Origin of the sequence: Lysobacter sp. ESA13C, from assembly GCF_019970005.1 — a bacterium.
In the GTDB taxonomy this organism is placed as follows: Bacteria; Pseudomonadota; Gammaproteobacteria; order Xanthomonadales; family Xanthomonadaceae; genus Lysobacter; species Lysobacter antibioticus_B.
The window spans coordinates 401,882-458,395 of the sequence record NZ_JAHXYK010000003.1; the positions used below are offsets into that span (position 1 = coordinate 401,882).

The 56,514-nt window shown below is 67.1% G+C and carries 52 protein-coding genes and 1 pseudogene (1 of these 53 running past the window's edge); 29 read left to right on the top strand and 24 right to left on the bottom strand.

Features of this window, described 5'->3' with window-relative positions:
- Positions 1-63 precede the first annotated feature (63 nt).
- The gene (locus LC490_RS07865; protein WP_051884699.1) at positions 64-1,809 is read left to right on the top strand and encodes a GNAT family N-acyltransferase; all 1,746 of its coding nucleotides are present in this window, start codon (positions 64-66) and stop codon (positions 1,807-1,809) included.
- Entirely contained in the window at positions 1,806-2,633 is an 828-nt protein-coding gene (locus LC490_RS07870; RefSeq protein ID WP_031371419.1) for a UDP-2,3-diacylglucosamine diphosphatase, read from the top strand. The genes LC490_RS07865 and LC490_RS07870 overlap by 4 nt, the downstream gene beginning before the upstream one ends.
- A gap of 99 nt (positions 2,634-2,732) precedes the next feature.
- Here the strand turns inward: LC490_RS07870 and LC490_RS07875 are convergent, their stop codons facing one another.
- Positions 2,733-3,443, bottom strand: a complete 711-nt coding sequence (locus tag LC490_RS07875) for an amino acid racemase (protein WP_223619811.1) — start codon at positions 3,441-3,443, stop codon at positions 2,733-2,735.
- 169 nt (positions 3,444-3,612) lie between these two features.
- Between LC490_RS07875 and LC490_RS07880 the strand changes: the two genes are divergently transcribed.
- Positions 3,613-4,704 (top strand): metal-dependent hydrolase, encoded by a 1,092-nt coding sequence (locus LC490_RS07880; RefSeq protein ID WP_223619812.1) that lies wholly within the window; start codon positions 3,613-3,615, stop codon positions 4,702-4,704.
- Positions 4,705-4,788: 84 nt separating this feature from the next.
- Here the strand turns inward: LC490_RS07880 and dusB are convergent, their stop codons facing one another.
- From dusB to LC490_RS07925, 9 genes are all read right to left on the bottom strand, one after another.
- Positions 4,789-5,787 carry a tRNA dihydrouridine synthase DusB gene (gene dusB / locus LC490_RS07885; protein WP_223619813.1) on the bottom strand — a complete coding sequence of 333 codons (999 nt, stop codon included), beginning with the start codon at positions 5,785-5,787 and terminating at the stop codon, positions 4,789-4,791.
- Positions 5,788-5,890: 103 nt separating this feature from the next.
- A complete protein-coding gene (locus tag LC490_RS07890) occupies positions 5,891-6,226 on the bottom strand; it encodes a YegP family protein (protein ID WP_031371423.1) in 336 nt (111 codons plus the stop codon).
- A 253-nt stretch (positions 6,227-6,479) separates the two neighbouring features.
- The gene (locus LC490_RS07895; protein WP_223619814.1) at positions 6,480-7,586 is read right to left on the bottom strand and encodes a PepSY-associated TM helix domain-containing protein; all 1,107 of its coding nucleotides are present in this window, start codon (positions 7,584-7,586) and stop codon (positions 6,480-6,482) included.
- A gap of 22 nt (positions 7,587-7,608) precedes the next feature.
- A complete protein-coding gene (locus LC490_RS07900; protein WP_223619815.1) occupies positions 7,609-9,729 on the bottom strand; it encodes a TonB-dependent receptor in 2,121 nt (706 codons plus the stop codon).
- Positions 9,730-10,297: 568 nt separating this feature from the next.
- Complete coding sequence (locus LC490_RS07905) at positions 10,298-10,459, bottom strand: hypothetical protein (RefSeq protein WP_223619816.1); 162 nt, start codon at positions 10,457-10,459, stop codon at positions 10,298-10,300.
- 478 nt (positions 10,460-10,937) lie between these two features.
- Complete coding sequence (locus LC490_RS07910; RefSeq protein WP_223619817.1) at positions 10,938-11,915, bottom strand: ribokinase; 978 nt, start codon at positions 11,913-11,915, stop codon at positions 10,938-10,940.
- 4 nt (positions 11,916-11,919) lie between these two features.
- Positions 11,920-13,218 carry a nucleoside transporter C-terminal domain-containing protein gene (locus LC490_RS07915; protein WP_031374196.1) on the bottom strand — a complete coding sequence of 433 codons (1,299 nt, stop codon included), beginning with the start codon at positions 13,216-13,218 and terminating at the stop codon, positions 11,920-11,922.
- Positions 13,219-13,339: 121 nt separating this feature from the next.
- Entirely contained in the window at positions 13,340-14,476 is a 1,137-nt protein-coding gene (locus LC490_RS07920; protein WP_031374195.1) for a GGDEF domain-containing protein, read from the bottom strand.
- Between the two features lie 87 nt (positions 14,477-14,563).
- Positions 14,564-15,151, bottom strand: a complete 588-nt coding sequence (locus LC490_RS07925) for a TMEM165/GDT1 family protein (RefSeq protein ID WP_223619818.1) — start codon at positions 15,149-15,151, stop codon at positions 14,564-14,566.
- Between the two features lie 728 nt (positions 15,152-15,879).
- Here LC490_RS07925 and LC490_RS07930 point away from each other — a divergent pair.
- Positions 15,880-16,431: a hypothetical protein gene (locus tag LC490_RS07930; protein WP_223619819.1), complete on the top strand. Its 552-nt coding sequence runs from the start codon at positions 15,880-15,882 to the stop codon at positions 16,429-16,431.
- Between the two features lie 128 nt (positions 16,432-16,559).
- Here LC490_RS07930 and LC490_RS07935 read toward each other — a convergent pair whose 3' ends face one another.
- Positions 16,560-17,513: a hypothetical protein gene (locus LC490_RS07935; RefSeq protein WP_031373074.1), complete on the bottom strand. Its 954-nt coding sequence runs from the start codon at positions 17,511-17,513 to the stop codon at positions 16,560-16,562.
- Between the two features lie 70 nt (positions 17,514-17,583).
- On the opposite strand from LC490_RS07935, the gene LC490_RS07940 reads away from it, so the two are divergent.
- From LC490_RS07940 to LC490_RS07960, 5 genes and pseudogenes are all read left to right on the top strand, one after another.
- The gene (locus tag LC490_RS07940; protein WP_031373073.1) at positions 17,584-18,555 is read left to right on the top strand and encodes an aldo/keto reductase; all 972 of its coding nucleotides are present in this window, start codon (positions 17,584-17,586) and stop codon (positions 18,553-18,555) included.
- 274 nt (positions 18,556-18,829) lie between these two features.
- A pseudogene (locus LC490_RS07945) lies at positions 18,830-18,934 on the top strand (hemin uptake protein HemP); the annotation flags it as partial.
- Between the two features lie 443 nt (positions 18,935-19,377).
- Complete coding sequence (locus LC490_RS07950; protein WP_223619969.1) at positions 19,378-21,585, top strand: TonB-dependent hemoglobin/transferrin/lactoferrin family receptor; 2,208 nt, start codon at positions 19,378-19,380, stop codon at positions 21,583-21,585.
- Positions 21,586-21,588: 3 nt separating this feature from the next.
- Positions 21,589-22,161 carry a Hemin transport protein gene (locus LC490_RS07955; RefSeq protein ID WP_223619820.1) on the top strand — a complete coding sequence of 191 codons (573 nt, stop codon included), beginning with the start codon at positions 21,589-21,591 and terminating at the stop codon, positions 22,159-22,161.
- A 62-nt stretch (positions 22,162-22,223) separates the two neighbouring features.
- Complete coding sequence (locus tag LC490_RS07960; protein WP_223619821.1) at positions 22,224-23,183, top strand: DUF6607 family protein; 960 nt, start codon at positions 22,224-22,226, stop codon at positions 23,181-23,183.
- A 115-nt stretch (positions 23,184-23,298) separates the two neighbouring features.
- Here the strand turns inward: LC490_RS07960 and LC490_RS07965 are convergent, their stop codons facing one another.
- The 3 genes from LC490_RS07965 to LC490_RS07975 are packed head-to-tail and all read right to left on the bottom strand — an operon-like array spanning position 23,299 to position 26,192.
- Positions 23,299-24,516 (bottom strand): PDZ domain-containing protein, encoded by a 1,218-nt coding sequence (locus LC490_RS07965; RefSeq protein WP_223619822.1) that lies wholly within the window; start codon positions 24,514-24,516, stop codon positions 23,299-23,301.
- A gap of 28 nt (positions 24,517-24,544) precedes the next feature.
- Positions 24,545-25,576, bottom strand: coding sequence for a hypothetical protein (locus tag LC490_RS07970; protein ID WP_223619823.1), 1,032 nt, complete (start codon positions 25,574-25,576; stop codon positions 24,545-24,547).
- Positions 25,569-26,192, bottom strand: a complete 624-nt coding sequence (locus LC490_RS07975) for a sigma-70 family RNA polymerase sigma factor (protein WP_223619824.1) — start codon at positions 26,190-26,192, stop codon at positions 25,569-25,571. The genes LC490_RS07970 and LC490_RS07975 overlap by 8 nt, the downstream gene beginning before the upstream one ends.
- Positions 26,193-26,300: 108 nt before the next feature.
- On the opposite strand from LC490_RS07975, the gene LC490_RS07980 reads away from it, so the two are divergent.
- From LC490_RS07980 to LC490_RS08010, 7 genes are all read left to right on the top strand, one after another.
- Positions 26,301-27,263: an SPFH domain-containing protein gene (locus LC490_RS07980; protein ID WP_031373065.1), complete on the top strand. Its 963-nt coding sequence runs from the start codon at positions 26,301-26,303 to the stop codon at positions 27,261-27,263.
- A 3-nt stretch (positions 27,264-27,266) separates the two neighbouring features.
- Entirely contained in the window at positions 27,267-27,707 is a 441-nt protein-coding gene (locus LC490_RS07985) for an NfeD family protein (protein WP_031373064.1), read from the top strand.
- Positions 27,708-27,711: 4 nt separating this feature from the next.
- Positions 27,712-28,239 carry a hypothetical protein gene (locus LC490_RS07990; protein WP_152566314.1) on the top strand — a complete coding sequence of 176 codons (528 nt, stop codon included), beginning with the start codon at positions 27,712-27,714 and terminating at the stop codon, positions 28,237-28,239.
- Between the two features lie 319 nt (positions 28,240-28,558).
- Entirely contained in the window at positions 28,559-29,680 is a 1,122-nt protein-coding gene (gene gcvT / locus LC490_RS07995) for a glycine cleavage system aminomethyltransferase GcvT (RefSeq protein ID WP_223619825.1), read from the top strand.
- A gap of 14 nt (positions 29,681-29,694) precedes the next feature.
- Positions 29,695-30,330, top strand: a complete 636-nt coding sequence (locus LC490_RS08000) for a 2-hydroxychromene-2-carboxylate isomerase (protein ID WP_223619826.1) — start codon at positions 29,695-29,697, stop codon at positions 30,328-30,330.
- Positions 30,331-30,433: 103 nt separating this feature from the next.
- Positions 30,434-30,829 carry a glycine cleavage system protein GcvH gene (gcvH, locus tag LC490_RS08005; RefSeq protein ID WP_031373060.1) on the top strand — a complete coding sequence of 132 codons (396 nt, stop codon included), beginning with the start codon at positions 30,434-30,436 and terminating at the stop codon, positions 30,827-30,829.
- Positions 30,830-31,318: 489 nt separating this feature from the next.
- Entirely contained in the window at positions 31,319-32,056 is a 738-nt protein-coding gene (locus LC490_RS08010) for a hypothetical protein (RefSeq protein WP_223619827.1), read from the top strand.
- Here LC490_RS08010 and LC490_RS08015 read toward each other — a convergent pair.
- Positions 32,053-32,250 (bottom strand): hypothetical protein, encoded by a 198-nt coding sequence (locus LC490_RS08015; RefSeq protein WP_057917171.1) that lies wholly within the window; start codon positions 32,248-32,250, stop codon positions 32,053-32,055. The genes LC490_RS08010 and LC490_RS08015 overlap by 4 nt on opposite strands.
- A 267-nt stretch (positions 32,251-32,517) precedes the next feature.
- Between LC490_RS08015 and LC490_RS08020 the strand changes: the two genes are divergently transcribed.
- Positions 32,518-32,979, top strand: a complete 462-nt coding sequence (locus LC490_RS08020; RefSeq protein ID WP_031373057.1) for a hypothetical protein — start codon at positions 32,518-32,520, stop codon at positions 32,977-32,979.
- Positions 32,980-33,806: 827 nt separating this feature from the next.
- Positions 33,807-34,340, top strand: coding sequence for an SRPBCC family protein (locus LC490_RS08025; protein WP_223619828.1), 534 nt, complete (start codon positions 33,807-33,809; stop codon positions 34,338-34,340).
- Between the two features lie 165 nt (positions 34,341-34,505).
- On the opposite strand, the gene LC490_RS08030 is transcribed toward LC490_RS08025, so the two are convergent.
- Both LC490_RS08030 and LC490_RS08035 read right to left on the bottom strand, forming a co-directional pair.
- Positions 34,506-35,921, bottom strand: coding sequence for a serine hydrolase domain-containing protein (locus tag LC490_RS08030; protein WP_051885196.1), 1,416 nt, complete (start codon positions 35,919-35,921; stop codon positions 34,506-34,508).
- Positions 35,922-36,153: 232 nt separating this feature from the next.
- Positions 36,154-37,746 carry a choline dehydrogenase gene (locus LC490_RS08035; protein WP_223619829.1) on the bottom strand — a complete coding sequence of 531 codons (1,593 nt, stop codon included), beginning with the start codon at positions 37,744-37,746 and terminating at the stop codon, positions 36,154-36,156.
- 257 nt (positions 37,747-38,003) lie between these two features.
- On the opposite strand from LC490_RS08035, the gene LC490_RS08040 reads away from it, so the two are divergent.
- A complete protein-coding gene (locus tag LC490_RS08040; protein ID WP_051885195.1) occupies positions 38,004-39,392 on the top strand; it encodes a translocase in 1,389 nt (462 codons plus the stop codon).
- Complete coding sequence (locus tag LC490_RS08045) at positions 39,389-40,279, top strand: metallophosphoesterase (protein ID WP_223619830.1); 891 nt, start codon at positions 39,389-39,391, stop codon at positions 40,277-40,279. The genes LC490_RS08040 and LC490_RS08045 overlap by 4 nt, the downstream gene beginning before the upstream one ends.
- Before the next feature lie 142 nt (positions 40,280-40,421).
- Here LC490_RS08045 and LC490_RS08050 read toward each other — a convergent pair whose 3' ends face one another.
- Both LC490_RS08050 and LC490_RS08055 read right to left on the bottom strand, forming a co-directional pair.
- A complete protein-coding gene (locus tag LC490_RS08050) occupies positions 40,422-41,576 on the bottom strand; it encodes a hypothetical protein (RefSeq protein WP_223619831.1) in 1,155 nt (384 codons plus the stop codon).
- A 203-nt stretch (positions 41,577-41,779) separates the two neighbouring features.
- The gene (locus LC490_RS08055) at positions 41,780-42,454 is read right to left on the bottom strand and encodes a hypothetical protein (protein WP_223619832.1); all 675 of its coding nucleotides are present in this window, start codon (positions 42,452-42,454) and stop codon (positions 41,780-41,782) included.
- Positions 42,455-42,885: 431 nt separating this feature from the next.
- On the opposite strand from LC490_RS08055, the gene LC490_RS08060 reads away from it, so the two are divergent.
- The 3 genes from LC490_RS08060 to LC490_RS08070 all read left to right on the top strand — a co-directional run bounded on the left by LC490_RS08060 (position 42,886) and on the right by LC490_RS08070 (position 45,918).
- Positions 42,886-44,247, top strand: a complete 1,362-nt coding sequence (locus LC490_RS08060; protein ID WP_223619833.1) for an MFS transporter — start codon at positions 42,886-42,888, stop codon at positions 44,245-44,247.
- Positions 44,244-45,374 carry an NAD-dependent epimerase/dehydratase family protein gene (locus LC490_RS08065; RefSeq protein ID WP_223619834.1) on the top strand — a complete coding sequence of 377 codons (1,131 nt, stop codon included), beginning with the start codon at positions 44,244-44,246 and terminating at the stop codon, positions 45,372-45,374. Before LC490_RS08060 ends, LC490_RS08065 begins: the two co-directional genes overlap by 4 nt.
- A 193-nt stretch (positions 45,375-45,567) precedes the next feature.
- Positions 45,568-45,918 (top strand): DUF1304 domain-containing protein, encoded by a 351-nt coding sequence (locus LC490_RS08070; protein ID WP_223619835.1) that lies wholly within the window; start codon positions 45,568-45,570, stop codon positions 45,916-45,918.
- 66 nt (positions 45,919-45,984) lie between these two features.
- Here LC490_RS08070 and LC490_RS08075 read toward each other — a convergent pair whose 3' ends face one another.
- Positions 45,985-46,644 (bottom strand): polymer-forming cytoskeletal protein, encoded by a 660-nt coding sequence (locus tag LC490_RS08075; protein ID WP_152566312.1) that lies wholly within the window; start codon positions 46,642-46,644, stop codon positions 45,985-45,987.
- Positions 46,645-46,904: 260 nt separating this feature from the next.
- Positions 46,905-47,132, bottom strand: coding sequence for a hypothetical protein (locus LC490_RS08080; RefSeq protein WP_223619836.1), 228 nt, complete (start codon positions 47,130-47,132; stop codon positions 46,905-46,907).
- A gap of 874 nt (positions 47,133-48,006) precedes the next feature.
- On the opposite strand from LC490_RS08080, the gene LC490_RS08090 reads away from it, so the two are divergent.
- The 6 genes from LC490_RS08090 to LC490_RS08115 all read left to right on the top strand — a co-directional run bounded on the left by LC490_RS08090 (position 48,007) and on the right by LC490_RS08115 (position 53,066).
- The gene (locus LC490_RS08090) at positions 48,007-49,089 is read left to right on the top strand and encodes a serine hydrolase (protein ID WP_223619838.1); all 1,083 of its coding nucleotides are present in this window, start codon (positions 48,007-48,009) and stop codon (positions 49,087-49,089) included.
- 625 nt (positions 49,090-49,714) lie between these two features.
- Positions 49,715-50,890 carry an MFS transporter gene (locus LC490_RS08095; RefSeq protein WP_223619839.1) on the top strand — a complete coding sequence of 392 codons (1,176 nt, stop codon included), beginning with the start codon at positions 49,715-49,717 and terminating at the stop codon, positions 50,888-50,890.
- A gap of 322 nt (positions 50,891-51,212) precedes the next feature.
- Complete coding sequence (locus tag LC490_RS08100) at positions 51,213-51,542, top strand: hypothetical protein (protein ID WP_223619840.1); 330 nt, start codon at positions 51,213-51,215, stop codon at positions 51,540-51,542.
- A 14-nt stretch (positions 51,543-51,556) separates the two neighbouring features.
- Entirely contained in the window at positions 51,557-51,949 is a 393-nt protein-coding gene (locus LC490_RS08105) for a hypothetical protein (RefSeq protein ID WP_223619841.1), read from the top strand.
- A 141-nt stretch (positions 51,950-52,090) separates the two neighbouring features.
- The gene (locus LC490_RS08110) at positions 52,091-52,549 is read left to right on the top strand and encodes a hypothetical protein (protein WP_223619842.1); all 459 of its coding nucleotides are present in this window, start codon (positions 52,091-52,093) and stop codon (positions 52,547-52,549) included.
- A gap of 181 nt (positions 52,550-52,730) precedes the next feature.
- Positions 52,731-53,066: a hypothetical protein gene (locus LC490_RS08115; RefSeq protein ID WP_223619843.1), complete on the top strand. Its 336-nt coding sequence runs from the start codon at positions 52,731-52,733 to the stop codon at positions 53,064-53,066.
- 249 nt (positions 53,067-53,315) lie between these two features.
- On the opposite strand, the gene LC490_RS08120 is transcribed toward LC490_RS08115, so the two are convergent.
- From LC490_RS08120 to LC490_RS08130, 3 genes are all read right to left on the bottom strand, one after another.
- On the bottom strand, positions 53,316-53,699 hold the full coding sequence (locus LC490_RS08120; RefSeq protein WP_223619844.1) for a hypothetical protein: 384 nt from the start codon (positions 53,697-53,699) through the stop codon (positions 53,316-53,318).
- A gap of 78 nt (positions 53,700-53,777) precedes the next feature.
- Positions 53,778-54,254, bottom strand: coding sequence for a hotdog fold domain-containing protein (locus LC490_RS08125; protein ID WP_031373040.1), 477 nt, complete (start codon positions 54,252-54,254; stop codon positions 53,778-53,780).
- A gap of 327 nt (positions 54,255-54,581) precedes the next feature.
- Positions 54,582-56,514, bottom strand: partial view of an acyl-CoA dehydrogenase gene (locus LC490_RS08130; protein WP_223619845.1) — the 3' portion only. It continues 548 nt past the right edge of the window; 1,933 of the gene's 2,481 nt are visible here — the last part of the coding sequence; the start codon falls outside the window, past its right edge; the stop codon is at positions 54,582-54,584.

Consider the following 56,514-nt stretch of genomic DNA (forward strand, 5'->3'; position numbering starts at 1 on the left):
CGCCATGATCCTGTCGCTGCTCCGGCTCAGGCTGCCCGGCATACCGCCGCCGATGCGACGCCGATGCTGCAATTCGAACGCCGACTGCAAGAGCGCTTCCCGCAATGGTTCCGGGGTCGCCGGGCCGGGATCGCCCGTCCTTTGCTCCGCACCATCGGGCGCTGGTCGAAATTCGACCGGGTCGATGGCTTCCTGGCCGAGAACGGCCACCTGCGCGGCTTCGCCTTCGTCACCGCCGCCCTGGATTTCCTGCAGGCGCGTTATCTGGTCGAGGCCGCCGAGCTGCAGCGGATTCCCGCGACCGGACGCCTGCTGATCGTCGCCAACCATCCGTCCGGGGCGGTCGACGCCCTGGCCCTGCTCGATGCGGTCGCCCGCGTGCGCCGCGACGTCCGCATCGTCGCCAACGATTTGCTGTCGGCGCTCGACGGCCTCGAAGGTCTGATCTTGCCGGTACGCATTCTGGGCGGCCGGCCGAGTCCCGACAGCCTGCACGCGATCGAGGCCGCGCTGCAGGCGGAACAATGCGTGATCGTATTTCCGGCCGGGGAAGTCGCCCGGCTCGGGCTGCGCGGGGTCACCGACGGCCGCTGGCGGCGCGGGTTCCTGCGCTTCGCCCGCAAGACCGCCGCGCCGGTGTTGCCGGTGCGGATCGAGGCGCGCAACTCGGCGCTGTTCTACGGCGCCTCGGCCTTGTTCAAGCCGGCCGGCACCGCCCTGCTGGCGCGCGAGATGTTCGCCCGGCGCGCGCGCCGGGTCGCGCTGCGGATCGGCCGGCCGCTGCAACTGCCGGTCGACGGCGACGCCGAGCGCTTGCTGCGCGAAGTGCGGCGCGAACTGCATGCGATCGGCACGCCGCGCGAGCGCGCCGCGCCGATCGGGCCGGAGACGTTGATCGACGCGGTCGACCCGGCGCTGGTGCGGGCCGGGGTCGAGGCGATGGAATCGCTGGGCCAGACCCTCGACGGCAAACAGATCCGGGTCGGCGTGCTGCCGGCCGGCGCGCCTTTGCTGCGGGAGATCGGCCGCCTGCGCGAGCTGACCTTCCGCGCGGTCGGCGAAGGCACCGGCCAGCGTCTCGACGTCGACGTCTTCGACAGCTGGTACGAACACATCGTGCTGTGGGACGCGGTCGAGGCCAAGATCGCCGGTGCCTACCGCATCGCGCGCGGCAGTCGGGTGCTGGCCGAGCGCGGCCTGGCCGGGCTCTACACCGCGTCCTTGTTCCGCTATGCCGACGACGCCGTGCCGCGCCTGGCGCAGGGCATGGAGCTCGGCCGCAGCTTCGTCGTGCCCGAGTACTGGGGCAGCCGCAGCATCGATTACCTGTGGCAGGGCATCGGCGCCTATCTGTGCCGGCATCCGGGCGTGCGCTATCTGTTCGGGCCGGTCTCGATCAGCGCGGCCCTGCCGGCCGATGCGCGCGAGCAGATCGTCGCTTACTACGCGCGTTATTACGGCAGCGAGGAATCGGCCGCGGTGTCGAAGCAGCCCTTCGTCTACCGGGCGGCGCCGCCGCAGTTCGACGCGCTCGATGCGGCCACCGCTTTCCGCGTGCTCAAGGGTAATCTGGACGCGCTCGGAGCCAGCCTGCCGATGCTCTACAAGCAATACACCGACCTGTGCGAACCCGGCGGGGCGCGTTTCCTCGCCTTCGGCGTCGACCCGGCCTTCAGCGACGCGGTCGACGGCCTGATCGAAGTGGACCTGCAACGCCTGCGCCCGAAGAAGCGCGAGCGCTATCTCGGCGGCGCGCCGCGCGCGGCCGAGTCCGGCACCGAACCCGTCGCCAGCGAGGCCGTGTCATGAGTCCTGCATCGATCACGCAATTGCCGGTACGCCGACGTGCCGTGTTCGTCTCCGACGTGCACCTGGGCGCCAAGCACTGCCACGCCGAGGAATTCGCCGACTTTCTGCAGAGCCTGCGTTGCGATCGCTTGTACTTGGTCGGCGACATCGTCGACCTGTGGTGGATGGCGCAGCGCCGCGCCGCCTGGGGTTCGGCCCAGTATCGAGTGGTCGAGGCGCTGCACGCGCTGGTGCGCGCCGGTACCGAACTGATCTATGTGCCGGGCAACCACGACCGCTCGATCCGCCGCTTCTGCGGCCTGGTGCTGCCGCGCATGCAGGTGCGGCGGCGTGCGATCCACCTGACCGCCGACGGCCGCCGCCTGCTGGTGACCCACGGCGACGATTACGACACGGTGACCCAGTTCGGCGGCATGCAGGAGAAATTCGGCGACTGGTTGTACGAGCGCATCCTGACCAGCAATCGCCTGACCAACCGCGTGCGTCGTCGCTTCGGTTTGCGCTACTGGTCGTTGGCGGATTTCCTCAAGCGCCAGAGCGGCGCGGCCGAGCGCTACATCTCGCGCTTCGTCCAGGCCGGCCTCGGCGACGCCAGCCGGCGCGGTCTCGACGGCATCGTCTGCGGCCATATCCACCGCGCCGCCTTGTTCGAACGCGACGGCTGCGTCTATGCCAACGACGGCGACTGGGTCGAAAGCCTGACCGCCCTGGCCGAAGACCCCGATGGCTCCCTGCGCCTGCTGGCCCACACCGGCGAGACCCTGGCGTTGTTGCCGGCGCGCGCGCCACGTCTGCTGCCGGGCGCATTGCCGCACGCGGCCTGAGCTAGCCCAGGGAAGCTCGATCTCGCTTTGCTCGCTCTCCCGCTTGCGGGAGAGGGCCGGGCTGAGGGCCGCCCAACGCCGCGCCCACCCCCGCGCCCCTCAATCGCCCGCGACCGCCCGCTTCAACGCCGCCCGCGCCAGCAAGCGCGTCGAATCCAGGGTCGGCAGCGGCGAGTTCTCGTCGCTGATGATCAAGGGGATCTCGGTGCAGCCGAGCACGACCGCGTCGCAGCCGGCGTGCTTGAACCGTTCGATGACCTGTTGGAAATACGCCACCGACTCGGGCTTGAAGCTGCCATAGACCAGCTCGTCCATGATGATGCGGCCGATCTGCGCGCGTTCTTCCGCGCTCGGGCGCATATAGTCCAGGCCCAGCGCTCCGAGTTTGTCCGGATAGACCTCGCTCTCGACCAGCCAGCGCGTGCCGGTGATGCCGATGCGGCGGAAGCCGCGTTCGGCCGCGCGCTGCGCCACCACCTGCGCGATATGCAGCCACGGCAGCGGCGAGCGCGCTTCGACGTAGGCCATGGCCTGGTGAATGGTGTTGTCGGGGCAGATCAGGAACCGAGCGCCGGCCGCGGCCAGCTTGCGCGCCGACGACAGCATCAGCTCGCCGACGCCGTCGAGGTCGCTTCGATCCAGGCAGCTCACGTAGTCGGCCAGGGAGTGGCTATGCAGGGAAATTTCCGGATGCGCATGCGGACCGAGCAGGCGCGCGCCCTCGGCGCAGATCGTCCGGTAGCACAGCGCCGCGCCCTCGGCCGAGCAGGCGACGATACCGATGGGCTGGGGCAGGGGGCGGTTGGGCATAGGGCGATTCCTGGCGGAGTTTCTGGGGGGCGGCGAGGCGATCGGTTCTCGGCAGGCTGATTATCGAGCAGCGCCGCAAGCGCTTCCAGGCAAGGCCGTGGGCCGTGCAGGGCGCCATCACAACGAAAAACAAACTCGCCGCCGCCGGCCCTGCGGTTAGCATTCGCGCATGGATTCCTTGACTCAAATCGTGCTCGGCGCGGCGCTGAGCGCCGCCATCGCGCCTGCCGGGCATCGCCGCGCGGCCTTGCTCGCGGGCGCCGCACTGGGCACCTTGCCCGACCTCGACGTCATCCCGGTCAACCTGTTCACCGCCGACCCGGTCGAACGCATGACCTGGCACCGCAGCCTCAGCCACTCGCTGCTGGTGTTGCCCTTCATCGCCTGGGCGATCTGGGCCTGGTGCCGCGAACGCGGCGGCCGCGTCGCGCAATCGCCCAAGCGCTGGTTCTGGGCGATGCAGGCGGCCTTGCTGACCCATCCGGTGCTCGATGCGTTCACCGTTTACGGCACGCAGCTGCTGTGGCCGCTGCCGGTCAAGCCGGTGATGTGGTCGAGCGTCTTCATCATCGACCCGCTGTACACGGTGTGGTTGCTGCTCGCCTGCGTGGTGGCCTGGTTCGCGCGCGAACGCAAGCTCGCGCAACCGGCGCTGGTGGTCGGCCTCGCATTGAGCTCGTTGTATCTGGGCGGCTCGCTGTGGGCCAAGTCGCGGGTCGAACAGGAGGCCGAGGCCGCATTGGCCAAGCTCGGGCTGGAGGACGCGCCGCGCTTCTCGGTGCCGATGCCGTTCAACACCCTGCTGTGGCGGGTGGTGGCGATGACGCCCGACGGCTTCGTCGAAGGCGAGCGTTCGCTGGTCGCCGATCGCGGGCCGATGCAGTTCCGCGCCTATGCTTCCGACGTGCAAGCCTATAGCCAGGTCAGCGGTTATCCGGCCGTGCACCGCCTGAAGTGGTTCAACCACGGCTTCATGAAAGCCGAACAGCGCGATGGCCGTTTGATCGTGACCGACCTGCGCATGGGCGCCGAGCCCGACTACAGCTTCCGTTTCGCGGTGGCCGAACGCGCCGCCGAGTCCTGGCGCGAGATTCCGCCGCAGCAACTGCAATGGCCCTGGGATGCGGCGCGCAAGCTGCCGGCGATGTGGGCGCGGATCTGGCGGGAGCCGGAGATCGTCGCCGACGCCCAGGCGCCCGCGCCGACCTCGATGCGCGCCGCGGCGATCCCGGCGCAAAGCCACAACGGCGGCATGCGCTGAGTCGCGGAGCAGGCGCCGCGCTCCATGCATCGGCGTCGCTCTAAACGATCTCGAAGCCGCTCGCGCCGCAGCGCGCCTGGCGGCTCAGGCCGCGACCGGCAGGTCCGGCGCGACGCCCGCGACCAGCGCGTCGAAGTAATCGCGGGTCAAGCGCAACTGCAGTTCGGCGGTGTCGGCGCGATTGACCACGGCGCGGAAAGCGGTGTTCTCGGGGCGGTCCTTGGCGTACCAGCCCAGGTGCTTGCGGGCGATGCGCACGCCCGAGACTTCACCGTAGAACGCATGCAGGTGTTCGAGATGGCCGAGCAGGATGTCGCGCACTTCGGCCAGGGTCGGCGGCGCCAGTTCTTCGCCGTGCGCCAGGTAGTGGGCGATCTCGCGAAAGATCCACGGCCGCCCCTGCGCGGCGCGCCCGACCATGACCGCGTCGCAGCCGGTGTGGGCGAGGACGAAGGCGGCCTTGTGCGGCGAATCGATGTCGCCGTTGGCGATCACCGGGATCGACAGCGCCGCCTTGATCGCGGCGATGGTGTCGTACTCGGCGTTGCCGGTGTACTGCTGGTCGCGGGTGCGGCCGTGCACGGCGAGTGCGGCGATGCCGGCGTCCTCGGCGATGCGGGCGATGTTGGGGGCGTTGCGCTGGTCGTGGTCCCAGCCGGTGCGGATCTTCAGGGTGACCGGCACGTCGACCGCCTTGACCACGGCCTCGACGATGCGCCCGACCAGGGCCTCGTCGCGCATCAGCGCCGAGCCGGCCCAGGCGTTGCAGACCTTCTTGGCCGGGCAGCCCATGTTGATGTCGACGATCTGGGCGCCGTGGTCGACGTTGTAGCGGGCCGCGTCGGCCATGATCTGCGGCACCGTGCCGGCGATCTGCACGCTGATCGGGTCGGGCTCGCCGTCGTGGTCCATGCGGTGGCGCGACTTGGCCGTAGTCCAGAAGCGCGGGTCGCTGGTGGTCATCTCGGACACGCACAGGCCCGCGCCCAGGCGCTTGCTCAGCACCCGGAAGGGCTTGTCGGTGACCCCGGCCATGGGCGCGAGGATCACGCGCGGCATGAGGGAGTAAGGGCCGATGCGCATGGGCGGCATTGTAAGCCACCCTGCGCGCGGGCCTGCTCGGGCCGTCCGTGGCCGGCCGCTCGCAGCCGGCCGCGAGGGGCCGGTCTGCCGAGGCGGAGCTCGTTCAGGCGGTGGGGTCGTCCACGGCCGCGGTCGGGGCGTTCAGCCTGACCGAGGCGACGCCTTTTTCGAGCGCGCCGTTGCTGGAGTACAGCTCGCTGGTGCCGACGATCTCGCCGTTGCCCGCCTTGAGCACGAAATAGGGACGGTCGTTGGACGAGGTTTTGCGCTCGTAACGGGCGTCGTTCTGGCTGTTGGTGCGCACCGCCTCGATGCCGTTGATGCACGAGGGCTTGGCCTTGTAGCCCTCGCTGCTGAGGATGGGCTCGCCGTTGCCGGCCTTGAGGACGAACTGGAATTCGCCGTTGCTGCGCTTGCTGATCAAGAACCTGCCTGCCATTTTCGTTCCCTCGGTTAGCCGCCTGCGGCGGACGTGTGACATCCGGTTACACGTCGATAGAACGCGGTTGTGAACCCGATCCGGCCGCAGGCCGCGACCGCCGGTCGGCGGAGCCGGGCGCGGGCCGCCTCAGAAGTCGTAACGCACGCTCGCCGTCACGTTTCGCTCCTCGCCGTAGTAGCAGTACAGCAGGCTGGCGCACGAGGGCACGTAGCGCTTGTCGAGCAGGTGGTTGGGTCGGCGTGGCGAGCGTTCAGCGATTGCGGCGCCGGCGCCAGAACAAAAAGCCGGTGACGAGCAGGAACGGCGGCGCCAGGCCGGTCAGCGCGATCAACCATTGCCAGGTGCGTCCGCCGACGAAACCGCCGTGCAATGGATAGATCGATTCGTAGCTGCGCGTGCCGAGTCCTTGCCGGGTCGCATCGAGGGTGCCGATCAATCGGCCCTGATAGGGATCCAGCCAGACCATGCTGCGTCCGACCGGATGCCATTCGTCGACGGCGCGACTGCGGATCGCGATCAGGCCGCTGCCGGCCTTGGGCAGGCTGATCCGGCTCAGGCGCGCGCCGGCGAGCGGGCCGTCCGCCGCGACCGCGGCCTCGGCCGCGTGCAAGGTCGCGGCCCAGTCGATCGGTGCGTCGCGCGCTTCCAGCTTGGGCGGCTTGCGCGGCTTGGCGTCGCCGAAGGCCGCACGCAGGCCGTCGCGCACCACATCGTCGTAGACCATCGACACGCCGGTCAGCGCTGCCAGCAGGGTCAACGGCAGCAGCCACAGGCCGATGCCGCGATGCCAGCTGAGCCAGCGCCGGGTCGGCGGCCCGCGGTACCACTTCAGGCTCGCCGCCAACGCTTTCCAGCGCGGCCACCACAGGTACAGGCCGCTGGCGAGCAGGAACACCGCGGCCAGGCCGACCACGCCGAGCACTTGCTCGCCGGTCTTTCCAGCGAGCAGATGGATATGCAGGTCGCGCAGCCACAGCAGCAGGTCGTTATCGGTATTGCGCAGCAACAACAGCTCGCCGCTGGCCGGATCGAAGTAGCGGCGTTCGTTGTCGGGGAAATAGGCCTGCCACACCGGCAAGGCCGCGGTGGGCAGGTCGATCGAACTCATGCCCTGGGTCTGCCAGTGGCCGACGATGCGTTCGAGCGCCCGTCCGCGTTGCTCCGCGCTCGGCAAGGCGTGCTCGGCGAGTTGCGGATAGGCCAATATCAGCAACTCGCGCTGGAACGCGAGCACGGTGCCCGACAAAGCGACCACGGCGAACAGCAGACCGGCGCTGAGGCCGAGCCACAGGTGCAGCCACTTCAGCGCCGTGCGCAGGCGCGAACGCAGCGAAACATGGGCCTGGCGGTGCGACATGCTGGGCGGGCCGGAAACGGATTCAGAAGCGATATTGCCAGCTCGCGCTCAACACGCGGCCGCGGCCGGCGACGTAGGTGTCGTTGCGCGGCGTGCTCTGCGAGTAGTAGGTCACGTACTGTTCGTCGAGCAGGTTCTCCACGCCGAGGTTGAGCTGGCCGGCCGGCAGCTTGAAGCGGGCCTGCAGGTCGAGCGTGGTGTAGCCATCGGTGCTGGCCACGCGCACGCCTTTGAGGTCGAAGTCGCGGTCCAGCGAGCGGCTGCCCTGCAGGCGTGTGGAGATATTCTCGCTCCAGCTGTGATCCCAGAACGCGATGATGCGGTCGGGGCTGATGTTGATGCCGGGCAGGTCGCTGTCGACGCGATCGTCGCCGTCGCTGTCGTAGCGGCCTTCGGCGCCGGCGTAGCCCAGGCCGACGCGGCCGGCTTCGGAGAAGCGGAAGGCGAAGTTGGCTTCGACGCCGCGGATCTCGGTGCGCTCGCGCACGACGTTATAGCTCTGGGTGTTGCGGTCGAAGGCCAGGCGCGAGCCGAGGTCGGAGTCGGACCAGTACGCCGCCACGTGCGCGACCCACCGGCCGTCGTCGAAGTCCAGGCCGACCTCACGGTTGTCCGACACCACCGGCGACAGGTCGACCAGGTTGTCGACGCGCTGGTTCGGCGCGGTGATGCCGCGCAGCACGCGGCCGATGTCGGCGACGGTGTAGCCCTCCGAGTACGAGGCGTAGAACTTCAGCGCATCGCTGGCTTCCCAGACCGCGCCGAAGTTCGGCAGGGTCTTGCTGGTCTTGGGCGAGCCGCCTTCGACGAAACGGCTGCCGCCGGCGTTGGCCGGGATCGTGTTGAAGTCGTCGACCTCGAGCCGGCCGCGCTCGTGGCGCACGCCGCCGGTCAGCATCACTTTGTCGGCGACCCACCATTCGGCCTGGACGAACGGCGACCAGGATTCGTACTGCGTCTCGGGCACCCATTTCAGGCCGCTGACGACCAGTTCCTGGTAGGTCGTGTCGCGCCCCCAGTCGAGGCCGAGGGTGACGCGCAGGCGCTGGTCGAACAGATTGTCGCGCGACCAGCTGAACTTGCCGCCGAGTTTTTCCGAGACGTTCTGCGACTGGTCCCACCAATGCAGGTCGCGGCCGTCGCGCCAGAAGTCTTCCCAGTCGGTGGCGCCGTACAGGCCCTTGAAGTCGACCCAGTACAACTGCGCCTGCAGATAACCGCCGGCCACGGACTTGTCGGTGTAGTCGAGCACCAGCGAGGTCGAGCGGTTGCGCGCGCCCTGGCCCTCGCGGCTGCCGCGCGCGGAGGTGGCGAGGCGGCCGCTGCGGATATCGCCGTTCACGGTGATGTAGTCGTTGTTGCCTTCGAGCTCGTAGCGATTGGCGGTGAGCTGCAGGCGGCGCTGCTCGTCGAGGTCCCAGCCGGCCTTGGCGAACAGATTATGACTGCGCGCGTCCATCAGGTCGCCCTGGATGTCGTTGACCGCGATCGCGTCGCCATTGCCGTCGTAATACAGACCTTCGCTGGCGAAGGAGACGCCGCCGACGAAGTCGAACGCGCCGTGGCGGGTGCCGAACAGATACGAGCCGCGATAGCCGCTGCCGTCGCTCTGGCTCGGCAGCGCGGTGCTGGCGCCGAGGCTGAGCTCGTGGAAGCTTTCGCCGTCCTGGCGCGGCGCGCGCTTGGTGATGATGTTGATGATGCCGCCGGACGCGCCGAGGCCCTGCAGCGCATTGGCGCCGTGGATCACTTCGATGCGTTCGATCATCGCCGGGTCGATGGTGTGGCCGTCGCGACCGCCCTCGCGCAGCGGCGTGGACTGCGGCACGCCGTCGATCAGATACAGCGGCTTACGCCCACGCAGGGTTTCGCCGCCGTTGGTGAGCTTCTGTCGCGACGGTGCGAACGAGGGAATCAGGTTGGCCAGGACCTGCGAGATGTCCTGGGTCACGGCCAACTGCTGGCGCAGCTGTTCCTGGTCGATCACGGTGATCGTATTGGCCAGCGCGGCCTCGGAGTTCGGCATGCGGCTGGTGCTGGCCGAAACGGTGACGCGGTCGATGTCCTTGGCCTCGTCGGCGTGGGCGACGGGCGCGGCGAGGGTCGCCAGCAGTGCGCTGGAGAGGAACGAGAGACGGGGCATGCGGGGTAGGCCTGAGAACTGCGACAGGATTCGCATGTTAATGCGAACCATTCTCAAACAAAAGGGTGGGGCTTGGTTTTTCCCTTGAGGGGGCCGGATGGGGCGTTTCGCGCCCCCTCCGAGGGGCTACAGCCTCTGTAGGAGCGGCGTGAGCCGCGGCCAAGGGATGCGCATGGGCAACGACGCCGATGCCATTCATCGAAGCCGCGCGCTTTCGCGAAGGGTAGGAGCGGCGCAAGACGCGACCAAGGGATGGTAGAGACGTATCGCCGTCGTCATTGATCGAAGCGACGAACTGTCGCGGGGTAGGAGCGGCGCGAGCCGCGACCGCGCAACAGGCGGTTGCTGCGCTTCTCACCGTAGAGCTGTGGGGCAAGATCTAAAGCTTCCGCCCGCTAACGCGGCCGGGTTACTTTCTTTTGCTAAGCCCAAAAGAAAGGTAACCAAAGAAAAGGGCTCTCCTTGCAAGGGCACAGGCCACGAGTTCGCAGCTAGCGCCGGGATTTTTCGATAGGACGTCCTTGTCCTATCGAAAAACGGCGCACGTCCTGTGCGCCGCCCTCCGGGTCTACGGTTGCATCGCAAGCTCGTTGCTGCGCCAAGCTTTCATGGCAACAGCAACAGCAACAGCAACAGCAACAGCAGCAATAGTGGCTAAATCGCCGTTGCTGTTGCCGTGCGTCGCCTCGCACTGGCGAAGGCAATCGAATACCCAGAGGGCGGCCTGCATGGATGCAGGCCGTTTTTCATCGGGACAGGGATGTCCCGTATGTAGATCCCTGCGTCGGCAACGATCGTGCGGGCCTGTGATTCAAAACAAAGCATTTTTCTTTGGTTACCTTTGACCGAAGGGAATCCAGACGGACTTTTGTTGCTTATGACAAAAGAAAGTAACCCGCCGCTTTAGTGGCGGAAGCTCTTAGCGTTTGATCTAGATATTGATCTTGCTTCAGAGAGGCGCCGCAAGACCGTCGCAGCGTGGTCGCGGCTTGCGCCGCTCCTACCCTCGCGAAAGCACACGGCTTCGATGACCGATATGAGCGCTGTCGCCGCAGCGCGTCCCGCGGTCGCGACTGACGTCGCTCCTACAGAGGTCTTGGACAGTAGCGACGTGAGGCCATAGCGACGATGTCGCGGCTCGCGCCGCTCCTACCCTTCCAGGTAAACCCGTCTGGCTTAGAGACGCGCCGCCGTCGGCCGCAAACCGCTCAGCCGAACCGCGCGCGGACTTCGGCGTCGCGCGGCATCGCCGCGGCCGCGCCGACGCGTTCGGTCGACAGGCCGGCGTAGCGGTTGGCGTAGGCGACATGCGCCGCGAACGGGGCCTCGCCGGGGGTTGCGAGCGAGGCGGCGAGGGCGCCGTTGAAGGCGTCGCCGGCGCCGGTGGTATCGATCGCCTTGACCGCTGCCGCGGGGCAGCGGTAGTACGCGCGGTCGTCGCCGTGCAGGGCGCCGTCGGCATGGGATACGAAGCAGCCGGCCTTGCCCAGGGTCACGATCACGCTGCCATGCCCAAGGAGGCGGCGGCAGTGCGCGTGCAGCTCGGCGTCGGGCAGGGCGCTCAGGCTGTCGGGATCGAGCGCGCTGCCGGTGCGCAGGCGCAGTTGCGCGCAGAACTCGGTTTCGTTCGGGGTGATCACGTCGGCCAGCGCCCACAGCGCGTCGCTGGCGACGGCGTCGGCCGGGGCCGGGTTGAGCAGGGTCAGGGCGCCGATGCGGCGCGCCGCGGCGAACGCGGCTGCGGCCGATTCGACCGGCGTCTCCAATTGGCTCAACACCACCTGCGCGGTGCCGAGCAGGGCGTCGTGGCCGTCGACGAATTCCGCCGACAACTCGGCATTGGCGCCGGGGCCGATGACGATGGTGTTGCGGCCGTCGGCGTCGACGTAGATGCCGGCGGTGCCGGTCGGCGCGTCGCTGCGCAGATCGCGCAGGTCGACGCCGTCGGCGGCGGCGAGCGCGCGTGCGAGCTGGCCGCCGGTGTCCTCGCCGAGCGCGCAGACGAAGCTCGTCTGCGCACCGGCGCGCACGGCCGCGGTGGCCTGGTTGAAGCCCTTGCCGCCGGGACCGGTGTGGTAGGTGCCGGCGAGGGTTTCGCCGGGCTGCGGCAGCGCGGCGAGGGACCAGACGTGGTCGACGTTGAACGAGCCGACGACGACGACGCGACCTGCGGTGGCTTGGCTCATGGGCTTAGGCGGAGAAGTGGGTCAGCACGCCGGCGATGGTCGCGGTCATGAAGGTCGCGATCGAACCGCCGAGCACGGCGCGCAGGCCGAAACGCGCGAGGTCCTGGCGACGCTCCGGGGCCAGGCCGCCGATGCCGCCGATCTGGATCGCGATCGAGCTGAAGTTGGCGAAGCCGCACAGGGCGTAGGTGGCGATCAGACGGCCTTCGTCGCTGAGGGCGACGCCGGCGACCTTGCCGTTGACGATGTCGGCCAGGTGGGTATAGGCCACGAACTCGTTGAGCACCACCTTCTCGCCGATCAGGCCGCCGACTACGTTGGCGTCGGCCCAGGGCGTGCCGATCACCCAGGCGATCGGCGCCAGCAGGAAGCCGAGCAGGGTCGACAGGTCGGTCGGCTTGCCGATCGCTGCGGCCAGGCCGGTCTGTTCGCCGATCCAGGTCAGCGGCGCGTTGACCAGCGCGATCAGGGCGATGAAGGCCAGCAGCATCGCGCCGATATTGAGCGCCAGGCGCAGGCCGTCGCCGGCGCCGGCAGCGGCGGCGTCGATGATGTTGGCGGTGTTCTTCTCGACTTCCATCTTGACCGTGCCGCGGGTCAGCGGCTCACCGGTCTCGGGAACGAGGATCTTGGCGATCACCAGGGTCGCCGGCGCGGCCATGATCGAAGCGGCCAGCAGGTGTTTGGCGTAGAAAGCCTGGGCGTCCTGGTCGCCGGCGCCGAGCATGCCGACGTAGGCGGCGAGCACGCCGCCGGCGATGTGGGCCATGCCGCCGATCATCATCGTGATCAGCTCGGATTCGGTCATTTTGGGGATGTACGGCCGTACGGTCAGCGGCGCTTCGGTCTGGCCGATGAAGACGCTGGCGCAGACGCTGGTGGTCTCGGCGCCGGACACGCGCATCACCTTGGTGATCGCCCAGGCCATCGCCCTCACCACCGCCTGCATCACGCCGAGGTGGTAGAGCACGCCCATCAGGGCCGAGAAGAAGATGATCGTCGGCAGCACCTGGAAGGCGAAGATGAAGCCGAATTTGCTGACGTCCATGAGGTCGCCGAAGATGAACTTCGAGCCGGCGCCGACGAACTCCAGCACGTGCACGAAGCCCTTGCCGATCGCGTCGAACACGTCCTTGCCGCCCGGCACCAGCAGCACCACCGAGGCGAACGCGATCTGCAGGGAGATGCCGATGGCGACCAGTTTCCAATCGACCGAACGGCGGTTGACCGAGAACACCCACGCAATGCCGACGAGCACCGCCAAACCGAACAGGCCGAAGGCCACGCGCGTAATCGAATCCACTCCACTCTCCCCGGGCGCCGGAGCCCCGGCGGCTTGTTAGCGACTTATTAATCGGGGCAGCCTAGTGCAGTGACGGCGCCAGCGGCAAGCTGCGCCGCCGGGCTTGCCAGGGCCGGCTCGTTCAGATATCGCGGGCGACCACGCGATTGCGGCCGGATTGCTTGGCCCGCTGCAGGCGCAGGTCGGCGCGGCGGAGCAGGCGCGAGAGGTCGCCGCCTTCCTGCGGAAACGTCACCAGGCCGGCGCTGAAGCTCAGCCACAGCGGCTCGGCGCCGCGGCCGGGCTCGAACGGGCGCTCGGCGACGGTGCGGCGGATCGCGTCGACTTCCTCGAAGGCGGTGCCCAAGGGTTTGCGCATCACCAGCAGGAATTCGCCGCCGCTCAGGCGGACCAGCCATTCGCTGGGTTCGGCCTGTTCGCGCAGCACCGCGACCAGGTGGCGCAGACTGCGGTCGCCGAGGCGGTGGCCGTAGTCGTCGTTGATGCGTTTGAAATGGTCCAGGTCGATCAAGGCCAGGGTCAGGCTGCCGCCATCGCGGCGCACGGTGTCGAACAGGCGCGGGATGCGGTGGGTCAGCCAGGTACGGTTCGGCAGCCGGGTCAGGCCGTCGGTGCCGGACATCTCGATCAGGCGCTGCATCCGGTACACGACCATCGAGGTGGCGATGGTCACCATCGCCAGCAGGACGATGCGCTGCGACTGGCTGCCGACGGTGACCGCGCCGTAATCGCTGGACATCAGCTCTTCCGGCGAGTCGGCGGCGGCGAATACGGCCACGATCAGCACAGCGTACTGGAGCAGGGCGAGCAGGCCGGCGAACAGGGTGACGCGGCCGTCGCTGCGCAGCGCGGTCATCAGGATCGCGAACAGATAGCCGCACCAGACGATCAGGCTGTTGAGCCCGGCCGGCAGGTGCTGGGCCGCGAGCGCTGCCAGGACCAGGGTGGTGGCGGTGACGTCGAAGCCGGCAGTGGTGAAGGGCAGCCAGCGGTAGCGGCGCTGGCGCCGGGCCAGGGCCAGCCACAGTTGCGAGAACACGTTGACGAAGACCGCCCCGCCCAGGCCGATCATGGTTTCCTTGACGCTGCCGCCACCGATCGCGTTGAACAGCGGCAACAGCAGCAGCATCGCGGCGAGCACCGCGCGCAGTCGCGCCACCAGCAGTTCGCCGCCGGCGCCGATCTCCAGCATGATTTCGTCCGGCCGCAGCAACAGCGCCACCAGTACGCCGCGCAACCTTCCGCCGATGCCGTGCATCCCTACGCGATCCCCTTGCCGTCCGCGGCGAGCATAGCGCGAGAGCCGGTCGCCCGGCTCCTGCGTGAGCGAGGGTGAGGCGGCCGGTCAGCCGATTCCGCGCACCGCGACCCAGATCGCCAGTGCCGCGAACACGGTCGCGGCGACGTAGCGCGCGGTTTTCAACGGCAGGCGGTCGGCGAAGCGGCTGCCGAGCAGCGCCACCGGCACGTTGGCGAGCAGCATGCCGACGGTGGTGCCGGCGATCACCGCCCATAGCGGTTCGTAGCGGGTCGCCAGCAGCACGGTGGCGACCTGGGTCTTGTCGCCGATCTCGGCGAAGAAGAAGGCGATGGTGGTGGCGAGGAAGGCGCCGCGCGCCGAGAACTGCGGCTCGTCGTCGAGCCGGTCGGGCTTGAGCGTCCACAGCGCGACCGCCAGGAAGCTCGCCGCGACGATCCAGTGCAGCACCTGCGGCTGCAGCCACTGCGCGACCAGGGTGCCGAACCAGGCGGCGAGGGCATGGTTGAGCAGGGTGGCGACGAGGATGCCGGCGATGATCGGCCAGGGTTTGCGGAAGCGCGCGGCCAGCAGCAAGGCGAGCAACTGGGTCTTGTCGCCGATTTCGGCGAGCGCGACGGTGCCCGTCGAGACGAGGGTGGTGACGACCGAGGCCGGGAGAAAGGACAGATCCATGACAACTCCGGGGTCGGGCATTCGCGTGGACGCGAAGGCGGACGATGCACGGCCCGACCCGGGTTGCGCGCAACGCCTGCCTTCGGTCTTGCCCGTGGTCGCTAGCGCTCGGCGATGGGTCGTGGACCCGGATCGTTCGCGCTGGCTGCCGCTCATGCGCCATGGCCGGTGGGCCAAGTGTGTTGACGCATGTCCCCGCGGGCCTTGGCGGCTGCGGGTGGGCTACTCCCCGGAGGAGGAAAGTGGGGCGGATTGTAGCTGGATCGAGGGGAAGGGTGGGGAATGAGAATCTTTCGCTGTTGGGGGCTGTAGCGGTTCGTTGCCGCTAACCCGCTAACCCGCGCTTCCGCAATTCGGCAACCCGCCCCCGCGATTCCCGATTCGCAGGCTATGCGCTTGTGCGCGGTCAGCGATGTTTCCCGTGCTCGGCGTGTTGGCTTTTAGGGTAGGAGCGGCGCAAGCCGCGACCGCGTCGTCTCAATCTCGCGTCGTTCCCGGCCGTAGCCTCTGTAGGAGCGGCGTAAGCCGCGACCGCGCAGCTGGCGGTTGCGGGCTTCTTGCCGCAGAGCGGTGAAGCCACATCAATTGCAAAGCTTCCGCCCGCTCACGCGGCCGGGTTACTTTCTTTTGCTAAGCCCAAAAGAAAGGTAACCAAAGAAAAGGGCTTTCCTTGACGAAGCTCCCCTGCGAGTTCGCAGCGCGCGCGGGGATTTTCCGATAAGACATCCTTGTCTTATCGGAAAACGCCGCACGTCCTGTGCGGCGCCCTCTGGGTCTACGGTCGCATCGCAAGTTCGGAACTGCGCCAAGCTCTCCACGGCAACGGCAACGGCAACGGCAACGGCAACGGCAACGGCAACGGCAACGGCGAATCTCGCTCTAAGGGTAGGAGCGGCGCGAGCCGCGACCACGCAACCCTGATCGCCCGCGCCGGTCGCCGCGGATCGCGGTCGCGGCTCGCGCCGCTCCTACAGGGGATGGCGACGCCGCAATCTGGTTCCCTCGTTGGCTACGGCTACGGCTACGGCTTCAGCTTCAGCTTCAGCTTCAGCTTTGGCTTGGGCTTGGGCTTGGGCTTGGGCTTTGCGCCGCCGAGCACTCGCGAAGGCCATCGGAGACCCGGAGGGCGGCGCGCAGGGATGCGCGCTGTTTTTCATCGGGACAGGGATGTCCCGTATGAAAAATCCCCGCGTCGGCATCGAGCCTGCGGGCCCTTGATTCAAAGAGAAGCATTTTTCTTTGGTTACCTTTCTTTTGTTGCTTTAGACAAAAGAAAGTAACCCGCCGCTTTAGTGGCGGAAGCTTTTGGCGTTTGATCTAGATCTTGATTTGGTTAGAGCGATGCGCCGCAAGCCATCGCGGCGCCTATCCATGTCGGCGTCAAATGCACCGACCGCAACAAACACGGTCACTGCGAACACGGACTCTCGACGTTCTCGTCCGCATACAACGAGGCGAAGCCGGCCGGCATCACGCGCGGCATGCGTTGCAACGGCGGTTTAAGGGTCGGGAAGTAGTCGCGTTGCCATTGCGCGGCCAGGGCGACGGCGGCCGGTTCCAGTGCGGCATGGCGCGCTTCCGGGCGGTCGGCGGGCTTGCCGGAGAGACGGCCGATCAGCAGGCGCATGGCGCGGGCCTTGGTCGGGTCGTTCGGGATCAGGCCGGTGATCGGCGAGGAGTTGTCGCTGTAGCCGACCATCAGGTCGAACACCGAGGGCAGGTAACCGGCTTCGAACGAGAGCTGCATCATGTTGCCGGCTTCCGCGCGCCAGCGGTCGAACTCGGGCGTGCCCATGCGCGAGTAGTCGATCAGCACCGAGTCGCCGCGGGCGTAGCGGTACATCGCTTCGGGTTCGCCGGCGAGGGCGGCCTGGCGCAGGTAATGGTTGCCTTGTTTCCAGGCATCGGCAGGCGCACTGCGGCATTCGGCGACCATGTGCCGCGCGCGGTTTTCGAGTTTGCTCATGTAGGCGCGTTGCTCGGCCGGCATGTCCGGACGGGCGTTGTCGTCGGCCGCGGCCAGCACCTGCTCGGCGGCGGACAGGTCGGTGCAGCGCAGCAGCTCCATGCCGAGCTGGCAGGAGGCGCGGCTGTCGCCGGCGTCGGCGCGGTTCTTCAGCTCGGCCAGGGCCGGGTTGCGGTAGTCGCCGGCGGCGGGCTGGATCTTGCGCGGCGTGGCGGCGGCCGGTGCGGTGTCGGTCGCCTCGGGCGCGTCGTCGGCGATATCGGCCTGGATGGCGTCGGGTTCGGGCATCGCCGGCGCCGGCGTGCGCAGGCGCCATAGTTGCCAGGCCAACAATGCGACCGCGATCGCGATGAAGATCACGATCAGGCCTCGGGTTTTCAGGTTCGTCGTCGCCACATGCAGTCCTTTGTCGCATCGTCCAGGGGCGTAGCATGACCGCAGTCACCGCTCAGATTGGAGTGCATCCATGCAGTACCGTCGCCTCGGTTCATCCGGCCTCCAGATTTCGGCGCTGTCGTTCGGCGCCTGGGTCACCTTCGGCGCGCAGATCGGCCGCGACACCGCCCGCGAGCTGATCGCCGCGGCCTGGGACCACGGCATCAATTTCTTCGACAACGCCGAAGGCTATGCCAACGGCGAGGCGGAGCGGGTGATGGGCGAGGCGATCGCCGATCTTCGCCTGCCGCGCGACGGCTACTGCGTGTCGAGCAAGGTCATGTTCGGCTCAGTCGAGGAGCCGGGTCCGACCCAGAAGGGATTGTCGCGCAAGCATGTCACCGAAGCCTGCCACGACGCGCTGCGTCGGCTGCGTGTCGAGCATCTCGATCTGTACTACTGCCATCGTCCCGACCCGGACGTGCCGGTCGAGGAAACCGTGTGGGCGATGGATGCGCTGATCCGCCAGGGCAAGGTCTTGTACTGGGGCACTTCGGAATGGCCGGCAGCGCTGATCCGCGAGGCGCACAAGGTCGCCCGCGCTCATCATCTGCATGCGCCGACCATGGAGCAGCCGCAGTACAACCTGCTGCATCGCGAGCGGGTCGAACTGGAATACGCGCCGCTGTATGCGGAACTCGGCCTCGGCACGACGATCTGGTCGCCGCTCGCCTCGGGCTTGCTGACCGGCAAATACCGCGACGGCATTTCCGCGCAAAGCCGGCTCGGCCAGGCCGACCAGCAATGGTTGCAGCGGATCGTGCTCGGCAGCTCGGACCAGCGGCGGCCGCAACGCGCCGACGCCTTCGTCGCGGTCGCGCGCGAGCTCGGCGCGGAGCCGGCGCCGTTGGCGATCGCCTGGTGCCTGCGCAACCCGCACGTCTCCAGCGTGATCCTCGGCGCCAGCCGCACCGAGCAACTGCTGCAGAACCTGCAGGCGCTGGACTGGGTCGATCGCATCGACGAGGCCGGTTGGCAGCGGGTGGAGCGCGCGACGGCCTGACGCGGCTTGAGTTGGGTGAGGGGCGGACCGCGCATGACCGGGGTCGCAGAACCGGCGGTTGGGGTGTTGACTGTCAAATGAGAATCATTATCATTCTTGTCGAGCCCACCCCCAACGAGCCACCGTCATGTCTCTGCGCAATCCGGTGCTGCAACTGAAACCCCGTAGCGATCGTCCCCTGGCTGCCGTCGCGGCGCCCGTCGCCGTGCCCTCCATCGCTTCGGCCTCGGCGGCCTCGGCCGTCGTCGCCGCCGCCCAGGGCGTCCTGGTCGAAAGCACGGCCTTGCTTCGTGGCGCGCGTGAAGTGTTGATCCGCCATGGCGGCGAGGTCTATCGCTTGCGTCACACCCGCAACGACAAGCTGATCCTTACGAAGTAATCCTGCGATGCAGTTCCGCGTAACACCGCGATCGGCGTAATCCAAGTAACCCGGCGATTGGCGCGGTCCAGCCAAGCCCGTCCCGCCCCATCCGTTCTTTGAATGGGAATGGCGGATCGATGTTTGGATCGATGTCTGGACCTATGGGTCCATCGACGGCCCCAGGCCGATCGCAACGCAACGCCCGCGTCATCCGCCATACCGCGCTCCCGGCAGGAGGGCGGTATGGCGCGTCGGCTCCGGCCGACCCGCCAGCACCTTCTCTCTCAAGGCTGCCAGCCCTCCGCTTTGCACAGTCGTTGCAACGGACGCCCGCTCGCCTCGGCCAATCCATTACCGAGTCCGACCGAATGTCCTGCGTTCTTACTACTGCTGTGCCCGCTCGTTCCACTTCCCCGTCCCTGCGCGTACCGGCGCGCTGCGCGCTCGCCCTGGCCTTGTTGCTGGCTCTTCCGGCAGTCGCCGCCGCGGCCGATGCCGCCGACAGCGCCGACGTCAACGAACTCCAGCGCGTCGTGGTCAGCGCTACCCGCACCGAGCGCGCCGTCGAGGACGTGGCGGCGACAGTCGGCGCGATCGACCGCGAACGCATGGACCGCGAGCTGGTCCGCGACCTGAAGGACCTGTTCCGCTACGAACCGGGCATCGAAGTCGGCGCCAACAGCGAGCGCTTCGGCCTCGGCGACATCCGCATCCGCGGCCTCGGCGGCAACCGCGTGCGGGTGTTGGTCGACGGCATCTCGGTGTCCGACAGTTTCTCGATCGGCAGCTTCTCCAACGCCGGGCGCAATTTCGTCGACCTCGATACGGTCAAGGAAGTCGAGGTCGTGCGCGGCCCGAGTAGCGCCCTGCACGGTTCCGACGCGCTCGGTGGCGTGGTGTCGTTCGTGACCAAGGATCCGGCCGACTACCTCAAGGACGGTGCCGGCAGCTACTTCGGCCTCAAGGCCGGTTACGACGGCAAGAACGAAAGCCTGTTCGGCGGCGCCACCGCGGCGTTCGGCGGCGAGCGCTGGTCGGGCCTGGTCGTGCTCAATCATCACCAGGGCGAGGAGACCGGCAACCAGGGCGGAAACGCCGCGCTGGACGCACGCCGCACCCGCCCCAACCCGCAGAGCAACGAAGGCCGCAGCCTGCTGACCAAGCTGGTGTACGCGCCCAGCGACCGGCAGCGCTTCCGCCTGACCGTGGAAGGCAGCGAAGACCAGACCGATACCCAGGTCTTCAGCGCCCGCGGCACCGCCTTGTCGATGCCGGGCGCGCCGCAGGTGCGGGTGTTGTCGCAGACCGGCGACGACCACCAGACCCGCGCACGGGTCGCGTTCGCGCACGAAATCGACAGCCTCGACAGCGTGCTGGCCGATTCGCTGCGCTGGCAGGTCTATCGCCAGGACAGCGAGACCACCCAGCGCACTCGCGAGCAGCGCGTCAGCGTGATCGGCGGTCGCGAAGTCAGCCCGACCCTGCGCCTGCGCGAGTTCGATTTCGACCAACGCGTGTACGGCGCCGAGGCCACCGCGCACAAGGATTTCGCGACCGGCGCCGTCGAGCACACGCTGACCTACGGTTTCGAGTACGAGGACACCGAATTCCGGCAGAAGCGCGACGGCCGCGCGGTCAACCTGACCACCGGCGCGGTCAGCAGCGTGATTTCGCCCGATACCTTCCCGGTGCGCGATTTCCCGGTCAGCAAGACCCGCAACGCCGGCGTGTTCGTGCAGGACGAGATCCGCTTCGCCGACGGCGAGTTCCGCCTGGTGCCGGCGGTGCGCGTGGACCGTTACGAACTGCGTCCGCAGCAGGACCCGATCTGGAACGCCGACAACCCGGGGGTGAAGATCAGCGACCTCAGCAAGACCAGCGTTTCGCCCAAGCTCGGCGCGGTTTGGCACTTCGCCCAGGACTGGTCGCTGTTCGGCGGTTACCAGCGCGGTTTCCGCGCGCCGCCCTACAACGACGTCAACCTGGGCTTCACCAATCTGCAGTTCGGCTACACCGCCATCCCGAACCCGGACCTCAAGCCCGAAACCAGCGACGGCTACGAGCTCGGCCTGCGCTTCAGCACCGCGGCCGCCTATGCGCAGTTGTCGGTGTACTCCAACGACTACAAGGACTTCATCGAATCCAACCGCCAGGTCAGCGCGCCGCCGCAGACGCCGTTGATCGTGTTCCAGTCGCAGAACGTCGCCAAGGCGCGCATCCGCGGCGTCGAGCTGCGCGGCGGGGTCGACTTCGGCCAGCTCTCCGACCGTCTCGCCGGTTGGTCGCTGCGCGGCGCGGCGGCCTGGAGCGAGGGCGAGGACAAGACCGCCGACCGGCCGCTGGAGTCGATCGCGCCGTTGACCGCTACGCTCGGCGTGGCCTACGACCGCGAAAGCTGGGGCGTCGAACTCGCCGGCCGTTTCGCCCACCGCAAGACCGACCTGCCGGCGCCGAACCGCTTCGCCACGCCCGGTTACGGCGTGCTCGATCTGCTCGCGCACTGGGACTTCGCGCCCGGCGCCAAGTTCAACGTCGGCGTGTTCAATCTCGCCGACAAGAAGTATTGGGACGGCGCCAATCTGCCCGGCCTCAGTGCCGGCAGTACCATCGTCGACCGCTACACCGCGCCCGGCCGCAACCTCGGCATGAGCGTGGCGGTGAGCTGGTAAGCCATGCGCGCGCCGTCGCCGACCGCCACGCTCGACCGCGCCGGCTTGCCGGCGCCGGAACGCTTGGCGGCGGTCGCGACGGTGTTGTGCGTATATCCCTCGCGCCATCGCGACGCCCTCGACGGCTGGCTGCAGGCGCACAGCGCCGAGCGGCTGGTCCGTCACGACGGCGAGGCCTCGTGCGAGGCCTTGCTGTTCCGCAACGGTGCCGGCCGCGCCTGTTGGCGTTTGTATCTGCTGCCGGACAGCGATTTCCTGGCCTGGGACGATGCCGCCGCCGACTTGCCGGTGCATCGCGGCGCGGAGGCGCGCAGCGGCCTGTGGCCGCGTCTGCGGCGACGCTGGTGGCGTCGTCTGCGCGGCCGCTGGTGCGCCGAGGTCCTGCGCCTGCATGTGCTGCACGACGAAGCCGGGCACTGCGTCCTGCTCGCCGATGCGGCCGAGCTGTCTGACCTCGGGCATGCGCACGCGTGCCGCATCGCCGCCGGCGAGGGTGCGCGCCTGCGCCCGCAGGCGCACGTGTGCTGCTGCATGGCCTCGGGCCTGCGCGACGGCGCGCCGCCGCAGTACGCCTGAGCCGACCGCTTCGTCTGTTTATTCCCAATCCTTCAGCCAACCGAGAACCATCGAGTTCAGCCATGACCCGACGTCTGTACCCCGCCAGCCTGCTGGCCATCACCGTTCTTGCCAGCCCCGCCGTGCTGGCCCTGTCTCCCGTGCCGGCCGCCGAGGCCTCGACCGAGCGCGACCGCGCTTCGATCCTGGCGATGAAGGGCGAATACATCGTCGACTTCGCCTTCGACGAAACCGTGCTGCTCAAGCCCGGCTACGAGCGTGCGCCGGCGATGCGCAGCGGCGGCAACGAGACCGTCATCGTGGTCGAGGACAGCCCGCGCAAGCTCGTGCTGCAGCACATCCTGGTCGATGCCAAGAGCGGTCACGTGACCAAGCACTGGCGCCAGGATTGGGTCTATGAGGCGCCGCAGCGTTTCGAGTTCAGCGCCGACCAGACCTGGCACGTGCGCAAGATTCCGGCCGAACTTAATCGCGGCGCCTGGACCCAGTGCGTGTACGAGGTCAGCGATGCGCCGCGTTATTGCGGCACCGGGCGTTGGGAGTATCGCAACGGCATCGCGACCTGGACCAGCGATGCCAGCTGGCGCCCGCTGCCCCGACGCGAGTACACCAAGCGCAGCGACTACAACGCGGTCTCGGCGGTCAATCGCCACACCATCACGCCGAACGGCTGGACCCACGAGCAGTTCAACACCAAGGTGCTGCGAAAGCCCGACGGCAGCCAGGAAGAGCTGGCGCGCGAGTTCGGCTTCAACGATTACCAGAAGACCGCCGAGGTCGATTTCAAGCCGGCCTATACTTATTGGAAGGCGACCGAAGGTTTCTGGGGCAAGGTCCGGACGCATTGGGACCGTTATCTGCAGCGCGCGCCGGGCGTGCGGCTCAAGACCAAGATCGACGGCATGGCGATGATCATTCCCTTATTCGAGCAGGCCGGAAAACTCGAGGATGGCAAGAGCGTCGGCGACGGCGAGATCGATGCGGTGTTCGCCAAGTGGGTGACCGCCGCGCCTGCGGAGTAAGCGGCGCCGCTCGGCGCGGTGTGCCAGGCCGCGCGGAACGCGGAACACAGAAACGGGAAAGGCCGGGCGGATCGCCCGGCCTTTCTTTTTGCGTCTGCAGGCCGCTTCGCCCGGCTCAGTAGACCCGGTGCACGTGGGTGCCGCGGGCTATCGCCCAGGCCGGCGGTGCGGGCGGCGGCGGAGGCGCCTTGGCCTGCGGAGGCGTCGGCGGGGCAGGCGGTGCGGGCGGAGCAGGCGGCAGCGGCGCACGGGGTGCGGCCGGGGCCGGCGGCGGCAGCGGCGGGCGCGGCGGCGTCCACTGCACCGCCTTGGGCACCTTGAGCTTGGTGCTGGCGGTGGCGCGGTCGCGCAGATAGCCGACCTCGACCTGGGCGCCCTCGGCCTGGTTGCGCAGCGCTTCCATGGTTTGCCGCGGGGTGTCGACGCGTCGGCCGTCGATGGTCTGGATCACGTCGCCGGGTTCCAGCCCCTTCAGCTCGGGACCGGTGCTGAGCACCAGCACGCCGCGCTGGGCGCCGAAATAACGCCCGAGCTTGGCGTCGACCGAAGCCAGGTTGAGGCCGTTCCAACGCAGGGCGTCGCTGATCGTCGGCAGCAAGCAGGGCTTGTCTTTGCAATCCTCCGGGCCGAGGCGAACGATCTCGGTGCGCAGGCGTGGGGCGACCACGGCATCGGCCGGGGTGAATTCCATGCGGTCGCCGGAAACCTCCATCTCGCCGTCGACGGAACGGCGGATCATGACCTGGCCGCTGGTGACGAATTGCGAGCCGTCGCCGCTCTCGAACACCATCACCCGTTCGCCGAGCTGCGGCGTGACCTCGACCGTGACGTCGCGGCCGTCGCGTTGATAACGGATGCGCATCGGCTTGCGCGCTTCGAGCCGGCCGAGCAGCGCACGGGCGTCGGCCAGGCGCGCGTCGCCATCGGCGCCGGCGATGGTCTTGCCGCCGATCGCAAGCAGGCGGTCGCCGCTGCGCAGGCCGGCCTTGACCGCGGCGCTGTCGGGGGTGACCGCGATGATGCGCGCGCCGGCCTTGTCGTCCGGCGCCAGGATCACGCCCAACTGCGGGCCGCGAATCTCGTCGCGGATCAACACCGGCTTGGTCACCGGATCGGGCAGGCCGCGGATCTGTTGGACGACCTGCGGCCGCACCTGGGCGATCACCAGCGGACGCTCGCCGTGCGAGCGGCGCACGATCACTCTCGGGGAGGCATCGTCCTGCGGTGCCGGCGTATGGGCCGCTGCGCCGTTCGGCGTGCCCGCCGGCGCGTAGGCCAGGGCGCTGCCGATCGCGGTGGACAGCAGCAGTGCAGTCAGAGTGAAGCGGTGCATAAAGGTCTCCGGTGCCGCATGAAAGGGATCAGTCGACGCGAACCAGGGCGTCGTCGTAGCGTTCGCCGCGAGCGGCGAACCAGCGTTGCGTGCTTTCCACGCCGGCCAGGGTGCGCAGCGCGCCGACGCGCTGCTGCCACAGCGACAGGCGTTGCGCCGCAGGCAGCGAACCGGCGATCAGCGTGGCGTCGATCAGGCGCACGCGTTCGTCGAGTTCGGAACTCATCACCGTCGCCGAGGCGCTGCCGACCTGCTCGTCGCGGGTCAGTGCGACCAGGGCTTCGAGCTGCGCCGACTCGGCCTGCAGTTCGCCGAGTTCGCGCAGCAGGCGGGCCTCGCCGTCGGCGGAGGCGAGCGCGGTCGCGGCGATGGACGCCGTCTCCAGGGTTGCGGGTGCGGTCGCCACCGTCGTGGTCGCAGCAACCTGGGACGAGGCGGGATGGGTGGCTGCGCCAGCGTCGTGTGCGGCCGAGCGAGTCGGCGGGTTTTGCGAACGCCGCGGTGCCGGTGTGGACGCGATGCGGTCGGTCGCCGGGCTCGGCGCGCGCACCGGCTTGGTCGCCGTTGTCGGAACCGCCCGTGACGAGGCCTTCGGGGTCGACGCGTCGACGATCCGGGTCGCAGGCGCGGTGGCGCCGTGCCGCGGATCGAGGCCAGCATCGGCGGCGGGCTTCGCGGTCGCTGGTTTCGCCGTCGTTGGAGCGGCGCCGGAATGTGCGACTGCTTCCGCGCCGACGCCGGTTGGGTCCGGGGCGTGACTGCGCAGCGACAGCCACAGACCCAGCGGCAGGGCCGCGGCCAGCATCGCCGCCATCATCCAGCGCTGGCGCGGCCGTGCGTTCGCGGCGGCGCGCCGCGGTTCGACTTGGGCCGAACCGTTCCTTAAAGGCTGCGAGCGGATCGGTTCGGCCGCGGACGATTCGGCCGGCGTCGGCAGGACACCGCGCTGGGCGAGGGTGGCGGCGATACGCGACCAGCCATCGGCCGGCGGCATCTCCGGCGGCAATTGCGCGAACGCCGACGACCAGTCCTGCGGCGCGGAAGGGGTGCGGTCAGGCATGGGCCTGCTCCAGATCGTTGTGCTTGATGCCCGACTCCAGCAACTGGCGCAGGCGTCGACCGCCACGAGCGAGTTGCGATTTGGAGAAGCTCGGCGTGCGCTGCATCAGCGCCGCGATCTCCTCATGGGTGTAGCCCTCGGCGTGGTACAGCCAGAGCACGCTGCGGGTCGGCGCCGGCAACTGCGCCAGGGCGCGGCCCAGCGCCGCCGCATCGGCCGCCGCGGGCGGGGGCGGGGTGCGGTCGTCGGCGAGGTGTTCGTCCTCCGGCTCGACCGCATGTTCGTGGCGACGCTGGCTGCGCAGACGCATCAGCGATTCGTTGACCGCGATCTGCCGCAGCCAGCCCCAGAACGGGGTGCCGCTGCCGTCGCGGTGGCCGCGGAAGTCGCCGATCCGCGTCAGCACTTTGAGCATGGTGTCCTGCAGCACTTCGGTGGCCTCGTCGCGGTCGCCGGCGATCCGCATCGCCAGGGTGAAAACCGGCCGCTCGAACCAGCGGTAGATCTGCTCGAACGCGGCGCCCTCGCCGGAGCGGGCGCGGCTCAGCAGCGCCTCCGGAACGTCGATGGCGAAGCTCGACAGCGGGCGCGCCGGCTCGGGCGGGATGGACGGCAATGGCGGGGATTCGGTCGGCATTCCAGGACAAGGATGCGCCAGGGGCGTGAAGGGTCGCAGCCGCAGCCAAGGCCTATACTGAGTCAACGGACAGGGAGGAGGGGAGACATGGGACCGACGTTGCTCGCTGCAGTGCTGGTGTTCGCCGGCGTGGTGCTGTTGTTCAAGACCGTGCGCATGGTGCCGCAGGGCTATCAATGGACGGTCGAGCGCTTCGGCCGCTACACCCACACCATGGACCCGGGCCTGCATTTCCTGATCCCGGTGATCTACGGGGTCGGCCGCAAGATCAACATGATGGAGCAGGTCCTGGAAGTGCCGAGCCAGGACGTGATCACCAAGGACAACGCGGTGGTCAAGGTCGACGGCATCGTGTTCTTCCAGGTCCAGGATGCGGCCAAGGCCGCCTACGAGGTCGCGACGCTCGAGATCGCGATCCTGAACCTGGTCATGACCAACATCCGCACCGCGATCGGTTCGATGGACCTGGACGAGTCGCTGTCCAAGCGCGACGAGATCAACACCAAGGTGCTCAACGCGGTCGACGCGGCGACCCATCCCTGGGGTTTGAAGGTCAACCGCATCGAGCTCAAGGACATCCAGCCGCCGCGCGACCTGGTCGACTCGATGGCGCGGCAGATGAAGGCCGAGCGCGAGAAGCGCGCCAACATCCTCGAGGCCGAGGGCTTCCGCCAGGCGGCGATCCTCAAGGCCGAAGGCGAGAAGCAGTCGGTGATCCTCGAAGCCGAAGGCGAGAAGGAAGCCGCGTTCCGCCAGGCCGAAGCGCGCGAGCGCCTGGCCCAGGCCGAAGCCAAGGCGACCGAGGTGGTGTCCAACGCGATCGCCCAGGGCAACGTGCAGGCGATCAACTACTTCATCGCGCAGAAGTACATCGAGGCTTTCAAGTCGCTGGCCGAGGCGCCGAACCAGAAGTTCGTGATGATGCCGATGGAATCGGCCGGCATCATCGGCTCGCTGGCCGGCATCGGCGAGTTGGCCAAGGAAGCGCTGGAGCGCCAGCCCAGCCGCGCACCGGCGACGCCGCCGTTGCCGCCGCGCAGCGGAGGCTGAGCCATGTCGTGGAACTGGCAGACGGTGACCTGGGCCGCGATCGCGTTGCTGCTGTTCGCGGCCGAAGCCATGGCGCCCGGCGCTTTCATGCTCTGGCTCGGCCTGGCCGCGGCGGTCGTATTCGGGCTGGTGCTGGTGTTCCCGGGGCTGACCGTGCTGGCCCAGGTGGCCGCATTCGTGTTGCTCAGCTTCGTTTCGATCCAGGTCTACCGCACCTGGTTCCGCGGCCGCGAGCGCCAGAGCGACCGGCCCTTGCTCAACCGTCGCGCCGAACAACTGGTCGGCCGTGTGGTGACCCTGGAGCGCGGCATCGTCCAGGGCAGCGGGCGGGTGCAGATCGCCGACGCGTACTGGGACGTGACCGGCCCGGAGCTGCCGGCCGGCGCCGCGGTGCGGGTGATCGGCACCGACGGCATGACCCTGCGGGTCGAAGCGGTGACCTGAGGCGATGACGGCCCTGCGCACATCGGCGATGGTCGCGTTGCTGTGCACGGTCGTTCCCTGTCCGGCCGGCGAACCGAACGGCAGCGAGACCTGGATCGGGCGCGTGGTGCCGCCGTTCCCGGACGGCTTCAAGTCCAACACCGGCGGCTGCGTCGGCTCCGGGCGCAGCGCCGAGCAGATCTGCGCGCGCAGCATCGGCACCATCGACGACGCCGAGGACCGCTCGTTGAAGTTCTACGCCGCCGAGTTGGTCGGCCGGATCGGCAACGAGGCGCGCTGGAAGATCACCGACGTGGTGCCGTACCCCAAGCTGCTGCGCGGCGAACGCGTGTCGATTTCGACCTGTGTCATCGATGGCGTCGGCGATCCGGGTGTGATCGCCGTCATCGATACCGCGGTCGAAAACGCCGAAGCGCGCGAGATGTTCGAGGCCTCGCGTTGGGCGGTGCGCCTGGACCGCAATAAAGGTCGCTTCGTCGAAGTCCGGCCGACCGAAGTGAGCTGTTACAACGAAGGCGCCGAAGGGGAATAGAGCCGGCCGCGCAACAGCAGCCACCGCGCGACCGCGAAGTCCGTCGCAGGGCCCCTCAGTTCCCGGCTCCGGCATCAGGTCGCCGCGAACCCTTCGCTGCCTGGCAGCAGCGATGCGAGCCGTGAGTGCGCGCCCTCGATTTTGACCTTCGCGCATAGTCGGCACAGTTTCGCGGTCGCGGCTCGCGCCGCTCCTGCCCACTTCTGAAGCACGCGGCGCGCTTCCATGCGCTTGCGTACCGAAAATACGTTGCCACGGGCGGCGCGCGCTTCTGGGATAATCGCCGGCTCAACCTCCCCAGCAGAGCAGGCAGCGCCCCATGAGCCAGAAGACCATCCTCAACGACGCCCATCGCGCACTCGGCGCCAAGATGGTGGATTTCGGCGGCTGGGACATGCCGATCAGCTACGGCTCGCAGATCGAAGAGCATCACCAGGTGCGTCGCGACGCCGGCATGTTCGACGTCAGCCACATGACCGTTGTCGACCTGCGCGGCGCGCGCGTGCGCGAGTTCCTGCGCCACCTGGTCGCCAATTCGGTCGACAAGCTGCAGAAGTCGGGCAAGGCGCTGTACACCTGCATGCTCAATCCGCAGGGCGGCGTCATCGACGACCTGATCGTGTATTTCCTCGAGGAAGAATTCTTCCGTCTGGTGGTCAACGCCGCCACCCGCGAAAAAGACCTGGCCTGGATCGCCGAGCAGGCCAAGGCCTTCGGCGTTGAGGTCAAGGAGCGTCCGGAACTGGCGATGATCGCGGTGCAGGGCCCGAGCGCGCGCGACAAGCTGATCGGCCTGCTGCGCGAGGAAGACCGCGCCCGCGTCGGCAAGCTCGGCAAGTTCGTCGCCGGGCAGGCCCGGACCGCCGACGGCATCGAGCTGTTCGTCGCCCGCACCGGCTACACCGGCGAAGACGGTTTCGAAGTGGTCGTGCCGGAAGACCGGGCGGTCGCGCTGTGGGATGCGCTGCTCGCCGCTGGCGTGAAGCCGGCCGGCCTCGGCGCGCGCGACACCCTGCGCCTGGAAGCCGGCATGAACCTCTACGGCCAGGACATGGACGACAGCGTGTCGCCGTACGAAGCCGCGTTGGCCTGGACCATCGCCCTCGACGAAGGCCGCGACTTCATCGGCCGCCAGCCGCTCGAACAGCTCAAGGCCAGCGGCGCCGCGCGCCAGATGATCGGCCTGGTCATGGACGAGAAGGGCGTCCTGCGCCACGGCCAGAAAGTGCTGACCGCGCACGGCGAGGGCGAGATCCTCTCGGGCACCTTCTCGCCGACGCTGAACAAGTCGATCGCGTTCGCGCGCGTGCCGGCCGGCGAGATTCCGCTCGGCAGCGCCGGTAACGTCCGCGTCGACATCCGCGGCAAGGAAGTGCCGGTGCGGGTGGTGAAGTTCCCGTTCGTGCGCGACGGCCAGGCCCAGGACGGCGTGCTGGTCTGACCGACGCCTCGACCATGGTCTTCGTCGACTACTACTTCAGCCTGATCTCGCCCTATGCCTACCTCGGGCACGCCGCCGTGCTCGAGGCGGCGCAGGCGAGCGGTGCGCGCCTGGTCTACAAGCCGGTGCGCATCTTCGAGCTGTTCGCCGCCAACGGCGGCCTGCCGCTCGGCCAGCGCGCGCCGGCCCGGCAGCGTTACCGTCTGTACGAGTTGCAGCGCGCACGCGAACAGCGCGCGCTGCCCTTGAACCTGGCACCGAAGTTCTTCCCGGTCGATCCCGGCCTGGCCGATCGCTGCGCGATCGCCCTGGTCGAGGCCGGCGCCGATCCGGCCGCATACATGGACGCCGCGTTCCGGGCGATCTGGGCGCACGACCAGGACCTGGCCGATCGCGACACGGTCGCGCGCCTGTTGCGCGATCACGGTCACGATGCGGAGGCGACGATCGCCGCCGCCGAGACCGCCGAGGTCGCCGCGCGCTATCGGGATTACACCGCACAGGCGATCGCCGCCGACCTGCCGGGCCTGCCCGGCTACGTGCTGCACGGCGAACCGTTCTGGGGCCAGGATCGCGTCGAGGCGCTGCGCGAGGCGCTGCTCAGCGCCCGCGCGCCGTACCGGATCGACGACGGCGGGAGGGCGAGTTGAACGCGCCCGTCGCCCTCCCGGCCGCCGCCCCTGTGGCATGTCGCGCCCGCATCGTTAAACTACCCGCCATTACCAGCCGCTCCCGTCACGTTCGAGGCCAGCCATGAGTGAAATCCCCGGCGATCTGAAGTTTATGAAATCCCACGAGTGGGCCCGCGTCGAAGGCGACGGCAAAGTCACGGTCGGTATCTCCGACCATGCCCAAGGCCTGCTCGGCGACCTGGTCTACGTCGAACTGCCGAACATCGGCGACCGCGTCGAAGCCGGCACCGCCTCGGCGGTGGTCGAGTCGGTCAAGGCCGCCTCCGACGTCTATTCGCCGGTCTCCGGCACCGTGACCGCGGTCAACGCCGCGCTGGCGGACAAGCCGGAAACGATCAACGAAGACGCCTACGGCGAGGGTTGGATCTTCACCGTCGAGATCGACGAGCCGGACCAGCTCAACGAACTGCTCGCTCCGGACGACTACGCCGAGCTGCTCGAAGAAGACGACCACTGATCCCAGCCGATCCGGCACCGTCGCCCTGAGGGCGGCGGCAGCGGGGAGCGCAGAACCGGACCGCGATCGCGGCAGCCGGCTCTCCGCTCCCCGTTTTCGTTTTGGGCGGCGCGGTGGCGGCGCGCGCGTTCGACTCCGGCTTCGCCGCGGCGCCCGGCGAACGCGGCCGACGAGCGGTCGATGTGGAGCGACGAGGCGGCGCTGAGCCGACGGCGAACCGGAGATCGGCCGACGCGTTCCGGCGGCGGTCGACATCGCGACGCCGCCGATGCCGTCGCGTGCGTCGCCGGTTCGCCGGAACCCGGTCGCGCCGTCGCGAACCCGACCGACGACGGCGCCTCGCCCCGACACGACGTCCGAGCGCGACGCGTGGACTCGACGTGAAGAGCACGCCGCTCGCTCGCCGCGAACCTCGCGTCGTCGGCCGTCGATGCCGCTTGCGCCGACTCGCAGCGGCGCGGTCGAGACCGGCGTGGCGCGACCCTTGCCGTGCTCTTCGAGGCAGCGGGCCGAGTCGTGCGCGATCGATGCGCTCAACGCCGCAGCCCCGAAAACAAGCGGTTTTTGCGAGCCGGCGCATCGTCGCGGCGGATCGGCGATGCCGTCGGCGAAGGCCCGACGCGGTCGTCGGGTCGGTCGTCGCGGCTGTCGGAAAACGCTTTCCACTTCGCCGCGCTCGCGCCTCGACGCGGCGCGAGCGCGGCGACTTCGGCAGACGAACGGTCGTCGCCTCGCGTGCCGGCGTTGCCGTTCGTCGGTGCCGTCGAGGTGCAGGCACACATGCTCGGCGACGTCGTTCGTCGCCGTCGTTCGAGCGAGCGAGTCGTCGCGTCGGCATGCTCGTCGCTCCGACGAGGCGGTCGTCGAACGTCGCCGGAGGCCGAAAACGGTTCGCGCAGTTTCGCGCAATTCGGCTTGTGCGACGCGAAATCCGCGGCCGCCGCGGACCGGAATTTTTTCTTCCGGATTCGCCTTCGCAGATCGCCTTCGACAGCCTCGCGCGGCGATGCGCGTTATCGAAAAAACTCCGCGCGAAAAAACATCGCATCGCCGAAACCCGCGCCACGCTTGGGTTTCAGCGATGTCGAAAGAAACGCATCGCGAATCGGTCGGATGCGCGCGCGCGCACTCGACGAACGCGTGCGCCGCCGATGCCGCCGCCGTCGGGGCGGGCGGCCCGGAAAAAAAATAGGCTCGGTTGTTGACAGTATGAAAAAGCGTGATTAGGTTTCGCCCAGCAGACGTTTCCTGCAGACGAGAGTGAGAAAACCCAGCGCGACAACATGCAGCACAAAACGGACCTCCGCCCGGACAGTCAAAACGGTGGACGCAGGATTCGCTTCCTCTGCAGAAATGTTGACCGCACTCTCTTCGCCGATGACATCCAAAACCCAGATGACATCGTTGGCGTCCTGTTCCAAGCAACCCGGTTCGCGTTCGGCGGGCCGGGTTTTTGTTTGGCCGCGCCCCTTTGCGGCCCCCTCCGTCCGCCTTCCGGGCGGATGCGCCATCGGTCCCGCCGCGCCTGCGGCCGGATGCGATCCCCGATCCGTTCCGGCGCGCAGTGCGCGTCGGCGGTTGCACGCGGGTCCGACTCCCGCGGCTCTGTCTTCACAGAGTCCCTTTCCACTGGGCTTACCGCACCACCACTGATCAATCCCTGATCACCACTGACGAGGAGCCATACCATGGCCGTTAAGAAAGCTGCTAAGAAGTCCGCCGCCAAGAAGGCGACGAAGAAGGCTGTCAAGAAAGCTGGCGCGAAGAAGGTTGCCAAGAAGGCCACCAAGAAGACCGCCAAGAAGGCAGCCAAGAAGACCGTGAAGAAGGCCGCCAAGAAGACCGCACGCAAGGCCACCAAGAAGACGGCCAAGAAGACTGCGAAGAAGGCGACCAAGAAGACTGCTAAGAAGGCAGCCAAGAAGGCGACCAAGAAGACCGCCAAGAAGGCTGTGAAGAAGGCCGCCAAGAAGACCGCCAAGAAGGCGGCTAAGAAGGCTCCGAAGAAGGCTGCCAAGAAGACTGCCAAGAAGGCCGCCAAGAAGACTGCTAAGAAGGCCGCCAAGAAGGCCCCGAAGAAGGCCGCCAAGAAGGCCCGCAAGTCCAAGGCTGCAGCTGCGTTGCCGGCCACCCCGGCTCCGCTGATCTAAATAAGAAAAACCCCGATTAAGCCGTAATCAAGCTCTCTCCCCGCAGCCCAGGCGGGGGGAGAGTTTTTTTTGGGGTGAGCAAAGGCGCTTGCGAGCCAGTGGCTCGCGCCTTTGCGAACGCCCGAGCGCTGTGCGCGAGGGCCGGGCGGGCGAAAGACTTCCCAGCCACTGGCTCGCGCCTTCGACGAACGCCCGAGCGCTGTGCGCGAGGGCCGGGCGGGCGAACAGTCCCAGCCGGGTCGGCTTTTGCTTTCGCGGACACCCGACTGCCACACGCTGGGGCGTCAAGAGCAAATCTCCCCAACCCCTCTTTTCCAAAGAGGGGGGTGCTGACGATGGGGCGGGGGAGTGAGCGAAGACTTCCGGCGTCACAGGCTGACACCTTCGCAAACGTCCGAAGGCCGAACGCGGGGCGTGGAGCCAAGAGCAAATCTCCCCCAGCCCCTCTTTTTCAAAGAGGGGAGCAGTGGCGTTGGGGTGGAGGGCTGAGGTGAGGTCGGGCTTCCGCACCGGGTACCGGAAGGCTCCTGCAATCACCGTCGGCTATCGCCCCTGTCCGTCGCAACTCATTCCGCCCGCGTGTTCCCAGCCGTCATCCCCGCGAAGGCGGCGATCCAGAGACTTCAGCGTTCTGCCGAGGGAAGCCCCTGCCGTCGGACTCAGCCAAAGCCAGGCCGAACCCGCCGTCTCGGAGTGACGACCGCTGGGCGGCGCGGCTGCGCTCCCATGCCGCGCCGCGCGCCTCTCGTCGGCGAGCTCGCCGCAACCGCTTCCGATCGCCGCGGCAGCGGTTAGGATCGGGCCTGGTCCAATGCCCGGGAAGCGCCATGAAAGCCTTGCTGAAGGGATTGCTGTATCTCGTCGTACTGCTCGCTCTGGTGTTCGTGGTCGGCGGCTTCCTGCTGCCGGACAAGACCCACGTCGAACGATCGATCGCGATCGACCGGCCGCCCGGCGAAGTCCACGCCATGCTCGATTCCTACAAGCGCTTCAACGAGTGGTCGCCGTGGTACGAGCTGGAGCCGACCGCGAAATACGTCTACAGCGGTCCCGAAGCCGGTGTCGGCGCGTCGCTTGCCTGGGAGGGCGTGAAGGTCGGCAAGGGCAGCCAGCGCATCGCCGAGTCGGTGCCGCAGCAGAAGGTCGTCAATGCGCTCGACTTCGACGGCACCCAGGCGGTCGGCACCTTCGACCTCAAGGCCGAGGGCGACGGCACCCGCGTGACTTGGTCGCTCGACAGCGCGCACGGCAACAATCTGGTCTCGCGCTGGTTCGGTCTGGTGCTCGACAAGATGGTCGGCAAGGACTACGACAAGGGCCTGGCCAAGCTCAAGCGGGTGCTCGAAGAACAGCCGCGCTGACGGCGAGCCTGTGATCGGCGAGCGGCCCGCGTTCGGGCCGCGCCAGCGGGTTTGAAACTCGGTCGGGCCATCGACACGCACCCAGCTCGAAACGCAACGGGCCGCGGCATTGCCGCGGCCCGTTGCGTATCCGGCCACCGGTCGCGCCGGTGGTGCGCTCGCGCCTCAGCGCGGCGCGGCGGTCGATTTCTGCGCGTTGCTGCCGTTGGGATCGCGCTGCTGGGTCGGGTTGGACTCGGCGGCGTACAGACCCGGGTCGTCGAAGCCGACATCGATCCAGCGCTCCGGCGGCAGGCCGATGGCGCGATCGAGGATCGTCGGCAACAGGCCGGTCGGCAAACCGCTTTCGCTGTTCCACAGCAGGGCGATGCCGAGGTCGCGTTCGGGCAGCAGTGCGACCACGCCGCGATAACCCTGCACCGCGCCGGCATGGAACACCATGCGATGGCCGGCGTAGTCGTAGACGCGCCAGCCCAGGGCGTAGCCCGCCGAGCTCAGGCGCTGACGGCGCCAGCTCGAACCGCGGATCTCGGTCGGGGTGTCGACCAAGGGCTGGTGCAGCGTCGCCAGCAAGGGCAGCGGCAGCACGTCGGGGCGGTGGCCGGTCTGGGCGATCAGCCACTGCGCCATGTCGCTGGCGCTGGCGTTGACGCCGGCGGCCGGCGGCAGTTGGTAATAGGTCGGCTTCGGCGTCAGCGAGGCCCAGCCGCCGCGAGCGCGCACGTGCGGACGGGCCCAGCGCGCGCTGGCGGTGATGCCTTCCAGGCCGAGGCTGGCGTCGTTCATGCCGAGCGGCTTGAACAGGCGGCGCTGCACTTCCTGGCTGTAGAAGTCGCCGGTCGCGGCGAACACGACGTCGCCGATCAGGCTGAAGGCGATGTTCTGGTAGCCGTAGCAGGTGCCCGGCTGGCAGGTCATCGGCGCATAGGCCAGCTTCTGGGTGAGCACGCGGTAGTCGGCGTAGTTTTCCAGATCGCGGTCGTAGGTGTTGTGGGTCAGGCCGACGCGATGGCTGAGCAGGTCGGCGACGGTGATCTGGCGCGCGGCGTTCGGATCGACCAACTGGAAGCTGGGCATGTAATCGACCAGCTTGCTGTCCCAACGCAGGGTGCCGTCGTTGACGAGCAGGCCGGTCAGAGTGCCGGCGAAGCTCTTCGACAGCGAGGCCAGGCGGAACACGGTGTGGGCGTCGATCGGCTCGGCGTTGCGCACGTCGGTGATGCCGTAGCCGCGCGCGCTGAGAACCTGGCCGTTGTGCACGACCGCCATGGCCATGCCCGGAATGCGTTGGTCGGCGACGAGCTGCTGCGCCATCGCCTCGAATTGGCGGACGTCGAAATCGCTGGCGAGCGGCAACACGCGGCCGGCGGGATTCTGCGCCGAGACGATGTGCTGGCCCGGCGCGAGCGTGCCGTCGAAACCTTGCGCGCGCGCGACCGGTGCCTGCGGCTGCGGACTCTGCCAGCGCAGGGAAGTTTGTGCGGTCGAACCCAGGGTCAAGGTCAGCAGGGCAGCGAGCGTGCCGAGGCGCCAGGGATTGAGTGACCGCCGGGGCGAGCCCGGATTCTTGTCGTGTTTCATCGGTCGCAGCGCCTGCGTGAGCCGGGTTACAACGATTCTAGCGCCGATCTCAGGGAATTGGACAACAAGCGCATTCAGGATTCTGATTTTTCAGGCTTTAATGGCCTGATGAACAGGCCTTGCTGCGGCTTGGTTCAGGAACTTGTCGACGCAGGCGACGAGCGGTTGCGGTGGCCCGACTGCAGGCCGCCGCGGTGGTGCCGCGACGCCCCGATTCGCCCGCCACCTTGCCTCAGATGCGCCCGCTGATCAGGTCCGAGGCGCGCTCGGCGATCATCATCGTCGGCGCGTTGGTGTTGCCGCCGATCAGGCTCGGCATGACCGAGGCGTCGACCACGCGCAGCCCTTCGACTCCGCGCACGCGCAGCCGCGAGTCGACCACCGAGGCGTCGTCGTCGCCCATGCGACAGGTGCCGACCGGGTGGTAGACGCTCTCGGCCTTGGCGCGGACGAACTCGACCAACTCGGCGTCGCTGAGGTCGTCGCGGGCCGGGAAGATCGGTGCGCCGCGATACGGGTCGAAGGCCTTCTGCGCGAACACGGTGCGCGAGAGCTTGGCGCACTCGACCATCATCTTCAGGTCGAAGCCTTCCGCATCGCTCAGGTAGTTGGCTTCGATGCGCGCCTTGTCGCCGGCGCTGGCGCTGGCCAGGCCGATGCGGCCGCGACTGCGCGGACGCAGGAAGCAGGCGTGGGCGGTGTAGCCGTCGCCGGGCAGGCGGTGGCGGCCGTGGTCGTCGAGCATGGCCGGGACGAAATGCATCTGGATGTCGGCGCGCTCGTCCGGCGCCAGCGTCGAACGCACGAAGGCGCCGGCTTCGGCGATGTTGCTGCTGCCCGGGCCGCTGTGGCCGCGCAGGTAATAGTCGAAGGCGATGCGCACATCGCTGACGCGGTCGTAGGTCACGCGCCGGGTCGAGTGCTGCAGGGTGCAGATGTCGAGATGGTCCTGCAGGTTCTGCCCGACCTGCGGCGCGTCGTGCAGCACCTCGATGCCGTGCCGGCGCAATTCCTCGGCCGGGCCGATGCCCGACAGCATCAGCAGTTGCGGCGAATTGATCGCGCCGCCGCTCAACAGCACCTCGCGCGTCGCGTGCTGATGATAGGCGCGGCCGCCGACGCTGTAGGTCACGCCGGTGGCGCGGCCGCGTTCGATGGTGATGCGGTTGACCAGGGCGCCGGTGACGATGTGCAGGTTGTGGCGTTCGCGCGCCGGGTCCAGGTAGGCGACCGCGCTCGAACAGCGCGCGCCGTTCTTCTGGGTCACCTGGTAAAGACCGAAGCCTTGCTGTTTCGGGCCGTTGAAATCCGGGTTGGCGGCATAGCCGGCCTGTTGTCCGGCTTCGATGAAAACGCCCGACAGCGGATTGGTGTAACGCAGGTCGGAGACGTATAGCGGGCCGTGACTGCCGTGCAGGGCGCTGTCGCCGCGGCTGTTGCGCTCGGAACGGCGGAAGTACGGCAGCACGTCGCTCCAGCCCCAACCGCTGGCGCCGGCCGCGGCCCAGTCGTCGTAGTCGCCGGGCACGCCGCGGATGTAGCACATGGCGTTGATCGAGCTGGAACCGCCGAGCACCTTGCCGCGCGGCCACCACAGCACGCGCCGGTTGAGCTGCGCCTCCGGGGCGGTGTCGTAATCCCAGTTCACGCCTTTCTTGCCGACCAGCTTGGCCAGCCCGGCGGGCATGTGGATGAAGGGATGACGGTCGCGCGGACCGGCCTCGATCAACAGCACTCGGGCGTCGGGATCTTCGCTGAGGCGGTTGGCCAGCACGCAACCGGCCGAACCGGCGCCGACGATGATGTAGTCGAACTCTTGGGGCATTCTCGGGCTGCTCTGCATCGGTCGCTTTACTGTGCGGCGAACGTAAGCGCCAAAACTAGAGCATATGCTCCCAATGGCGATACCGCAGCCGCCAGACGCCGTGCTGGCGGTGTGGGACGCCTTGGGCTACCGTGCCGGCAACGAACGGGGCCGGCGCTTTCCGGCACCGCCAGCGGCGAGGAGACCGGGCCCGGCCCGGCCGCGCCGATGACCCGCCAACCGTCGGCCATGCCGGCAGTCCCACACGGAGCGACGGAATGTCGGCAGTCCAAGACGCCAGCCTGCAGACCGGGCGCGTCCACAGCGGGGAATGGCGCGCGGTCGCGTTCTCGCTGGCGTATTTCTTCTGCGTGCTGACCGCGTACTACGTGATCCGCCCGGTCCGCGACCAGCTCAGCGCCGCGGTCGGTTCGACCCAACTGCCCTGGTTCTACGCGGCGACCTTCGTCGCGACGCTGGCGCTGACGCCGGTGTTCTCGGCCCTGGTCTCGCGCTATCCGCGCCGGGTGGTGGTGCCGCTGGTGTATGGCTTCTTCATCGCCTGCCTGCTCGCCTTCGTGCCCTTGTTCAGCGCTCACGGCGTGCTCAGCCCGCGCGCGCTCGGCACCGTGTTCTTCGTCTGGATCAGCGTGTTCAATCTGTTCGTGGTGTCGGTGTTCTGGAGTTTCATGACCGACATCTGGAGCGAGGGCCAGGCGCGGCGTCTGTTCCCGTTGATCGCGGTCGCCGGCACGCTCGGTTCGCTCGCCGGTCCGGTCCTGACCCGGTTGCTGGTCGGCGTGATCGGCGTGGCGCCGCTGCTGATGGTCTCGGCCAGTCTGCTCGGCCTGGCATTGCTGTTCGTCGCTTTGCTAGGGCGCTGGTCGCGCATCCACGGCACTCGCCGCTTCGAGGCCTCGCACGAATCGGCGATCGGCGGCGGCATGCTCGACGGCCTCAAGCAGGTGTTCGCCAATCCCTTCATGCGCTCGATGGCGATCCTGCTGTTGCTCGGCGACTGGATCGGCACGGTCAACTACGGCCTGGTGGTGGACTACTCGAAGGCGACCTTCGTCGATGCGGTCGCGCGCACCCGTTTCGCCGCCGACCTGGACCTGATGACCAACATGATCGCGTTGGCGGCGCAGTTGCTGTTGACGCCTTGGTTGCTGGCGCGACGCGGTGCGGCCACGGTGATCGGGGTGTGGTCGGTGGTGACGGTGTCGATCCTGGCGCTGGTCGCGCTGGTCGCCGACCCGCATGCGCCGCTGACCCAATTGTTCCCGGGCTACGGCGCACTGGTGGCGATGCTGCCGCAGGGCATGGCGGCGATGCTGCTGCCGATGCCGGCGGTGGCGATGGCGCTGGTGATCAGCCGCGGGCTCGCCTACGGCATGGTCGGCCCGGCCCGCGAAAGTCTGTTCAGCAGCGCCGCGCGCACCCTGCGTTACAAGGGCAAGAACGCGGTCGACACCGCCGCCTGGCGCTTCGGCGACGTCGCCGTGGCGACCGCGATGGTCGGCCTGCGCGGCGTCGGTGTGGGTGTCGCCGGCCTGGCCGGCATCAGCGCGGCGGTCGCCGCCGGCGCCGGCTTGATCGGTTGGAACGTCGCGCGCTGGGTGCAGCGTGGCGGCGCCTCAGACACACGAGAGACCTCGAAAGCATGAAACGCGGTTGGCGGCCGTGGCCGCGTCAGTTGTGGCTGCAGCGCTTGTTCGTCGGCGTGGTCCTGTCCGGTGTCGGATGCTTCGCCTGGGGGTTCTTCTGGGAACCGCGGCAACTGGTCGAGCGCGATTACGAATTTCGCCTGCCGCACTGGTCGCGCGACTGCGATGGCCTGCGCATCGACGTGGTCGCCGACCTGCATACCGGCTCGCCGCACAACGGCCTCGACCGGCTAGACCATATCGTCGAGCGGCTGGTCGCGAGCGACGCCCAGGCGGTGTTGATGGCCGGCGATTACGTGATCCTCAGCGTGCTCGGCGGCAGTTACATCTCGGCCGAGCAGATGGCGCCGCATCTGCGGCCCCTGACCCGACGCAAGCCGGTCTATGCGGTGCTCGGCAACCACGACTGGTGGAAGGACGGGGTGCGGGTACGCGCCGCGTTGGAGTCGGCCGGGGTGATCGTGCTCGAAGACCAGGCGCAGGCGGTGCAGCTCGGCGCCTGCCGGGTGTGGGTGGTCGGCATCGGCGACAAATGGGAAGCCGCCCACGACATCGACCGCGCCTTCGCCGGCGTCGCCGACGATGCGCCGGTGCTGGCCCTGACCCACAACCCCGACCTGTTTCCCGAGGTCCCGCCACGCGCATCCTTGACCGTCGCCGGACACACCCACGGCGGCCAGGTGCGCCTGCCGTGGATCGGCACTCCGGTGCTGCCGGCCGACCAACGCTATGCCGGCGGTTACCTGATCGAAGACGGCAAGTCCCTGTTCGTCTCCACCGGCATCGGCACCAGCATCCTGCCGGTCCGCTTCGGCGTGCCGCCAGAGATTTCGCGCTTGACGCTGCGTGCGGCCGTGCCGGGTCGGGAGCGACACGCACCCGATTGAGCCGTTGTCTCAAACTGCAGCTACGGGCTTTCGATAAGCGCCAGCGGCAGCTGAGCAACCGTGTCGTCGAATCGTTCGCCCCGACCAGGCCAGACCAAGCCGGGCCGAAGACGGCACCGGTCCGGATCGAGCGGCTGGCGCTTCAGCGCGCGATGGCCTGCGGTTGCGGATCGTTCGGGCCGCGCAGGTTCTGCGCTTCCTGCGCCTGCGTGGTGTGTGCCTGGAGCTTGCTCAGTCCCTGCGAAACCTGCTCCATCGGTGGGGATTGCGCAGGATCGGCGCTGATATGAAAGCCGGGAGTATGGCCGCCGACCCAGATCTTGCCGCCTACCAGGCCGATCTCGTTCGAGTTCACTTTCGACGGATCGGTCAGGCCGCCTTGCTTGGCCAGCAACATCGCATGCGCCACGGCATTGTCCGGCACGCTGGCCGGCAGCTTGTCGCGCAGCAGTTGGAAGTAGCCGTTGTCCGGGTGGCCGACGTCGCGGAAATCGCGCGAGGCCGCTGCAGGCGCGCTCGCCGCGGTTGGCGTGACCGGTGCCGGGGACTCGGCCGGAGCAGGCAGGGCTGGAGCAGGCACGGCTGGGGTCGGGCGGGCCAGGCTCGGGCTGGTATCGGTAAAGCTCGGCGGCAATCTGAGGCCGGTAAGGCCCAGTTCCTTGAGATTGACCTTGATCTCAGGTGCGGGGTGGCTGGGGTTGCCGACTCTGGCGGCGGCCAGGGTCTCGTTCTCTATCTTGTTGATGAGGGCCAGAGACCGTGGGCCGTAGACCTTCGGGTAGCCGTTGGCCTCGTAGAAATGCTCGCCGATGGCATCGATATTCGCCTTCGTCGCGGCGATCTTGCCGTTCTTGTCGATCGTCAGCCCGGCTTTCGGCGTGTATTTTTCCTTTCCCGGCGTGCCGCCGACATCGAAGTACTGCTCCATCTGGTTGGAGGAGTGAAACAACTTGTCGTAAAGCTGTTCCTTGCTGGCTTTCGGGTTTTCCCTGCGCACGTGCGCGGCTAGCACGTTGAACCCGGCGATCTGGTCGTTCGCCTCGCGCTTGCGGCTCTCGGTGTCGCGGTCTTTGACGAGAGTCGTGTAATCGTGCGGCGACGGACCTTCGGCGATCTTCCTGACCTTGTCCTCGAATGCTTTGTTTCCGTCGGCGATGGCCTGCTTGTTGACGGAATGTTCGATCTCGTGGCCGAACACCAGCCGCAGCGTATTGGCGTTGCGGGGATTGGTATCGGCGCTGTTGAGCATGTCCATCGGCAGTGCGATGGATTTGTCGACCGGATTGAAACCGCCCATGACGCCTCTTGAGCGCAGGGCCGGGTCGAGCGGTTTGATCGTGTCGAGATTGCCGAGTTCGATCGACTTGACGATGCGCGCTTGCAACTCGGGCGTGGTCTTGAGCAGGTCGCGCAGGTTCTTGCCACCGGCTGCGTTGGTACTCTCGAAATCCGTGAGCATCGCTTCCAGTTTTTCGGCGGGCGTGGCCATGGCGGGCTCCTTCAGGCCTGGGTGCTGATGGCGAGACTGGAGATGCAGGCCCGACCTTGCTCAGGGTCCTTATTGCCGTGGGTGTAGATCGCCACTTCGACCTTGCCGCGAACGAAGCTCCAGGGCTCGACCCCGCGGTAGCCGAAGCCGGGGTCGCTGCCGTCGCTGCTCGGCAAGCTCTGGGCCTGGAAGCCCGCCGAGGTCAATGCCTGGCTGTAGTCCTTGAAGTCCATGCTGCAAATCGGCGCGATATCGGCGGCGCCTTGGGCCTGGCTCAGGAAGCGGAAATCCAGCCGCGTGGGTTTTTCCCCCTGCCTGTACGACACCGAGGTCAGGCTGTACGACCACGCGTTCGTCAGCGCACCGCCGAAGCCGTACTCGGTGCGGTCCTCGGAATGGATCTCGACCTTGATGCCGGTCTGCTTTTCGATGTTCTCGGGAGAGAGGTCCTGGGCACCGTGAATGCTGTCGATCAGTTTCAGCACGCGCTTGCCGATTTGTTCGGCATCGAGCCGAGCGCTGTCGGCGAGGGTCGGCGATTGCGTGGTCATGGCGGCATTCTCCTTGGCCGATGCCTGGGGCTGGGGCGTGGTGGTGCAGGATGCGATCAGTGCGCAGAACATCAGTGTGCAGAACAGGGTCGGAAGCAGGCCGGCTCGAGCGGCGGTCGCTGCGGTCGCGCGCATGGGCATCCTCCGTTGATGCGATGGGGAATCAGCAGGCTACTGCCGCGGTGCCCCGTGGACAATCGAACCGGCGCCGAAACCGTGTTTTCCGGACAGCCGATTCAGGCATTTCCTACAAATCACCCACATCGGCACGGAAACGACGGTTGGTTTTGCCGGGCTTGTTCAGGCCCAGGGCGTTTGCTCGATCCGTTTGGGAACCGGACTGCGTCCCCGATCACTGCTTGCGTACGCCGAGGCTCGGAGCGTCCCCACCATGCCGAAGGTCGGTATGACCATCCGCAGGGGCCGCGCGCGGGCCCCGCGGCTAGTTTGGGCGGGGGAACCGGAGCAGCGACGATGCGCAAGCCGAGCGGGCACGACGGGGGTGGACGCGTATCCGCGTCGTTCGCCACGCGCTGCGCTCGTGTCGATGCGATCAGGGCACGGACATGAGCGCTGCGTATGCCAATGCGCATCCGAGCCGGCGCCTGTCCTCGAATGCGCCGCTGTGGTGGTCGCTGCTGTACTTCTTCAGCCTGCTCTGCGGCTATTACGTGTTGCGGCCGGTGCGCGATGCGATGGGCGCTTCGGCCGATGCGGCCACGGTGTTTCCGCAGGCGATGATCGCCTGGGCCCAGGCGCACGGTCTGCAGCTCAAGGACTTCGTGCTGCAGGTGTTGTTCACCTGCACCTTCGTGACCATGCTGGCCTTGCAGCCGGTCTACGGCGCCCTGGTCGCGCGATTCCCGCGGCGGGTGTTTCTACCGGTGGTGTATGCCTTGTTCATCGCCTGCCTGTTGGCGTTCCATTGGGCGTTCAATGCCGGCGTGCCGGGGCGGGGCATGGTGTTTTTCGTCTGGACCGCGGTGTTCAACCTGTTCGCGGTGACGGTGTTCTGGAGTTACATGGCCGACGTGTTCGACGATGCCCAGGCGCGTCGTTTGTACGGCTATATCGGCGCCGGCGGCACCGCCGGCGCGGTGCTCGGGCCGATCCTGACCCAGTGGCTGGTGCAGCCCTTGGGCGTGGCCAACCTGTTGTTGGTCTCGGTAGCGTTCCTGTCGATCTGCGTGCTGTGTATCGTGCGGCTGCGGCCGTGGGCGATCCGGCGCGAACGCGAGCACGGCCTCGACAGCGGCGAGGGCGCGATGGGCGGCTCGATCTGGGCCGGCCTGGAACTGGTCTGGCAGCGACCGGTGTTGCGGGCGATGGCGATCACCCTGTTCTTCAGCGTCGGCGCGGCGACCTTGCTCTACAACCAGCAGGCGGCGATCGCGCGCGAGTTCTATCCCGGCGCCGAAGCCGCGACGCGCTATTTCGCCCGCATCGACAGCGCGGTCAATCTGCTTGCGATCCTCACTCAGTTGCTGCTGACCCGCTGGCTGTTGAATCGCCACGGCGTCGCCCCGGCCTTGTTGATGCCGGGGCTGACCTTGTTGCTCGGCTTCGGCGTGCTGTTGGCCTCGCCGCTGCCGGCGATGGTCGCGATCGTGCAGGTGCTGCAGCGCGCCGGCGAGTTCGCCCTGGCCAAGCCGGCCCGCGAGACCTTGTACACGCGGGTCGACCGGCCCTCTCGCTACAAGGGCAAGGCGGTGATCGATACCGCGGTGTTCCGCGGCACCGACCTGGCCTTCGTCTGGATCCACAAAGGCGTGGCCCTGTTCGGCAGCCAGGCCGTATTCGCGGCCGGCGTGCTCGCCGCCGCCGGCATGACCGCGAGCGCCTGGAGCATCGTGCGCGCCCAGCGCGGCCTGCCGGGCGCGGCTTCGACTCTTCCTTCCGACATCCGCTCTCTACGAGGTGAAGCATGAAAACCAGTCGTCGCGATTTCCTGGCCGCGGGCGCCGCCGGCGCCGGTCTGCTCGCCCTGCCGTCGTTCGCGCGCAGCCTGCGCAAACCGGCGCCGCTGAAGCTGTTGGTGCTCGGCGGCACCGGTTTTCTCGGCCCGCATTTCGTCGAGGCTGCGCGCAAGCACGGCCACAGCCTGACCCTGTTCAATCGCGGCAAGACCAATCCCGGCAAGTTCTCCGGCGAGCAGTTCAGCGACATCGAGCAACTGCACGGCGATCGCAAGACCGACATGAAGGCGCTGGAAGGCGAGCGCCGGTGGGATGCGGTGCTGGACACGTCCGCTTACTTGCCGGCGGACGTGACCCGCTCGGCCAAGTTGCTGGCGCTGAGGGTGAAGCAGTACGTGCTGGTGTCGACGATCTCGGTCTACGCCAAGAACGATGCCCCAAGCGACGAGAATTCGCCGCTCGCGGTGCTGGCCGATCCCAACGTCACCGAGGTCACCGGCGAAACCTACGGCGGCCTCAAGGCCCTGTGCGAGCAGGCCGCCGAACGCGAACTGCCCAAGCGCAGCACCGTGGTCCGCCCGGGGCTGATCGTCGGTCCCGGCGATACCACCGATCGTTTCACCTATTGGCCGGCGCGCGCCGACCGCGGCGGCGAGATCCTCGCGCCCGGCAGCGCGCAGGACCCGACCCAGTTCATCGACGTACGCGATCTGGCGGCGTTCCTGCTGGCGACGATCGAGCACGGCCACTTCGGCATCTATAACGCCGATGCCGCCCCCGGCGCCCTGAGCATGGGCGCGGTGCTGGCCGAATCGCAGCGCGCGGCCAAGGCGAAGTCGACCGTTACCTGGGTGCCGGCGGATTTTCTCGAAGCGCAGAAAGTTTCGCCATGGCAGGACATGCCGGCCTGGATTCCCGCGCGCGGCGAGTACGCCGGCTTCGGCCGTACGTCGGTGGCGAAGGCGCGCGCGGCCGGCCTCACCTATCGGCCGCTGCGCGAGACCGTGCGCGACACGCTCGCTTACTGGCAGGGCCTGCCGGCCGAACGCCGCGCCAAGCCCAAGGCCGGGATCGCGCCGCAACGCGAGGCCGAGGTGTTGAAGGCCTGGCATGCGAGCGCAGATGCGGCGAAGGAGTAGGAGAAGTGAGTGCGGAGGAGTGAGAAGTGAGCGAAAGCCGGTCGCCGGGGGCTTTACTCGTTCCTCACTCCTCGTTCCTCACTCCTCACTCCTCGTTCCTCACTCCTCAGCGCCGACTCCCCCCAGCTGCGCGGCGCCGGGCCGAAGCCTTATGCTGCGGCTCCGACACTCGCCTTAGCCTAGGAGCCTGCCGATGCACTGGATCGCCGTCGCCCTGATCGTTGTGGTCGCGCTGCTGCACCTGTACTTCATGGTCCTGGAGATGTTCCTGTGGACCCGGCCGCTCGGGCTCAAGGTGTTCCGTCAGAGCCTGGAGAAGGCCGAGCAGTCGAAAGTGCTGGCAGCGAACCAGGGCCTGTACAACGGTTTCCTCGCCGCCGGCCTGATCTGGTCGCTGCTGTGCACGCGCCAGGACGTCGCCTTGTTCTTCCTGGCCTGCGTGGTGGTCGCCGGCGTGTACGGTGCGGCCACGGTCAATCGCCGCATCTTCTTCATCCAGGCCTTGCCGGCCTTGCTAGGCTTTCTCGCGGTATGGCTGCACTGAGCGCGCTCGCCGCCTGGCGCGGCACGGCCTGCCGTCGCAGGGGCAGGCCGAATCCGTTTTGCGGCCTCAGCCGCGCAGGATCGAATCGCCCGCGGCGAGGCGCCTGAGCACGCGGCCTTCGTCGAGCACGACGAACTCGTCGATGTCCTGGCCTTCGCGTTCGTCCGCGTCCAGGCCGTCCCATTCCTCGCGATCGAGCACGCCGTCGTCGACGAGCTCGCTGAGGCTGTGCGGAGGCAAGGGCAGGGGTTGTTCGTCGACGATGACGTAGGCGCTGGTGCGCGCCACGCGCAGGCCGTCGGCGCGGTCCAGGGTCAACCAGCCGGCATCGCCGGACAGCAGCACCGGCGCCCGCACCATGCCGGCGACATGGGCGGTGCTGTCGCCGAGGTCGGCGACCACGGCTTCGCTCGCGATCAGATCGCCGGTGACGACCAGATGGAAATCCTGGGCCACGACCAGGTTGCGGCAGCGCAGGTCGCCGAGCACGATCAGGGCGCCACGATCGTGCTCGCCGGTGCCGATCACCGCGTTGCCGGCGAGGTCGAGCGAGCCTTCGACGATCAGGAAGGCTTGGCTGGGGCGCCAGGCCGCGGCGGACGAGGCCTGGCCCCGGATCGAGGCCCAGTCGACATCCATCGCCAATAGCTCCCGTGCCTGAGCGGCGGCGGCGCCCTCGCCGATCAGCGGCAGGCGTTCGATCAATTCTCGTGCGGGAGACGACATCGTTGCGTTCCTTCGACAGGTGCGGGTCCGTGCGCGGCGGAACTGCATGCCGGGAAGCGGCTGCCGATGCGGCGCCGGAGAAGCGCGCGGTGCCATCGGCGGTACCTGTCGTACTTTACGTACGCAATTGCGTGGCCGACAGGGCCATGGTTTGTCGTAATCGGCCGAAATTGGCCGGAATGGGCTGTAGTCGGCCGTGGGCGGCCACGAGCAGTGAGTTGTCAGTCACACCGCGCTGCCGCCCGCCCGGTGTCGCCCGGTCAACCGTGCAGTTTTCTGGCCACCTCGGCGACTTCGGGGCCTTGATGACGTGCTGCGTCGAGTTCGTTATCGCTGGGCTGGCGCGAACCATAACTGCCGGCGATGGTGGCGCTGCCGTAGGGCGCGCCGCCGGTGACTTCGTCCAGACGCGTCTGCCCCGAGAAACCGTAGTTGAGGCCGACGATCACCACGCCGAAGTGGAGCCGGTGGGGGATGATCGAGAACAAGGGGCGGACTCAACCGGTCGATGCAACATTACGCGGATGATGAAGTGCCATGGAGAGAAGTCGGGGCCCTGGGCTAGCCGGGGAACTGGCCGCGCACCCACGCTCGCGAAGCAAGATGCGAAAGTCAAAGTTGGCGAGCACGGAAGGCCAACAGCGAGGACAGATCGTAGATGCTATTTCCATCAGCGAGCGCCCCTCGGAAATCGAGGATCGGGCCATCCTCGGTCATTGGGAGGTGATCCGATCACAGGGTCCAAAAACACTCACATTGCAACTGTGGTGTAACGGCAATCGCGCTTTACGATGCTTGTGAACGTCAACAGCCGCGACACGGCCAGCGTGGTATCCGCATCGACTCGCCTAGTCGGTAAGCTCCCGATGGAGCTGCGAAGGTCTCTGACCTGGGATCGTGGCGGAGAACTGGCCGGCCACAAGCAGTTCACCATCGCCACCGACGTGAAGGTCTTTCTGCGGCCCTCAAAGTCCTTGGCAACGTGGCACCAACGAAACACCAACGGTTTGCTCGGACAGTACTTCCCGAAGGGGACCGAACTGTCGATCCATTGCCAAGTCGAGCTGACTAGGATGGCCTTGCGCTTAAACCAGCGTCCGAGAAAGACGCTGGGATTCGTGACGCCAGCCTGTAAGCCGAGCGCAGCTGTTGCGTTGACCGGTTGAACCCGCCCCCCTTTTGTTGCAACCTCCCCAAAGCCCATAAGCCAAACCCGCCTCCTGGCATGGCCCCATCCAGCCACAGCCATGAAGATGCGGGTCGCGCTCGGGCCCAAGGATCGAAAGAACGCGTCAGACCCAAAGTGTTCCGTCACCGATCCGGTGGACGGCACCGACACCGCACTCAACGGGGGGCCAATCTGTGCGACGTATCCTGAAGTACCTCGGCATCGCCTTACTTGCCGCCTTGGCGGTATCGCTTGTACTGGGCCTTCGCCCCTTCATCGACCGGGATGCACCCGCCACCAATCCCCTCCCCCTCGCGCAAGCTCCGCTGCCTCCAGAGCAGGCGAAGACGCTCGAGAACTACATAAGGACCGAGGCGGACGGCATCGATGCTTTCGTTGTGCTGCGCGGCGAAACGGTGCTGATGGAGTACGGGGAGGTCGGCACGCCCATGAACCTGGCGTCCGCGCGCAAGAGCATCCTCAGCCTGCTGTTCGGTGTGGCGGTCGACCGCGGCTTGATCGATGTGAACGAGACGCTCGGAGCGCTCGGCATCGACGAGAGCCGGACGCCCCTCACGCAGGCGGAGAAGCAAGCCACCATCGAGCATCTCCTTCAAGCCAGGTCAGGCATCTACCTGCCTTCTGGCGCGGAGACGGTAGAAAACAAGGAAGGCCGCCCGCAGCGCGGCCAGTTCGCGCCGGGCGCGAACTACTTCTACAACAACTGGGACTTCAACGTTCTGGGCGCCATCTTCGAACGCAAGACGGGGCTGTCCATTGGCGAGGCCATCGATACCTGGCTGGCCGCACCCCTGGGCATGCAGGACTTCAACCGCGAGCACGTGATCTATGACAATCGCGGCTCCGACTCCGATTACAGAACCTATCGCATCCACATGAGCGCGCGCGACCTTGCGCGGCTTGGGGCGCTGGTAGCGCAACAGGGCCTGTGGAACGGGAAGCGGGTCGTCTCAGCCGACTGGATAGCCAGGAGCACCACGTCGTATTCCGCCACGCAGAACCCGTTCTACGACGGGTTCGGCTACTCGTGGTGGTTGAACTCCGAGCTCAAGGCCGTGCAGGCCGACGGCTGGGGCGGCCAGTACCTGCTGGTGGATCCGGCACGGGAACTGACGCTGGTGACGCGGCGGGATACGGGGAACTCGATTCTGGGCTACCTGATCTTCAGCCAGTTCCAGAAGCAGGGGCATCCTTCGGACATACAGAAGTTGTACAAGCTTGTGCGGGATGTGCCGGCGATGAGTGGCGTGCGCTAGTTCGAGCCTGCGGATAGGACCGGGGATTGGGGCGGTACGCAACTGTCGGCCAGCTCGGCGATCTTCGCGATCGGCGCCTGCTGGTCGAGCTTCTAGTGCGACTTGCGCGCGACCTCGTCAGGCACCAGTTCGGGCGAGGGCTTGATGTCGACCTGCGCGCCAGCGTCGCGCGCGCCCTCGGCGACGGCCTGCGCCATCGTCTCGATGTGGCCATAGGCCGAGTGAGAGCGCCAGGATCTTCGCCATCGCAGCAGCCTCGTCGCCGAATAGGGCATCGAGCCTAGGCCGGCGCGGTTCGGGGGCGATGTCGCGGCGCGACGGCGATCGCGCGGAGCTCGCGACGCAGGCCCGACAGCTTGCCGCATCGTTCCGCCGTCGACTAGCGCGCGATCCGGGATTGACAGTCCCGAATCGTCGTTAACCAGCGAACGCGCGCAACGGTGCGGCCTGCGGCCATCGTTCGCTGTCCGGAACGATGAAAGCATGGCGATGCGGTTTATCCGCGCGCCGCGATTTTCTAGATTGGACCCATGCGCCGCACACGGCGCGCCGCGATCTTTCCCCCTCTTCCTTCCGCGCCGGCCCGATCGATCGGGCCGTTGCGTCTTCGTCTCCGGAGTCTGTCGTGCTACTGCCTCTTCTATTGTTGTCGGCGGCCGGTTTTACCGTGCTGACGACCGAATTCATTCTGGTCGGCCTGCTGCCGTCGTTGGCGCGCGATCTCGGCGTCAGCGTGTCGCAGGCCGGCTTGCTGGTGACCTTGTTCGCCTTCGCGGTCGCCGCCAGCGGTCCGTTCCTGACCGCTTACTTTTCGCGCTTCGAACGCAAGCGTTTGTTCATCGTGGTGCTGTTGTTGTTTGCGGCCTCGAACGCGGTCGCGGCGATGGCGCCCAACCTCGGCGTGATGGCGTTGGCGCGCTTGATCCCGGCGCTGGGCGTGCCGGTGTTCTGGGCGCTGGCCAGCGAGACCGCGGTCGACCTGGCCGGCCAGGAGCGTGCCGGCCGCGCGATCTCGGTGATTTCCTTCGGCGTGATCTGCGCCACCGTGATCGGCGTGCCGACCGGTACCCTGATCGCCGATGCCTTCGGCTGGCGCGCGGCCTTCGTCGCCCTGTCGATCGCTTCGCTATTGAAGGCGACCTTGCTGTTCGTGTTCCTGCCGGACAGCCGCATGGACAAACCGCAGGTGAAGCTGAGCCAGCAGTTCCGGGTGCTGCGCGATCCGCGCGTGAGCGGGCATGTGCTGCTATCGGTCTTGTTGTTCACCGGCATGTTCACCGCCTACACCTATCTGGCCGACATGTTCGAGCGCCTGGCCGGCTTCGACGGTTCGGTGGTCGGCTGGGCGCTGATGGCGTTCGGCGCGGTCGGCCTGATCGGCAACACCCTCGGCGGCCGCATCGTCGACCGCAATCCGCTGGCCGCCTCGATGATCTTCAGCGTGCCGATGGCGCTCGGCCTGGTGCTGGTGGTGCCGTCGATCCACTCGCTGCCGCTGTTCGCCGCCACGCTGGCGTTGTGGGGCGTCACCCAGGCGGCCTTGTTCCCGGTCAGCCATGTGCGGGTGATGAAGTCCGCGCCCGAGGCGCCGGCGTTCGCCGCGTCGCTGAACATTTCCGGCGCCAACCTGGGTATCGGCGTCGGTGCCATCGTCGGCGGCCGCGTGATCGATGCCATCGGCGTCGGCGGCCTGGGCTATGTCGCCTCGGCGATCGTGGGCGTGTCGGTGGTGCTGGGCCTGGTGCTGATGTCGGTGGGTGCCCGGCCGGAGCCGGTCGAGGCGGTGGATTGCGCGACGTGAGCGGCGATGGGTCGCGCGGTTCCGCCCGGTCGAATCGCGCGATCCTTATTCGAGCGGCAGGCTCGAACGAAAACTGTTCAACGAAAACTGCCGAGAAGGCAAAACGGAAGGAATCGAAACTGGGTCAGAGTGCCTTTCCGACAACGAAAAGGCACTCTGACTCAGTTTTGCAGACCCAGTTTTGCAGGGTGCAGATGCCTTATGCGCAATTCTGGAAGATGGTTGGGTCCAGGGAGTTTGGTAACCTTCATTACAATGCAGTGATCGAGGGTGGCGATAATTTAAGGAAATTCAGAGCCATGCGGGAGGCGGGAGAAATATGATGAGCGACCTTCAGCAGAGACTTGATTCAATCTTGGCGCTCGCGCGCGAAGCCGAGAGCGGTTCGTTTCCGTGGGATATTGTTTCACTGGCGGTCGCTGATTTGATCGTTGAAAGCAACGGCCCCGACATGCTGGATCTTTTTCCGGAAAGAGTGGGGGTTGATTTGCGGCGGTATTATGAAACATACAAAGAGGGCGGAGAGTTTTTCATCTATTCGAATCTCGGCCCCTCGGATCAAACGGAGTTGATCAAGAAATACGCCATGGTCATGGGGTTTGATGCTAGCAAAACGGGGTCAGAGCCCCTTTCCCTGGAATTACCTCAATGACGCCGAGTGTGGCAATGGCCGCTGATATCGCTACTTCCTCCCGCTGCTATAGAACCATGGCTACCGGGCTAGGTTTAGTGGCATGCGCCTGCAATTCGTTCGCCGACGAGGCTTCAGCCGGAGACGAATACATGTACTCGGCAGGTATCGCGATGTATTTGGTGGGCTTCTACAGCATCCAACTGCTGGTCACGCTGGCGTTATCCGCATGGAAGCTTTTCGGAAAAGACCCTGGATCGGCCGCATCAATATTCGGCAGATCCCTTGTTTCGATGGCGGGTTCGTTGCTCGCGATCTGGATGCTGTCGCAAATGCTACCGGACTCGTTATTCGTGCTGTTTCTTTTTGCTATAGCCGTGTTGCCGCCTGCTTTCTGGTATCTGTCGTTCAGGCTGCGCCGTCGCTGAACGAACCAAAACGGGGGTTAGAGCCCCTTTGCGATAGAGCCAGCAGTTGAAAAGTAGCTCTGACCCCGTTTTCCCGCTTCGGGCTCGATCTCGTTCAGTCCCAATTGAGCCATCACCGCACTTCCCAAGGGATTTCGTTGAATGAAAACTTGCATCATTGACTCCGTGGAAATCGAGCCCGCGCTGATCAGAGTCGGCTTGGTTTCGTTCGGGCGAAATCCGGGAGTGGATTCGCTGCCCTACAGCATCCGCGTCGACGTGGACACGGCGGACGGCTGCTTTGGCGCGTACTTCAGCGACTTCCTGGATAGAGAGAGCGAAGACGACGGCTCGGGCTATGAGCCCAGCGGGATTTATCTGGAACTCAAATCCGCCGGTTATCCTGCTTTTCCAATAATGGCCGAGCGCGAGCCAGGGCTTCTGGCCCGATTGATTCTAGAGCAATTGCCCGCGGAGTTCGTCGGCTACCTGTACCAGGACAACGAATCGTCGTTCGAAAGCAAGAAATATATTCTTCAGACGCTTGAAGACGCATCAGTGTCCGAGGGCGTCATTACTTGCTCCGGTCTTGCGTTCGCCAATCCAAGATACGTGGGTTGAACGAGGGGCGGTGAGTCCTCGACGCGGCTCGGTCTGGCCGTCGTGACGGCATGAGCGGTCTTTGCGACTTCAACTTCGCCGAAACCTCTGTAAGGCGGCCGAGCTGCAACTGCAGCAGTTGAAAAGTAGCTCTAACCCCGTTTTCGGTCTTCACAGTCAATCCGTGTGGTGGAAGAAAATAATGAGCGAGCGAGATGGTGTGCTTGATGATGTGCTAAGAAAAATAGACAGGTGCATGCTCGATTTTAATTATCTCGAGCTGGCGCAAGACATCTGGGATGCTTCGTGGGAAATGGTTGCGCAGGAAGACAAGGTGTTTAGAGAGTACCTCCAGTGGCTGGAGGGAAATCTGGATACTTTGGTGCATATTGATGCGCCGAGCGACGCGTTGAATTCATTTTTAAGCAAGCAAAGGGACTTGTTGCGCATGGCCATGCGGGACGTCAATGTGCTGGAATCCGCGCATTGGGAAGGGGCGATTGAATATGTAGAGGGCAAGAACAGCAGCCAGGCATAGCGTCCACGACGCTCGATGCCTTGCCGTTGTATTAGCTGCCTTCCCGATGCGAGGCGCATGCGTAGGGCGTGCCGAAAACCGCAGGCTCGAAAAGCCACCGGTATTTCGGGGGGGGCTGTTGTGGGAGGAGTTTCTACGCTCCCTGGCAAAGATTGCTATCGCCAGAACGCAGTATCAACTGTCGTATGCACGACGATATTGAATGTGGTGAAAACTACGGAATCGATAGTCATCACCCTCAGCGTGCAATCACGCCACTAGCAGCAAAGGTATCGCGAAGATCGCAGCGCCAAGCACGAACAGTGCGGTCAACACATGAATCATCGGCCGGTTGATCCGCAGGAACACGAACTGCTCGATGGTTCGCCCGACCCAGAACAGCGACATGCCGATCAGCAGCGCGCGGCCGAGTGCGGTGGTATGCAGTTCGTCGGTATAGACGAAGCACAACACAGCGATGCCGAGCAGTATGTAAATCAGGCGCAGATTGAGAATCTGCAGGATGGCGCGGTCGGCGACGGTGGCGGTCTGCAGGCTGCGGCGCCAGCCGAACAGTTTCCAGAACGCCATATGGAACATGGCGAAGGCCAGGCTGTGCAGGCCGCCTAGCCAGATCCAGGCGTTTGCGCTCATGACGGGTCTCCCGGTGCTGATTGCTCCCGGTTGGATGCTACGCCGGGCCCTGGCCGCGGGCTGTGCCGGGAGCGCGAATCAGCCGCGCTTGGGCTTGGGCGAGACGCGCATCGCGATGCGGGCGCGAAACACCGCGTCGCCGGTGGGGTCGGTGACGACGACGTCGACCGGCAGGTCGTAGGCCTGGTCGGATTCGACGATGGGCGCGGCCGGGGTGGCGACGGCGCGGACGCTGCCGACCGCCTTCTTGAGATATTCCACGCTCATGCCGACCGGGATCCAGCGCATCGAGCGCGGGATGCTGACGTCGGTCATGACGCCGCCGGTAAGTTCGGCCAGGTTGCACATGGCGATGGCGTGCACGGTGCCTAGGTGATTGGTGATCTTACGGCGGTGGCGCATGGTCGCGCTGCAGCGGCCGGGTTCGAGCGATTCGAAGCGCGGCGAGATGCTGGCGAAGTAGGGCGCGTTCCAGCAGATGGCGCGCGAGAACAGCCAGTGGCCGGCCGGCCAGCGGGTCATCTTCTTGTACAGCTTCAGGACGTCGGTGCTCATGGGCGATGGCCGGATGGGTGGTGGAAGGGGCGCGCGTTATTGCTTGCCGTCGTCCCCGCGCAGGCGGGGTGAATGGATGCGTTTGCGAGCCACTGGCTCGCGCATCCATGAACGCCAGAGTGCTGTGCGCCCTGGCCGGGCGGCAGAGACTTCAGAGCCATGTCGCGATGGAGCCCTGGATCCTCTCGTTCGCAGGGATGACGGCAGGAAAAGGCGCAGTGCGATCTGGGGCGTCGGAAACCAAGTGACCGATGCCGGAAACCGAAACGGCGGACCCGAGGGCCCGCCGTTTCCATTCATGCAGCGTGTCGCATGCGAGGCCTGCGCTTATGCCGCGGCGCGGGTGTCGCCGTGGTCGGCTGCGTGCTGCGCCTTGTAGCCGGCCGAACGCAGCTCGGCGGCGTCGAAGTCGTCGACGCTGATCGCATCGATGGTCATCTCGCGCAGCTCTTCGAGTTGCTTGCGTTCTTCGGCGGTGATCCAGCCTTCGCGCACGCCCTCGTCGAGCTGGCTCGGGAAGTCCAGCGCTTCGATGTCGCTGTTCTTGAGCGCCTTGAGGAACTTGCGCTCGACCGGCTCAGCCAGGATGACCTTCTGCAGGTAGCTGTTGATGCGGCCGGCCGGGTTGTTCTCGCAGGGGGTGATGAACAGACCCTCGGCGAGACGGTCGCGCGCATCGTTCGGCGACATCAGCAAGGATGCGGCGCGGTGGCCGAGGCGGTCGCTCGGGGCCTGGGCGCGGCGGCCCCAGGGGAAGATCAGCGCCCACAGCAGCCAGCCGACCGGACGGATCGGGAAGTTGCGCAACGCGCCCGACAGCGCCAGCTCGATCTTGTGCACGGCGTCGTGGAAGGCCCAGGCCAGCAGCGGCTGGTCGCCGGCCGGACGGCCCTGGTCTTCGTAACGCTTGAGCATGCTGCTGGCGATGTAGAGCTGGCTCAGCACGTCGCCGAGGCGGCCCGACAGCGATTCCTTGAACTTGAGCTTGCCGCCGAGCAGCAGCATCGAAGTGTCAGCCATCACCGCCAAGGTCGCCGAATAACGGTTGAGCTTGCGGTAGTAGCGGCGGGTGTAAGCGTCGCCCGGGGCGGCGCCGATGCGCGCGGCGGTCAGGCCGTACCACCAGCTGCGCACGGCGTTGGAGATGGCGAAACCGATGTGGCCGAACAGGTTCTTATCGAACTCGCGCAGGCGCTCGGTCTCGTCGGGCAGCATCGCCGCCTTCATTTCCTTGAGCACCCACGGGTGGCACAGGATCGCGCCCTGGCCGAAGATCATCAGCGAGCGCGTCATGATGTTCGCGCCTTCCACCGTGATCATGATCGGCAGCGCCTGCCAGTTGCGGCCGGCGTAGTTCTTCGGCCCCAGGATGATGCCCTTGCCGCCGTGGATGTCCATGACGTCCTTGGCGACTTCGCGGGCCATCTCGGTGCAGTGGTACTTGGCGATGGTCGAAGGCACGGCCGGGTTTTCACCGCGCGCGACCGCGGCGGCGGTGGCCTGCGACAAAGCGCTGACCGCGAAGGCATGGCCGGCGATGCGCGCCAGCGCTTCCTCGACGCCTTCGAAGCGGCCGACCGACAGGCCGAACTGCTTGCGGATGCGGGCGTAAGCGCCGGTGACGATGGCGCCCATTTTGGCGCCGCCGCTGCCCGAGGAGGGCAGGGTGATCGAGCGGCCGATCGACAGGCATTCGACCAGCATCTGCCAGCCCTTGCCGGCGTAGGCTTCGCCGCCGATCAGCTGGCTCAGCGGGATGAACACTTCCTTGCCGCGGACCGGGCCGTTCTGGAAGGTGCAATTGAGCGGGAAGTGGCGACGGCCGACTTCGACGCCGGCGGTGTCGCGCGGCAGCAGCGCCAGGGTGATGCCGATGTCGCGCTTGTCGCCGATCAGGCCGTCCGGGTCGTACATGCGGAAGGCCAGGCCGATCAGGGTCGCGACCGGGGCCAGGGTGATGTAGCGCTTGTCGAAGGTCAGCTTGACGCCGACCACGCGCGCGCCGTTCCAGTCGCCCATGGTGACGATGCCGAAGTCCGGGATCGAGGTCGCATCCGAGCCGGCCCAGGGGCCGGTCAGGCCGAAGCAGGGCACTTCACGGCCGTCGGCGAGGCGCGGCAGGTAGTGATCCTTCTGTTCCTGGGTGCCGTAATGCATCAACAGCTCGGCCGGGCCGAGCGAATTCGGCACGCCGACGGTCGAGCTGACCACGCTGGACACCGAAGCGAGCTTCTGGATCACCTTGTGGTTGGCGAGCGCG

Coding starts and splice junctions, on each gene's coding strand:
- LC490_RS07865 (WP_051884699.1), top strand. CDS start 64: ATGCTGCAATTCGAACGCCGACTGCAAGAGCGCTTCCCGCAATGGTTC.
- LC490_RS07870 (WP_031371419.1), top strand. CDS start 1,806: ATGAGTCCTGCATCGATCACGCAATTGCCGGTACGCCGACGTGCCGTG.
- LC490_RS07875 (WP_223619811.1), bottom strand. CDS start 3,443: ATGCCCAACCGCCCCCTGCCCCAGCCCATCGGTATCGTCGCCTGCTCG.
- LC490_RS07880 (WP_223619812.1), top strand. CDS start 3,613: ATGGATTCCTTGACTCAAATCGTGCTCGGCGCGGCGCTGAGCGCCGCC.
- dusB (WP_223619813.1), bottom strand. CDS start 5,787: ATGCGCATCGGCCCTTACTCCCTCATGCCGCGCGTGATCCTCGCGCCC.
- LC490_RS07890 (WP_031371423.1), bottom strand. CDS start 6,226: ATGGCAGGCAGGTTCTTGATCAGCAAGCGCAGCAACGGCGAATTCCAG.
- LC490_RS07895 (WP_223619814.1), bottom strand. CDS start 7,586: ATGTCGCACCGCCAGGCCCATGTTTCGCTGCGTTCGCGCCTGCGCACG.
- LC490_RS07900 (WP_223619815.1), bottom strand. CDS start 9,729: ATGCCCCGTCTCTCGTTCCTCTCCAGCGCACTGCTGGCGACCCTCGCC.
- LC490_RS07905 (WP_223619816.1), bottom strand. CDS start 10,459: ATGCAGGCCGCCCTCTGGGTATTCGATTGCCTTCGCCAGTGCGAGGCG.
- LC490_RS07910 (WP_223619817.1), bottom strand. CDS start 11,915: ATGAGCCAAGCCACCGCAGGTCGCGTCGTCGTCGTCGGCTCGTTCAAC.
- LC490_RS07920 (WP_031374195.1), bottom strand. CDS start 14,476: ATGCACGGCATCGGCGGAAGGTTGCGCGGCGTACTGGTGGCGCTGTTG.
- LC490_RS07925 (WP_223619818.1), bottom strand. CDS start 15,151: ATGGATCTGTCCTTTCTCCCGGCCTCGGTCGTCACCACCCTCGTCTCG.
- LC490_RS07940 (WP_031373073.1), top strand. CDS start 17,584: ATGCAGTACCGTCGCCTCGGTTCATCCGGCCTCCAGATTTCGGCGCTG.
- LC490_RS07955 (WP_223619820.1), top strand. CDS start 21,589: ATGCGCGCGCCGTCGCCGACCGCCACGCTCGACCGCGCCGGCTTGCCG.
- LC490_RS07960 (WP_223619821.1), top strand. CDS start 22,224: ATGACCCGACGTCTGTACCCCGCCAGCCTGCTGGCCATCACCGTTCTT.
- LC490_RS07965 (WP_223619822.1), bottom strand. CDS start 24,516: ATGCACCGCTTCACTCTGACTGCACTGCTGCTGTCCACCGCGATCGGC.
- LC490_RS07970 (WP_223619823.1), bottom strand. CDS start 25,576: ATGCCTGACCGCACCCCTTCCGCGCCGCAGGACTGGTCGTCGGCGTTC.
- LC490_RS07980 (WP_031373065.1), top strand. CDS start 26,301: ATGGGACCGACGTTGCTCGCTGCAGTGCTGGTGTTCGCCGGCGTGGTG.
- LC490_RS07985 (WP_031373064.1), top strand. CDS start 27,267: ATGTCGTGGAACTGGCAGACGGTGACCTGGGCCGCGATCGCGTTGCTG.
- LC490_RS07990 (WP_152566314.1), top strand. CDS start 27,712: ATGACGGCCCTGCGCACATCGGCGATGGTCGCGTTGCTGTGCACGGTC.
- gcvT (WP_223619825.1), top strand. CDS start 28,559: ATGAGCCAGAAGACCATCCTCAACGACGCCCATCGCGCACTCGGCGCC.
- LC490_RS08000 (WP_223619826.1), top strand. CDS start 29,695: ATGGTCTTCGTCGACTACTACTTCAGCCTGATCTCGCCCTATGCCTAC.
- gcvH (WP_031373060.1), top strand. CDS start 30,434: ATGAGTGAAATCCCCGGCGATCTGAAGTTTATGAAATCCCACGAGTGG.
- LC490_RS08020 (WP_031373057.1), top strand. CDS start 32,518: ATGGCCGTTAAGAAAGCTGCTAAGAAGTCCGCCGCCAAGAAGGCGACG.
- LC490_RS08025 (WP_223619828.1), top strand. CDS start 33,807: ATGAAAGCCTTGCTGAAGGGATTGCTGTATCTCGTCGTACTGCTCGCT.
- LC490_RS08030 (WP_051885196.1), bottom strand. CDS start 35,921: ATGAAACACGACAAGAATCCGGGCTCGCCCCGGCGGTCACTCAATCCC.
- LC490_RS08035 (WP_223619829.1), bottom strand. CDS start 37,746: ATGCCCCAAGAGTTCGACTACATCATCGTCGGCGCCGGTTCGGCCGGT.
- LC490_RS08040 (WP_051885195.1), top strand. CDS start 38,004: ATGTCGGCAGTCCAAGACGCCAGCCTGCAGACCGGGCGCGTCCACAGC.
- LC490_RS08045 (WP_223619830.1), top strand. CDS start 39,389: ATGAAACGCGGTTGGCGGCCGTGGCCGCGTCAGTTGTGGCTGCAGCGC.
- LC490_RS08050 (WP_223619831.1), bottom strand. CDS start 41,576: ATGGGCGGTTTCAATCCGGTCGACAAATCCATCGCACTGCCGATGGAC.
- LC490_RS08055 (WP_223619832.1), bottom strand. CDS start 42,454: ATGCGCGCGACCGCAGCGACCGCCGCTCGAGCCGGCCTGCTTCCGACC.
- LC490_RS08060 (WP_223619833.1), top strand. CDS start 42,886: ATGAGCGCTGCGTATGCCAATGCGCATCCGAGCCGGCGCCTGTCCTCG.
- LC490_RS08065 (WP_223619834.1), top strand. CDS start 44,244: ATGAAAACCAGTCGTCGCGATTTCCTGGCCGCGGGCGCCGCCGGCGCC.
- LC490_RS08070 (WP_223619835.1), top strand. CDS start 45,568: ATGCACTGGATCGCCGTCGCCCTGATCGTTGTGGTCGCGCTGCTGCAC.
- LC490_RS08075 (WP_152566312.1), bottom strand. CDS start 46,644: ATGTCGTCTCCCGCACGAGAATTGATCGAACGCCTGCCGCTGATCGGC.
- LC490_RS08100 (WP_223619840.1), top strand. CDS start 51,213: ATGAGCGACCTTCAGCAGAGACTTGATTCAATCTTGGCGCTCGCGCGC.
- LC490_RS08105 (WP_223619841.1), top strand. CDS start 51,557: ATGGCCGCTGATATCGCTACTTCCTCCCGCTGCTATAGAACCATGGCT.
- LC490_RS08110 (WP_223619842.1), top strand. CDS start 52,091: ATGAAAACTTGCATCATTGACTCCGTGGAAATCGAGCCCGCGCTGATC.
- LC490_RS08115 (WP_223619843.1), top strand. CDS start 52,731: ATGAGCGAGCGAGATGGTGTGCTTGATGATGTGCTAAGAAAAATAGAC.
- LC490_RS08120 (WP_223619844.1), bottom strand. CDS start 53,699: ATGAGCGCAAACGCCTGGATCTGGCTAGGCGGCCTGCACAGCCTGGCC.
- LC490_RS08125 (WP_031373040.1), bottom strand. CDS start 54,254: ATGAGCACCGACGTCCTGAAGCTGTACAAGAAGATGACCCGCTGGCCG.